This window comes from Brevibacillus nigriterrae (assembly GCF_049846925.1).
Classification (GTDB): Bacteria; Bacillota; Bacilli; order Brevibacillales; family Brevibacillaceae; genus Brevibacillus_H.
Genome location: NZ_JBNCMT010000018.1, coordinates 1 through 57,671 on the forward strand (window position 1 = coordinate 1; position 57,671 = coordinate 57,671).

At 42.7% G+C, this 57,671-nt stretch carries 58 protein-coding genes, 2 tRNA genes and 1 pseudogene; 24 read left to right on the forward strand and 37 right to left on the reverse strand.

Annotated features, from left to right (window positions below):
• Window positions 1-514 precede the first annotated feature (514 nt).
• From ACPW7N_RS14170 to ACPW7N_RS14190, 5 genes are read right to left on the reverse strand one after another with little or no spacing between them, the layout of a single operon-like run.
• Window positions 515-1,576, reverse strand: a complete 1,062-nt coding sequence (locus ACPW7N_RS14170; RefSeq protein ID WP_425651756.1) for a hypothetical protein — start codon at window positions 1,574-1,576, stop codon at window positions 515-517.
• A 2-nt stretch (window positions 1,577-1,578) separates the two neighbouring features.
• Window positions 1,579-2,703 carry a hypothetical protein gene (locus ACPW7N_RS14175; RefSeq protein WP_425651757.1) on the reverse strand — a complete coding sequence of 375 codons (1,125 nt, stop codon included), beginning with the start codon at window positions 2,701-2,703 and terminating at the stop codon, window positions 1,579-1,581.
• A 28-nt stretch (window positions 2,704-2,731) separates the two neighbouring features.
• On the reverse strand, window positions 2,732-3,949 hold the full coding sequence (locus ACPW7N_RS14180; RefSeq protein ID WP_425651758.1) for a PD-(D/E)XK nuclease family protein: 1,218 nt from the start codon (window positions 3,947-3,949) through the stop codon (window positions 2,732-2,734).
• A gap of 21 nt (window positions 3,950-3,970) precedes the next feature.
• Window positions 3,971-4,954, reverse strand: a complete 984-nt coding sequence (locus ACPW7N_RS14185) for a hypothetical protein (protein ID WP_425651759.1) — start codon at window positions 4,952-4,954, stop codon at window positions 3,971-3,973.
• Window positions 4,955-4,978: 24 nt separating this feature from the next.
• Window positions 4,979-6,160 carry an MvaI/BcnI family restriction endonuclease gene (locus ACPW7N_RS14190; RefSeq protein ID WP_425651760.1) on the reverse strand — a complete coding sequence of 394 codons (1,182 nt, stop codon included), beginning with the start codon at window positions 6,158-6,160 and terminating at the stop codon, window positions 4,979-4,981.
• Window positions 6,161-6,393: 233 nt separating this feature from the next.
• Here ACPW7N_RS14190 and ACPW7N_RS14195 point away from each other — a divergent pair, with 233 nt between their 5' ends.
• Complete coding sequence (locus ACPW7N_RS14195) at window positions 6,394-7,941, forward strand: DNA cytosine methyltransferase (RefSeq protein ID WP_425651761.1); 1,548 nt, start codon at window positions 6,394-6,396, stop codon at window positions 7,939-7,941.
• Between the two features lie 601 nt (window positions 7,942-8,542).
• The gene (locus tag ACPW7N_RS14200) at window positions 8,543-8,887 is read left to right on the forward strand and encodes a hypothetical protein (protein WP_425651762.1); all 345 of its coding nucleotides are present in this window, start codon (window positions 8,543-8,545) and stop codon (window positions 8,885-8,887) included.
• Between the two features lie 52 nt (window positions 8,888-8,939).
• Here the strand turns inward: ACPW7N_RS14200 and ACPW7N_RS14205 are convergent, their stop codons facing one another.
• From ACPW7N_RS14205 to ACPW7N_RS14230, 6 genes are all read right to left on the reverse strand, one after another.
• On the reverse strand, window positions 8,940-9,158 hold the full coding sequence (locus tag ACPW7N_RS14205) for a hypothetical protein (protein ID WP_425651763.1): 219 nt from the start codon (window positions 9,156-9,158) through the stop codon (window positions 8,940-8,942).
• A gap of 1,214 nt (window positions 9,159-10,372) precedes the next feature.
• Window positions 10,373-11,110, reverse strand: coding sequence for a hypothetical protein (locus ACPW7N_RS14210; protein ID WP_425651764.1), 738 nt, complete (start codon window positions 11,108-11,110; stop codon window positions 10,373-10,375).
• A gap of 476 nt (window positions 11,111-11,586) precedes the next feature.
• Window positions 11,587-11,793 carry a hypothetical protein gene (locus ACPW7N_RS14215; RefSeq protein ID WP_425651765.1) on the reverse strand — a complete coding sequence of 69 codons (207 nt, stop codon included), beginning with the start codon at window positions 11,791-11,793 and terminating at the stop codon, window positions 11,587-11,589.
• A 268-nt stretch (window positions 11,794-12,061) separates the two neighbouring features.
• Complete coding sequence (locus tag ACPW7N_RS14220) at window positions 12,062-12,376, reverse strand: N-acetylmuramoyl-L-alanine amidase (RefSeq protein ID WP_425651766.1); 315 nt, start codon at window positions 12,374-12,376, stop codon at window positions 12,062-12,064.
• Window positions 12,363-12,671, reverse strand: a complete 309-nt coding sequence (locus ACPW7N_RS14225; RefSeq protein WP_425651767.1) for a phage holin family protein — start codon at window positions 12,669-12,671, stop codon at window positions 12,363-12,365. The genes ACPW7N_RS14220 and ACPW7N_RS14225 overlap by 14 nt, the downstream gene beginning before the upstream one ends.
• Window positions 12,672-12,736: 65 nt before the next feature.
• Window positions 12,737-13,021 (reverse strand): hypothetical protein, encoded by a 285-nt coding sequence (locus ACPW7N_RS14230; RefSeq protein ID WP_425651768.1) that lies wholly within the window; start codon window positions 13,019-13,021, stop codon window positions 12,737-12,739.
• A 260-nt stretch (window positions 13,022-13,281) separates the two neighbouring features.
• On the opposite strand from ACPW7N_RS14230, the gene ACPW7N_RS14235 reads away from it, so the two are divergent.
• A complete protein-coding gene (locus ACPW7N_RS14235) occupies window positions 13,282-14,118 on the forward strand; it encodes a tyrosine-type recombinase/integrase (protein WP_425651769.1) in 837 nt (278 codons plus the stop codon).
• Window positions 14,119-14,484: 366 nt separating this feature from the next.
• Here the strand turns inward: ACPW7N_RS14235 and ACPW7N_RS14240 are convergent.
• The 3 genes from ACPW7N_RS14240 to ACPW7N_RS14250 form a co-directional block, all read right to left on the reverse strand.
• Window positions 14,485-14,560: transfer RNA gene (locus ACPW7N_RS14240), tRNA-Val, on the reverse strand.
• Window positions 14,561-14,629: 69 nt separating this feature from the next.
• Window positions 14,630-14,706 (reverse strand) — tRNA-Ile (locus ACPW7N_RS14245).
• 226 nt (window positions 14,707-14,932) lie between these two features.
• Window positions 14,933-15,499: a phosphatidylglycerophosphatase A family protein gene (locus ACPW7N_RS14250; protein ID WP_425651770.1), complete on the reverse strand. Its 567-nt coding sequence runs from the start codon at window positions 15,497-15,499 to the stop codon at window positions 14,933-14,935.
• Window positions 15,500-15,758: 259 nt separating this feature from the next.
• On the opposite strand from ACPW7N_RS14250, the gene ACPW7N_RS14255 reads away from it, so the two are divergent.
• A complete protein-coding gene (locus tag ACPW7N_RS14255) occupies window positions 15,759-16,493 on the forward strand; it encodes an alpha/beta hydrolase (protein WP_425651771.1) in 735 nt (244 codons plus the stop codon).
• Here the strand turns inward: ACPW7N_RS14255 and ACPW7N_RS14260 are convergent, their stop codons facing one another.
• On the reverse strand, window positions 16,494-16,643 hold the full coding sequence (locus tag ACPW7N_RS14260) for a hypothetical protein (protein WP_425651772.1): 150 nt from the start codon (window positions 16,641-16,643) through the stop codon (window positions 16,494-16,496).
• Between the two features lie 199 nt (window positions 16,644-16,842).
• Between ACPW7N_RS14260 and ACPW7N_RS14265 the strand changes: the two genes are divergently transcribed.
• Window positions 16,843-17,352 carry a 2'-5' RNA ligase family protein gene (locus tag ACPW7N_RS14265; protein WP_425651773.1) on the forward strand — a complete coding sequence of 170 codons (510 nt, stop codon included), beginning with the start codon at window positions 16,843-16,845 and terminating at the stop codon, window positions 17,350-17,352.
• Window positions 17,353-17,431: 79 nt separating this feature from the next.
• Complete coding sequence (locus ACPW7N_RS14270) at window positions 17,432-17,890, forward strand: GNAT family N-acetyltransferase (RefSeq protein WP_425651774.1); 459 nt, start codon at window positions 17,432-17,434, stop codon at window positions 17,888-17,890.
• Window positions 17,891-17,906: 16 nt separating this feature from the next.
• Here ACPW7N_RS14270 and ACPW7N_RS14275 read toward each other — a convergent pair whose 3' ends face one another.
• Window positions 17,907-18,800, reverse strand: coding sequence for a PHP domain-containing protein (locus ACPW7N_RS14275; RefSeq protein WP_425651775.1), 894 nt, complete (start codon window positions 18,798-18,800; stop codon window positions 17,907-17,909).
• Window positions 18,801-18,896: 96 nt separating this feature from the next.
• On the opposite strand from ACPW7N_RS14275, the gene ACPW7N_RS14280 reads away from it, so the two are divergent.
• Window positions 18,897-19,250, forward strand: coding sequence for a hypothetical protein (locus ACPW7N_RS14280; protein WP_425651776.1), 354 nt, complete (start codon window positions 18,897-18,899; stop codon window positions 19,248-19,250).
• 6 nt (window positions 19,251-19,256) lie between these two features.
• Here the strand turns inward: ACPW7N_RS14280 and ACPW7N_RS14285 are convergent, their stop codons facing one another.
• Entirely contained in the window at window positions 19,257-20,171 is a 915-nt protein-coding gene (locus tag ACPW7N_RS14285; RefSeq protein WP_425651777.1) for an MBL fold metallo-hydrolase, read from the reverse strand.
• Window positions 20,172-20,576: 405 nt separating this feature from the next.
• Between ACPW7N_RS14285 and ACPW7N_RS14290 the strand changes: the two are divergent.
• Window positions 20,577-21,942: pseudogene (locus ACPW7N_RS14290) on the forward strand (hemolysin family protein).
• A 65-nt stretch (window positions 21,943-22,007) separates the two neighbouring features.
• Entirely contained in the window at window positions 22,008-24,386 is a 2,379-nt protein-coding gene (locus ACPW7N_RS14295; protein WP_425651778.1) for an ATP-dependent helicase, read from the forward strand.
• Here the strand turns inward: ACPW7N_RS14295 and ACPW7N_RS14300 are convergent.
• From ACPW7N_RS14300 to ACPW7N_RS14315, 4 genes are all read right to left on the reverse strand, one after another.
• Entirely contained in the window at window positions 24,346-24,504 is a 159-nt protein-coding gene (locus ACPW7N_RS14300; protein ID WP_425651779.1) for a hypothetical protein, read from the reverse strand. The two genes, ACPW7N_RS14295 and ACPW7N_RS14300, sit on opposite strands and share 41 nt — an antisense overlap.
• Window positions 24,505-24,591: 87 nt before the next feature.
• Window positions 24,592-25,368 (reverse strand): enoyl-ACP reductase FabI, encoded by a 777-nt coding sequence (gene fabI / locus ACPW7N_RS14305; protein ID WP_425651780.1) that lies wholly within the window; start codon window positions 25,366-25,368, stop codon window positions 24,592-24,594.
• 116 nt (window positions 25,369-25,484) lie between these two features.
• Window positions 25,485-25,679: a hypothetical protein gene (locus ACPW7N_RS14310; protein ID WP_425651781.1), complete on the reverse strand. Its 195-nt coding sequence runs from the start codon at window positions 25,677-25,679 to the stop codon at window positions 25,485-25,487.
• Window positions 25,680-25,755: 76 nt separating this feature from the next.
• The gene (locus ACPW7N_RS14315) at window positions 25,756-26,484 is read right to left on the reverse strand and encodes a ZIP family metal transporter (RefSeq protein WP_425651782.1); all 729 of its coding nucleotides are present in this window, start codon (window positions 26,482-26,484) and stop codon (window positions 25,756-25,758) included.
• Between the two features lie 183 nt (window positions 26,485-26,667).
• On the opposite strand from ACPW7N_RS14315, the gene ACPW7N_RS14320 reads away from it, so the two are divergent.
• Together ACPW7N_RS14320 and ACPW7N_RS14325 are read left to right on the forward strand one after the other, a co-directional pair.
• The gene (locus tag ACPW7N_RS14320) at window positions 26,668-27,309 is read left to right on the forward strand and encodes a metallophosphoesterase family protein (protein ID WP_425651783.1); all 642 of its coding nucleotides are present in this window, start codon (window positions 26,668-26,670) and stop codon (window positions 27,307-27,309) included.
• 135 nt (window positions 27,310-27,444) lie between these two features.
• A complete protein-coding gene (locus tag ACPW7N_RS14325; protein ID WP_425651865.1) occupies window positions 27,445-28,074 on the forward strand; it encodes a hypothetical protein in 630 nt (209 codons plus the stop codon).
• A gap of 92 nt (window positions 28,075-28,166) precedes the next feature.
• Here ACPW7N_RS14325 and ACPW7N_RS14330 read toward each other — a convergent pair whose 3' ends face one another.
• Window positions 28,167-28,892: a TerC family protein gene (locus ACPW7N_RS14330; protein ID WP_425651866.1), complete on the reverse strand. Its 726-nt coding sequence runs from the start codon at window positions 28,890-28,892 to the stop codon at window positions 28,167-28,169.
• A gap of 293 nt (window positions 28,893-29,185) precedes the next feature.
• On the opposite strand from ACPW7N_RS14330, the gene ACPW7N_RS14335 reads away from it, so the two are divergent.
• Complete coding sequence (locus ACPW7N_RS14335) at window positions 29,186-29,701, forward strand: ADP-heptose synthase (RefSeq protein WP_425651784.1); 516 nt, start codon at window positions 29,186-29,188, stop codon at window positions 29,699-29,701.
• Window positions 29,702-29,781: 80 nt separating this feature from the next.
• Here the strand turns inward: ACPW7N_RS14335 and ACPW7N_RS14340 are convergent, their stop codons facing one another.
• Window positions 29,782-30,324, reverse strand: a complete 543-nt coding sequence (locus ACPW7N_RS14340) for a GyrI-like domain-containing protein (RefSeq protein ID WP_425651785.1) — start codon at window positions 30,322-30,324, stop codon at window positions 29,782-29,784.
• 135 nt (window positions 30,325-30,459) lie between these two features.
• On the opposite strand from ACPW7N_RS14340, the gene ACPW7N_RS14345 reads away from it, so the two are divergent.
• From ACPW7N_RS14345 to ACPW7N_RS14355, 3 genes are read left to right on the forward strand one after another with little or no spacing between them, the layout of a single operon-like run.
• A complete protein-coding gene (locus ACPW7N_RS14345) occupies window positions 30,460-31,884 on the forward strand; it encodes an aminotransferase-like domain-containing protein (protein ID WP_425651786.1) in 1,425 nt (474 codons plus the stop codon).
• Between the two features lies 1 nt (window position 31,885).
• On the forward strand, window positions 31,886-32,626 hold the full coding sequence (locus tag ACPW7N_RS14350; protein WP_425651787.1) for an AzlC family ABC transporter permease: 741 nt from the start codon (window positions 31,886-31,888) through the stop codon (window positions 32,624-32,626).
• Window positions 32,623-32,952, forward strand: a complete 330-nt coding sequence (locus ACPW7N_RS14355; RefSeq protein ID WP_425651788.1) for an AzlD domain-containing protein — start codon at window positions 32,623-32,625, stop codon at window positions 32,950-32,952. Before ACPW7N_RS14350 ends, ACPW7N_RS14355 begins: the two co-directional genes overlap by 4 nt.
• A gap of 163 nt (window positions 32,953-33,115) precedes the next feature.
• On the opposite strand, the gene ACPW7N_RS14360 is transcribed toward ACPW7N_RS14355, so the two are convergent.
• From ACPW7N_RS14360 to ACPW7N_RS14395, 8 genes are all read right to left on the reverse strand, one after another.
• The gene (locus tag ACPW7N_RS14360; RefSeq protein ID WP_425651789.1) at window positions 33,116-33,784 is read right to left on the reverse strand and encodes a hypothetical protein; all 669 of its coding nucleotides are present in this window, start codon (window positions 33,782-33,784) and stop codon (window positions 33,116-33,118) included.
• Window positions 33,785-33,931: 147 nt separating this feature from the next.
• A complete protein-coding gene (thpR, locus tag ACPW7N_RS14365; protein WP_425651790.1) occupies window positions 33,932-34,510 on the reverse strand; it encodes an RNA 2',3'-cyclic phosphodiesterase in 579 nt (192 codons plus the stop codon).
• Between the two features lie 65 nt (window positions 34,511-34,575).
• Complete coding sequence (locus ACPW7N_RS14370) at window positions 34,576-35,064, reverse strand: hypothetical protein (protein ID WP_425651791.1); 489 nt, start codon at window positions 35,062-35,064, stop codon at window positions 34,576-34,578.
• A gap of 141 nt (window positions 35,065-35,205) precedes the next feature.
• Window positions 35,206-36,219, reverse strand: coding sequence for a hypothetical protein (locus ACPW7N_RS14375; RefSeq protein WP_425651792.1), 1,014 nt, complete (start codon window positions 36,217-36,219; stop codon window positions 35,206-35,208).
• Between the two features lie 2 nt (window positions 36,220-36,221).
• Entirely contained in the window at window positions 36,222-37,022 is an 801-nt protein-coding gene (gene surE, locus ACPW7N_RS14380) for a 5'/3'-nucleotidase SurE (RefSeq protein ID WP_425651793.1), read from the reverse strand.
• A gap of 451 nt (window positions 37,023-37,473) precedes the next feature.
• The gene (locus tag ACPW7N_RS14385) at window positions 37,474-38,394 is read right to left on the reverse strand and encodes a S8 family peptidase (protein ID WP_425651795.1); all 921 of its coding nucleotides are present in this window, start codon (window positions 38,392-38,394) and stop codon (window positions 37,474-37,476) included.
• A 74-nt stretch (window positions 38,395-38,468) separates the two neighbouring features.
• The gene (locus ACPW7N_RS14390) at window positions 38,469-38,894 is read right to left on the reverse strand and encodes a tellurite resistance TerB family protein (protein ID WP_425651796.1); all 426 of its coding nucleotides are present in this window, start codon (window positions 38,892-38,894) and stop codon (window positions 38,469-38,471) included.
• Between the two features lie 138 nt (window positions 38,895-39,032).
• Window positions 39,033-40,349 carry a hemolysin family protein gene (locus tag ACPW7N_RS14395; protein ID WP_425651797.1) on the reverse strand — a complete coding sequence of 439 codons (1,317 nt, stop codon included), beginning with the start codon at window positions 40,347-40,349 and terminating at the stop codon, window positions 39,033-39,035.
• Between the two features lie 412 nt (window positions 40,350-40,761).
• On the opposite strand from ACPW7N_RS14395, the gene ACPW7N_RS14400 reads away from it, so the two are divergent.
• The 4 genes from ACPW7N_RS14400 (at window position 40,762) to ACPW7N_RS14415 (ending at window position 44,939) form a co-directional block, all read left to right on the forward strand.
• Window positions 40,762-42,432 (forward strand): DNA repair helicase XPB, encoded by a 1,671-nt coding sequence (locus tag ACPW7N_RS14400; RefSeq protein WP_425651798.1) that lies wholly within the window; start codon window positions 40,762-40,764, stop codon window positions 42,430-42,432.
• Between the two features lie 84 nt (window positions 42,433-42,516).
• A complete protein-coding gene (locus ACPW7N_RS14405) occupies window positions 42,517-43,086 on the forward strand; it encodes an RNA polymerase sigma factor (RefSeq protein WP_425651799.1) in 570 nt (189 codons plus the stop codon).
• The gene (locus ACPW7N_RS14410; protein WP_425651800.1) at window positions 43,067-44,440 is read left to right on the forward strand and encodes a hypothetical protein; all 1,374 of its coding nucleotides are present in this window, start codon (window positions 43,067-43,069) and stop codon (window positions 44,438-44,440) included. The genes ACPW7N_RS14405 and ACPW7N_RS14410 overlap by 20 nt, the downstream gene beginning before the upstream one ends.
• Window positions 44,441-44,528: 88 nt before the next feature.
• On the forward strand, window positions 44,529-44,939 hold the full coding sequence (locus tag ACPW7N_RS14415) for a hypothetical protein (RefSeq protein WP_425651801.1): 411 nt from the start codon (window positions 44,529-44,531) through the stop codon (window positions 44,937-44,939).
• Between the two features lie 73 nt (window positions 44,940-45,012).
• Here the strand turns inward: ACPW7N_RS14415 and ACPW7N_RS14420 are convergent, their stop codons facing one another.
• Complete coding sequence (locus tag ACPW7N_RS14420) at window positions 45,013-45,996, reverse strand: ABC transporter permease subunit (protein ID WP_425651867.1); 984 nt, start codon at window positions 45,994-45,996, stop codon at window positions 45,013-45,015.
• 1 nt (window position 45,997) lies between these two features.
• A complete protein-coding gene (locus tag ACPW7N_RS14425; RefSeq protein ID WP_425651802.1) occupies window positions 45,998-46,933 on the reverse strand; it encodes an ABC transporter ATP-binding protein in 936 nt (311 codons plus the stop codon).
• 156 nt (window positions 46,934-47,089) lie between these two features.
• Between ACPW7N_RS14425 and tnpA the strand changes: the two genes are divergently transcribed.
• The 4 genes from tnpA to ACPW7N_RS14445 all read left to right on the forward strand — a co-directional run bounded on the left by tnpA (window position 47,090) and on the right by ACPW7N_RS14445 (window position 49,387).
• A complete protein-coding gene (tnpA, locus tag ACPW7N_RS14430) occupies window positions 47,090-47,521 on the forward strand; it encodes an IS200/IS605 family transposase (protein ID WP_425651803.1) in 432 nt (143 codons plus the stop codon).
• The gene (locus ACPW7N_RS14435; RefSeq protein ID WP_425651804.1) at window positions 47,505-47,960 is read left to right on the forward strand and encodes an RNA-guided endonuclease InsQ/TnpB family protein; all 456 of its coding nucleotides are present in this window, start codon (window positions 47,505-47,507) and stop codon (window positions 47,958-47,960) included. Before tnpA ends, ACPW7N_RS14435 begins: the two co-directional genes overlap by 17 nt.
• Window positions 47,961-48,003: 43 nt before the next feature.
• Window positions 48,004-48,453, forward strand: coding sequence for an RNA-guided endonuclease InsQ/TnpB family protein (locus ACPW7N_RS14440; RefSeq protein ID WP_425651805.1), 450 nt, complete (start codon window positions 48,004-48,006; stop codon window positions 48,451-48,453).
• 139 nt (window positions 48,454-48,592) lie between these two features.
• Window positions 48,593-49,387 (forward strand): GDSL-type esterase/lipase family protein, encoded by a 795-nt coding sequence (locus tag ACPW7N_RS14445; RefSeq protein ID WP_425651806.1) that lies wholly within the window; start codon window positions 48,593-48,595, stop codon window positions 49,385-49,387.
• Between the two features lie 4 nt (window positions 49,388-49,391).
• Here ACPW7N_RS14445 and ACPW7N_RS14450 read toward each other — a convergent pair whose 3' ends face one another.
• The 3 genes from ACPW7N_RS14450 to ACPW7N_RS14460 all read right to left on the reverse strand — a co-directional run bounded on the left by ACPW7N_RS14450 (window position 49,392) and on the right by ACPW7N_RS14460 (window position 51,995).
• Window positions 49,392-50,633: an MDR family MFS transporter gene (locus tag ACPW7N_RS14450; protein WP_425651807.1), complete on the reverse strand. Its 1,242-nt coding sequence runs from the start codon at window positions 50,631-50,633 to the stop codon at window positions 49,392-49,394.
• A 135-nt stretch (window positions 50,634-50,768) separates the two neighbouring features.
• Window positions 50,769-51,608 carry a YtnP family quorum-quenching lactonase gene (locus tag ACPW7N_RS14455; protein ID WP_425651808.1) on the reverse strand — a complete coding sequence of 280 codons (840 nt, stop codon included), beginning with the start codon at window positions 51,606-51,608 and terminating at the stop codon, window positions 50,769-50,771.
• A gap of 90 nt (window positions 51,609-51,698) precedes the next feature.
• Window positions 51,699-51,995, reverse strand: a complete 297-nt coding sequence (locus ACPW7N_RS14460) for a hypothetical protein (RefSeq protein ID WP_425651809.1) — start codon at window positions 51,993-51,995, stop codon at window positions 51,699-51,701.
• 229 nt (window positions 51,996-52,224) lie between these two features.
• Between ACPW7N_RS14460 and ACPW7N_RS14465 the strand changes: the two genes are divergently transcribed.
• A complete protein-coding gene (locus ACPW7N_RS14465; RefSeq protein ID WP_425651810.1) occupies window positions 52,225-56,481 on the forward strand; it encodes a GGDEF domain-containing protein in 4,257 nt (1,418 codons plus the stop codon).
• 162 nt (window positions 56,482-56,643) lie between these two features.
• Here ACPW7N_RS14465 and ACPW7N_RS14470 read toward each other — a convergent pair whose 3' ends face one another.
• Window positions 56,644-57,114: a YajG family lipoprotein gene (locus ACPW7N_RS14470; protein WP_425651811.1), complete on the reverse strand. Its 471-nt coding sequence runs from the start codon at window positions 57,112-57,114 to the stop codon at window positions 56,644-56,646.
• Window positions 57,115-57,671 lie beyond the last annotated feature (557 nt).

A 57,671-nucleotide genomic window follows, 5' to 3' on the forward strand; every position in this document is an offset into this window, starting at 1 on the left:
GATCATGAAAAAGTTACCCACCCAGCGGGTGGTTATATTTTGCCATGGTGGTCAATTTTTTGATGAGCACGGTGGTCAACTTTTTGGTTGACATTCACAATTATAAGCTGTAATACTATATCATCAACTCCAGTTGAATCTAAAACAACTGTATAATCTTCTTCACTAATCTCATACATTTAATTCACCTCAACTTCTTAATTCAACATTTCTTTAAGTTACAGGTTCAATTGTCAAGAAAGATAGAGCTCAAACAATTTTGAATTCAATTATTAAATTTGACTAAGTAATTATTGTACTTTATATTTAAAATTTTCCACTCTAGCCCAACTTTTTCAAATATAAATCTTACGCAAATATCTTCATTAATCCAGTGTTCAATTACAAAAACCTCAAGTTTATTTTCAATTTGAAGTGGTTTTGAAATAGTAAAATTCAAAAAAATATATTATAAAGACACTTGCATGCAAACAAGCGTCTTTATAATATATTTTTTTTACAATAAGTTAAAGCTTTAGTTATATTCTTTTACTCGAAATCCTTCGATTAATATTTCATACAATAGTGGTTCTGCGAAGCTGTTTACAAATTCTTCATCTTTGGACTCCATGATATATTCTCCAATTTTATTATGTGCAATACAGCATCGAATTCGGTATATCCAATATGCCGCTACATTAATAATGAATTGCTTGTGCTGCTCTTCTCCATAATTTTTTGCATAGTGTTGTTTAAGTTGAGAGTATTCAAAACCTCCTAATTTAATAATTTCTTCGAAATCATCGTATTTTTTTATCGGATTGCTTTCTTTTCCGTAGTGATAAAAAATATCATAAGCTTTATCCATATAATTTTGTATATGGTTCAACTTAGATACAATTTGATCAAGATTTTTTAATCTTTTTTCAAAAATCCACTTTAACCGATTAATATCTTCTCTTTTATACTCCATAATAAGCTTACCGGCATCCTTGATATCTTCGTTAAGTGCCTTGATATCTTGAACCAAATCATAATCAAATATTAACTCCAACAGATGATAGAGTTTTAGAAATCTCTCAAACGCATATGGTTCATTGATGGCACGGATACAATTCTCAATATGATATTTTGTTGGAAGATTAATATTTTTAATTGCTAATATCTTTGCTTCCGTTCTATTTACTGGCATCGAAAGTATTTCATGACTAAATTTCCCCCAAAGAGATGAGGTATCTTTATAATGCTGAATATAATCATCATAGAACTCTTCGTTAATAACTACATATGAATCATTATACTCATAGTTTGTATTTAGAAAATTATTATAGTCAACATCTATAAGGTATGCTACAAACCTATAATCTGAAAGTTCACTAATATCAAAGCTTCTTTTTAAACATAAACATCCTATCTCGTTTCCATCCTCATCGAAAATCACTATATCATTTTCTTTGGTATAATAATTTGACACAACTTCAATTGGCAACGCAATTTTACCATTCACTACTATGTTATCTTCTTTTATTTCAACTGATTTTATTTCTACAGGTGAATTTCCATCTTCTGCTAGCCTATTTATTTCTTCTATTTTCACTACTATTCAGCCTCCGAAATCCAACACTGTTTAAAAGTTTTTTCTCCCTCTTCTCTAAAATATTCTTTGAATCCGTTCATCGTTAACTTCCTTAACGCGAATCCAACATTTGATTTCTTCGAATCAATACCCTGTTTAATTTGCTCTAGTTGTTGTATCGCAAATGGATCCTCTCCTAAACAATCACTTCTTAGATCTCTAAGTAGTTTTTCTAATGTTACATTTATCCGCCGAATTCTACTTTCGCTTGAACCAAAATCTGAAATCGCCGCAAAGAACGTATTAATAACATTTTCTTCTGCCAACCAATTCTCTCCGTGAATATCTGAATCAGAATAAATTCTAAAAACCTCTTCATCTAACTCAGAATATACTTTTAAGTAGTATTTAAATCTATCGAAGTTTTCATTTAGCTCTTCTTCATCAGTATCAAAAATGTTGCCTTCTATCAATCTCTGCGCAACAATGTTATCTCTATTGATTTCTGGACTTTTTGTAAGGAAACTTTCGTAAGCGGTAACCAATCTATCTAATGGAAATTTCTTAGGACGATTCCTTTTCCCATTATCTCTTTCCATGTAGATTACCAGATTCTCAATTTCATCTTCCAATTTTTCTTTGATAGTAGCAAAGAGTAATTCAACTTGATGTCTCATTGACATTGGTTTTTGACCTGCATTTAAAACAATTAATCTGTAGATTAAATGTTTTACTTCTTTCTCAAGCCAAAATTCCAATAATAATTTCTGATCTTGTTTAAATTCAACCTTGTCTTGTTTCAGGTCATTCAGAATAAAAGTTCTTTGTAATCCGTCAAGGATATTAACTTGACCAGGTCTTCCTAATAATTTTTCAAGCTCAGAAATATTTGCACTCTCAATATGAGGCATCAGCTCATCAACAAACTGTGTTTTTACGGAGAGAGTAATTGTTGGTAAAAGAGCACCTTCTATAATATCTTTTCTCATCCTTATATAGGCTTTATGTTTTTCTCTTTTTCTTTGAATATGGAACTCGTCAAAATTTTCCCCAACCAGTTTCAAATACTCATCAACGCCAATCTGGGCATAAATGATTGGAGTATTTGATCTTATATCCTTCGCATTACCTATAATTTTTAATGTCATATTTTATTTCACCCTTTTTTCTGTATTTTTATAGTTTAAGAATAGCGTCTCTAATAACTTGTCTGTGATCAAATAGAGATTTCAAATCAAGTAAAATTCTTTTTGCAATTTCTCTATTGGTTGTCTCTTTTGTTAAATGGTTGGAATAATCATACTGATATCGAAATGTGGAATCATATTTTAAAAATTGTTCTCGTTTTTTCTTACTCTTCCAGGTTTTGTCAAACCACACATCTTTCGTATTCTTAATAATTGCCTCAGCATATTTTGTGCAATTTTTTTGACAGTATATGAACTTCCTATATTGTCCACCTTCAATTTGAATTCCCATAAGTATTTCATCAGTTATTTTTAAAGAAAAATCTAATGTGCCATTTTTGTTATTATAACCCCAGTCAATTAGTATACAGTCATCTGGTAAATTTTTAATCCAGTTCTCTTTTTTATCCAAATAATACTTGTCACTTTTAGTATATTCATATTCAACAGTTACCTGCCAAAATGGATCATCAGGGTATCTTTTTATTAGCTTGTCTCTAATCTTGAGAAAGAGGTCATATAGATAATGTGTGATTTCATTGCTTCTGTACTTAATATAAATATCGTCTAGCCCAATTTCTCCAAGTATTTTGAGAGGCATATTTGAATCTCGAACAATATCTAGCTTTTTTCTATTTGGCGAGTTTATTAGTGCATTTGATAATTCAGACAAACACTTAATAACAATTCTATAATCTTTTAACAATTTTTGGTGATATCTATTTTTTAGATTTACTTTTTCTAAACTTTTCGCTAGTTCAAGATAGCTAATAATCTTCCATATTCCTTGACCATTAATTTCATGTCTAATATAAGGTAATGGTTCAAATAAAGTAATTAATCTATAGTCCTTTAGTTTTTTATTCTTCTTATTATTTAGATCTTTATTGTATCGATTTAATTGTTGGAGATTTGGAATTGATTTAACCTTATTTTCAATATATGCCACGTTATCTGGCTCACTATTTGTTTCGATAGTTAAATCAATTTTATATTTCTCTCTTTCCGGAGTAATTCTGCCTTTGTAATTTAAAGAATCTAGTTCAAAAATTGATAGTACTTGATGTTCTCCTACGGTAATTAACCATTTCCAAAAATTCGAATGAAATAGCTCTTTTGAAGAAAGAGAAAGCACAAATAAAGGTTGGTTTTGAAGTAGACTTGACAGCGTCTCAATTTTTTTAATCCATTGGTCATATCGTTCCATTGAGAGTCACCTAATCAATTCTTATAGATTAAGATAATTATAGACTGTTCTTAAGTTTGGAATAACGCAACTTGAAATATGATTTGCTATTGGCGTAGATCCAAAAGCCGTTGAAAAGTTTCTATTAAATATTTCTTTTACAGAAAGAGCTACATTATTTTTGCTTGGGTACCCCCAGTAATTACCTCCTGAGAGGTTTTGAACTCGCTTTACTGGTAACTTTCCAGCAGTATAATTAGTATGGCTGTTAGTCGGAACTGTTACGAAGGAATAAGTAAACAAACTTAAGTTGTGAATACTTTTACCTGATCTACCAACTGTTATGGACCGTGTTCTACTAAAACTTCTAGAAGAATAAATCATATCCCAAAGCATTGGAACTTGAACACTATCATTCCAATTTGTTTTACACTGAATAACTCCAACTTCATAACTTGCAAAGTCTCTATCTGCTAAGGCATTAAGTACCTTGGTAAATGAAGGGTTTCTTCCGCCACTTCCCACCCCAGCTATTGTTACCGTATTACCTACATATCTTAGTAAAGAATAATCAACTGTATATTCCTGCAAATCAGGAAATGTAATTACAATAATGTCAGTTTCAGATGTTGAATCATAAGCCCCATAATATACTGTCAAACTATTTCTTATAGCTTCAGGAACTAAATTCTTTTTATATTTAATTGCTACTGCCCTGGTACCAGCCAAACATAGATTAAGATACCAGCAAACTAAATGTTCCCACGAATTCCCTGCCTTTGCCAATGCACTATTTGCTTCAGAAGTTGAGGTATGGCCCCCTCTACCCGAGCCTCGTGTTGAAAGAAAAATGTCTGATAGATGATCACCTAGATTAAATATACCGGTTGGATTATAGTTTCCTGATGTAAGGATGTAGGAATCTATTATTGGTTTCCAATTTGAATTGAAAACTGAATTAAATGTTGAATTGTTAAAACTATCATTCATAACTTTTTCTCGGATAAGCTCAACGATATTAGCCATAATAATCCTCCATAGGATAATCTTTTATATCTCCAACATTTTTGTTTCCCCAAAAAGCAGATGACGATCTCTAGGATTCATTCGAAAACAATGTCCCTTATCTTTATAACCTGTCCTATCAATGCGAACACGGCCACGCCAATCATAAACAACTAGCCCCTGCTGAATAAGAGATGTAAATTGAGTAAAGATGGGTCGCTGAGTCAATTCAACACTTACATAATTAAAATGAATTTTTCCATCGAACACTTTTTCCTCTGCAATTATCCACATTGTCTTTGGATGCTTTTCAAGCAGCCTTCTTTTCACATCTGAGTATCCCCAGATACAAGCTTCTTCCTCAATCCCATTAACCAAACTATGTTGAAATACTTGTTCTTTAGCATCATCGACACCCATAAACAAACCTTGATTGTTTGGATTGTTATTTACGGTCACATATAAATCCTGAAATCCTTCATATTTTCTGCTTGGATATCCATATTTCAACATCATATCTGTTGAACTTTTTACAGTACTGTTTTCCCAGTCAGGAATCATACTAAAGAGAGTATCTCGGTTCCCAGAGTTTGCTCTCTTTGTTTTCAGCTCGATTTCTCCCATATAGTCTGCTGAGATTAGACTATTTGCTGATATACCTAAGCATTGTTCTAACGTTTCTCCGGCATCTTTAGGGTTACTTTTATATGGTGATGTGCTTTCAATCCATCCCCTGGCTTTCAGGAGAGAAATCTTCTGCCGTAGTTCCTCAATAATTTGATCATCTGTATTATCTGCTCCAAAAAACGAGCGAATATCATCTTCAAAATGTTCGTATCCAATTAACGGAATTGCTATCAATTCATCACGGTATACAGTAAAATATACAAGTTGCCCTACATTAACAAAGTGAGTAAATCTAGAGATCCAAAATCTTGGATCACCGGACTTGGTTTTAGGCCGATAAAAACTGGTATCCCTTGAGATAGCATCGCCTTTATTAAATACTGTTACAGCTTTGTATAGTTTTTCTTCTTGTTTTATTTCCCCGTAGTTAACAATTTCGTTATCCCGAAGGATAACTCTTAAACTATCAGATGCATCAATGATGCTTTTTTTTAACATAGTTTCAGTCATTCTTATGAGGGAAAAGTCGTTCCTACAATACTTTTGAATAATTTGAATTAATTTTTGTTCGATAATGTCAGGTAAAAAGTATGGGTTCATAAGCTGGGCTCCTTGAAGAGACAAGAGACTTAATAACTATTTATCAATATTCAAATTCTACCATAACTACTCCTTTTATGTCCTTTTGTGTCCAAATTTGTTGTTATATTTACTTAAATGCTGATTTATGCCAAAATAGAACGTACGTTTCATATATTTACACCTGGATTTTCAAGAATTTTTAATGCATAATCAACTTAGAGAAAGTGCTAGAATTGTTGAGGTGACAATGAATGAATAAACCTTTAGCTATAGACTTGTTTTGTGGTGCCGGAGGTATGAGCGAGGGTATTTTACAAGCCGGTTTCCATATTGTTTTTTCTAGTGACATTAACAAAGATGTTATGGAAACATATACAAAACGCCATGAGCAGCTCGGATTACTAGAAGGAGTACATACTCATTTTGAGCTTGCTGATGTAAGAGAACTTCGTGGCGAACATATTATTAATTCCATCAACAATCTTGAGTATTTTAAAGATAAGAATATTCCTGATATTGATGCCATTTTTGGTGGTCCACCCTGCCAAGGATTTAGTCGTGCAGGGAGGCGAGACAAAAACGATCCCCGTAATACCCTTTTCTTGCATTACGTTCGAGTGATTAGCGAAATTAAGCCTAAATATGTTGTGATGGAAAATGTAGAAGGGTTTATGGATACTAGATTTGATGGATTTAAAGGATTAGATGAAGAACCTTATGCTGATAATACTTTGGTTGCAGATATTCTTAAGAAAGAACTTAGTAAAATTAATTATAATTGTTTAGAGCCTAAACTCTTGGACGCTTCAAACTATGGAGTGCCTCAAAGAAGGAAACGAGCAATTTTTATTGCATATAGGAATATTTCAGGAAAAGAGGTACCTATGCCTGAATATCCCGAGCAATTAACAGAAAAAGTAACTGTTTATGATGCTCTTTCTGATCTATTTAAAAACAGAAAAAAACAAATTGAAAGTGACTATCAAACCAAAATAAAATTAGGGTTCACCAGTAGATTTGATGGAAATTACGTTCCACATGACGGCAAGTTATATAATCAAGAGAAGTCAAGCCATGCACCTTCAATAAAACAAAGATTTTCTTTATATTTACCAGGGGAAAGCACAAAGAATGTCGTGAAGAGGCTGCAAAATGGATTCGACATTACAGATTATCCTGACTTACTTAATGAATGCTTCGAAAACCTCAATAAAAAGTATAATTTGGATCTAATCCACTCTACCTTCTTAAATAAAGAAATTGAATTAATATCTAAATTACAACTATCACTATTAAAACTTCTACAAGGTAAATATAAAAACAAAAAAAATACTTTTGACCTTTTCCTTGAACATAAAATTGACCTAGGGTCACACGAAGAAATAATAGATGAAATTAAAAATGGATTAAATCAAAAGTATCCTATAGAGTATATTATTAATAGATGTAGAACCGGTGATTACAATGATGAATTAATCGAAGCTGTATTCACTAGAAAAAACGCCAGAAACCGGTTAAACGGCAATGATGTTTCTCCTACAATGGTTACACTTCCCGATGATTTCATCCATCCTGTAGAAGATAGAATACTAACAGTGAGAGAAATGGCTAGACTACAATCTTTTGATGATAGCTTTATATTTTACGGCAAAAGGACAACAGGTGGGTCCAGAAGAAAGCTCGAGGTCCCGCAATATACACAAGTGGGAAATGCCGTACCTCCCTTGCTGGCAAAGGCAATTGCAATCAAAATTAAAATTGCTATTGATTCTTTAAACCTCCCAAAAATTAATGTATAAAAAAGAAAAATCGCCTTACTTGGCGATTTTTCTTTTTCTTTTTCTTTTTCACCCTTCTTTTTTTATATACTAACTACGATGAGAACGAACGTTCCTATAACAAGTGCCTAACCTCTTGTATACAGTGAATGTCCTTCAATGTCATTTTGAATTAGGAGAATTTAAAAGCATAACAATTAATTCAATACTTTCTTATCTGGAGCAGAAAGAACATTTTTTTCATGAGCTATGTCACTTACTAAGCCATTGTGGCCATTAATTAAGTATGGATTTTTTCTTTCGTGCTTTACAAGAAGAACAAGCAGCACAATTCTAGCTATATTCAGCTCTCCTATTCTTCATGATTTAGCGAAATGGAACTTCCCAAGACTGATAATAAGATAATTGACCATTTATCCGTTCACTTTCAAGTAACCCATTCCTTATCACAGAAACGATGGCACCAGATAAAAAATCGTTGTTTGGAGAATAAAATGAGACAAGCATTTGTTCAGGAAACTCAAAATAAATATAAAAAGCCCGCCTCTTTAAACTGGTCGGACGAGACTAAAAGAATTCTTAATCAACTTAATAGACAACTTCAAAAAGAGGCAGTGGCACGATGAAAACTAAAGTGATTTATGGTTATCACAATGGAAATCAAGTTCCAATATGGCTAGTAGTAAACTTTGAGAGCGATGAACTAGATAGGACAAAAAAAACACTCTACATCCAGATCGAGGCGCCGTTTCAACAATTAAACTTAGAGGATATGCATCCAGATTCAATCGGTCTTACAGTTGCTCTTAGTGACTTAGTACTGAATCGTGAAAAACCTGGGGAAATTGGCATACTTACATCAGAATTACGACAGAGAACTGATGCAGTTGGAGTTGACTTTCAAGATATCAGGCAGTTAATGATCCAAATAGCAGACATAGAAGAAATGTTCTTTACTAGAATATAATAAGTTGCCTAAAAGACACCCACCGTATGGGTGCCTTTTAGGATTAGGTGTATTACAAAGTTTGACTTAGAGCCTCTACGATCATTTGTATGGTCTCTTTCTGAATTTGATAAATATTTGAGATAAACAAAAGAAGAATTTTTGCATCCCAATAAAGTCTAGTCAAATCATATACTAATTGACCACAAGCGATAGCATATGCAATTTGGATGACCCCTACAATTACTGCAACTACAATTTTTATTTTAACGACAATATTATTTTTATTCATAACAAATAACCTCCATCAAAATAAGAAGTGACAAAACGTAAAAGGAGTAGAGTTTACTCTACCCCTTCAAAGGCGGGAGTGGAAAAACCAAAGACACTCGCATCAAGAAGACGTGCAAGTTAAATCTACTCAAATTTCCGGTAGACAATTTCTTTGTTTTTCTGTCTCTTCTTTAAATAAAAGAAGAATTTCCCTTTTTTAAGTTCCTTCTCCATAAGGAGATTAATTTTTTCAGTCACTTCTCATTTTAGAGGTTATCTTTACCACAAAATGAGACAATTTAAATTTTAGTCAATTACATTTTCTGGTTAAGAAAATGTTTCCCACACTTTTGAAGTCTCGTCCCGCCGGGGATCATGTCTGTTGAAAGTACTGTTCTTAATTAGAACGACAAAAAATTGGTATTTCCACCCTACCTACATCTTACAACAAACAAATCTGGACCTCAAGTTCTTTATTTATAGTCTTTCACATGTTTTAAGAAAAGTCTTTTTGTGAATGCCTCACGATTTTCTCTCTTCTTAGTTCTCACCTTTTCAAATTCCTACTGATTCACATGCTATTCTCTTCATGCTGCAGGTACATCTGCCTTTGCTTAGGAAATACGAATCGCATTACGGCAAAGATGTTATCTATCTTTAATGCCAAGGTTTATTCTCATTCCTTTCCCATTTCTCCAAAACCTTCATCTTGTCTGGACTCATCCTGTCCCACTCAATGTATTTCTCTTTAGCAAGGACTTCGAGAACCTCCATGATATCGCCACGAGTCCTACCTGTTTTAATGCACAGTTCATCAATTGTAGGCGTCCTCCTACGTGTGGACGAGAAATTACCGATAATGCGTAGCACCTTACGTTGAATATCAGATAGCACCAGTGCTCACCACCGGATGAATCGCAAGCATGTTATCTATAGCGAATACACGTGGAGCACGCTTGGTTAGGCAGTAGGCTTTCACTTGATCATTCTTTATTTTCAATAGCCTTACTATTCGCTTACTGGTTATGCCGTTACGGTCAAGATATATGATTTCAATTGATTGATTGATTGAGGTATCTTTCCAGCTTCATCATGTTCGCTTCCTTTCGTATTTGTACGAACACCCGTTTGTGTTATGTGCGAACGGAATGCAAACGTGCAAATAAAAAATCTGCCATTTTAACAGCAGACTCCTTAGATTTCAAAGTTACATTTTAAGCTTATAAGTTGATATTACTTTCCTTCTTTTGCTAATTCATTAATAATGTACTCGATAGTTGATTCATCGAAAGTTATTTGATCGTCTAATGTGCTTACAAAGTCTATGATCGGTCCACCAATTTTACTCTTTTGGGCAAAAATGTTTGAAAAGATCTCAGGATCCACTTGTAAATTTAGTTCATCAATTTTTGATCCAAAAATGCAAAATAGTTCAATAACTAACTTTAATAAACTATTTCCTAATTCATTAAATACTTCTTCTGTTACTGGTTTTTTTACTTCTGGGTAAGCAACAATCAATATGTTAAGCAGGAACACCAATACAGATTTAATTATTAAAGATGAAAGTTCTTTTCGACCATCTTGGTTGTTATCAAGACTCATTATTAGGGATAGCGCATCAGGATGAGAAAATGCACTAACAAGTTCATAAACTTGTTCATATGTACCATTAAGTACAAGAAGAGTATCCTTTACCCGAGGGCCTTTGCCAAAAACCTTAGAGACTTCTGCAGTCATTTTTTCGGGATTTTTCTTAAAATAATTGATCCTAGCTGCATGCTCGATTGCTACTCTAAGTGAAACTGAAGTATCTAGATCAAAGCCTTTATCATTAAGTAACTTAGCTGCATCAATTGTTATTAATATTCTTTTTAGCGAAGCGAGAAAATAACTATTTTTCTCTTCCTCTTGTAATTGGTTTATATAAGTTTTGACTGTAGAAAAACACCAATTAATATCATATTCCATTAATCTTACCTACCTTCAAACCATTTTATTGAATATTATCATATAGTAAATACAAAAAAGCCCCCTACCAGAAATTTAGAGTGCACCCCTTATAGTAGACATTGGAAAAACACCCCTGGTGTAAATCTGATAGAGGGCTATCATTTTCTCTTATCTCTTGTGCTCCAATCAAGCGACTTATCAATTCTATTATCGGGAATGTTTTTTTCGTTTCTGATCATCTGCAAGAGGTCTGATATTGTCTTGTCCAGAAGTTTACCTTTATGATTTGAAAACAGCCTGTTTCTTTCGCTCAATAATATATCCAGCACCAGTTTCTTTTGGTCACTACTAAACATAAAATTCTTCCTTTAAATAGTTTATTTTCTTAACAAATTCTTCAAGCCAAAACAGGATTCCTTCAAAAACGACAAAAACCCTCCCTCGGATGTACGAGAGAGGGCTGACTGTATCCTCCGCCTGTAGGCCAATGTATTCTATTCTTTTTTCAAGGTTACAGTCTCAGTTTCCTTCACCCAGTCAACTTGTAGATTGAGTGCCGCCGCAAGCTGCCGAGAAGTAGCGTAGGCCACTCCGTCCTCTATCGTCTCGTCCAGGTCTTTGCCGTTAACTCTTACCTGCTTTGTAATCGGACACCATTCTGGAATATTCCCAACAGCTTCAGCAACGGCTCTAGTCGGCAACCTCGTTACTCCGTTCCGGTTTTTACCCTTCGCTATTAGCAACTCTCCGTTCACTTCGATTGAGCAAGGCTTGTCCACAGGCTGTTGTGGATTGACAGTAAGTAACTGAGCGACATCTCGCTTAAACTTTTCCCATGCTTTCTCTGCCGTCAGCCCGGTGTACTGCCTAGCTTTGTCATCTGAAACAAAGAATGCAGAGCAGTTCTTACCTGTGATGTCGTAGTGCCGCCAAAGTTTGTCTACGCTCCAACCGTGGAGTTTTAGGATGTCAGCAGCTAACTCCACCGCCTTCTGAACATTGCTTTATAATTACGGTCCTGGTTGACACACATTTCGATACCAATGATTTGGCTCCTACATTGTAGCCCATCTCTGTTTCATCAAGGCAGCGCACGATCTGCTTGTCGTCTACTATGTAGCGCGCACTGGCCTGTGTTGATGGTTTATTAAAGTAGTTCCGGTTGGCGGTTGCATTTGCCCCTTTGCCTTCATTGGCTGTCCAGTGAATGACCAGCCCTTTTGGAGTGATTTTAGTACCGGGACGAGAGTTTTTGTTAGCTAGAAGAATTTCAGTGATTTGCATCGTATTTCTCTTCCTTTTCATATCGCTTGACTAACGTTTGTTTCCATAGTTGGTGTGTGAGAGAGGTAGCTCCAGCTACCAGCACACCTTGTATTATGGCAACTACTGTTATACCTTTGAGTACACCACATGCCAGAACTATCCCAATTCCAACCAGTATCCAAGGAATCAACCAATCTTTGACCATTGGTGTCTTTTTAAGAAAATACCCAATTACAAGTAACGCTACATACACACCCGTCATTTGCGGGCCGATGTTTTGCATTACTAAAGTTAGCAATTCACTTTCACTCATTGTCCTCCACCGCCTCTAATAAAGTTCAAAATAAGAGCTGCAACGCCAATCACGGTACCAACGAGCTACTTCTTATCGGCGTTGCCCGACTTCTTATCTTCTTCGATCTTTTTCTCGATTTCCTTTTTCACTTCATCAACTTTCTTGTTGAGTTCATCCAGTTCTTTGGTGATCTCATCTAGCCGTTTATGTGCCGCCTTGGTGCTCTGCATAGCTTCGATGGTCATCTTCTCCGTCTGTTTAAGTTTGCCTGACATACTTGCAAACTGCTTTATTTCCGTCTCAATCTTGCCGATGGCTACCAGAATTTCGGTTATCCCTTTCTGCAGATCTTTGATTTCATCTGACATCACAAGACCTCCCCACTCGGGGCAAAAATAAAAAGAGCGCCGGAGCGCTCCTTTTATACTACAATTTTTTTGGTTTTTTCCATGTTGACCAAGATGTCTTTAGCTTCTTGGTATTTATCAAATACGACTTTCTCTTTCCCGTTCAAGTATAATGTTTGCTGCGTTAATTCAAAGATCGTTACCGGATCATAGGATTTTTAGATGCTCTGTCCATAATTAGCACTAAATCAAATTGATTTTGCAAAGGGTGAATAAATCATATGGCAGTAACCAAAGACAAAAACGTTCAAAAGAATCCCTGGTATTTTACAATTGAAATTAATGAGAACGGGAAAAAAAAGAGGATTACGCGAAGAGGTTTTAAAACAAAGAAAGAAGCTGAAACGGCACAACGTGATCTATTAAACGAACTTGGGCAAGGTTTAAACCTAGATGCATCAAAAACAATTTATAGAGACTTCATGACCGATTGGCTTCGGGACAAGAAAACAAAAGTCAAATCACGTACCCTTGAAACTTACGCTGGATTGGTGAACAATCACATACTTCCCGCACTTGGAAACTATGCCCTCGCAGATATCACACCTCGACACATCCAGAACCTCTATAACGATCTACAAGAGTCATGCAGACTTTCCGGAGAGAATATCCAAAAAGTCCACACTATCATAAACGAATCCCTGAATAAGGCCGCTGGCTGGGACATGATTATTAAAAATCCCGCTGCGGTTGTTGATCGCCCCAAGGCCGATACAAAGGAAATAATGAATTGGACCGATGAAGAGGCACACCAGCTACTTGAAGCTGCAAACAATGATCGGTATTACTGTGCTTTTTTACTAGCCATTACAACTGGTATGAGACAAGGAGAAATACTCGGTCTGAGATGGCAAGACGTTGATTTGAAAAACAGGACACTATCTGTTCGCCAAATTCTTAACCATGACGGAAAAACCTTAGAACCTGAAGCAAAAACAGCATCGAGTATCCGATCAATCGGGATTGACAAGATGTTTTCCGATGAACTTGAAAAACTGCGTCATCGTACCAAGGAAAAAAAGATAGCAAATCGAGATATATACGAGGAAAACGACTAGGTGATATGCACGCAGCTAGGTACTCCTGTTTCTCTCCGGAACATCAACCGCTCGTTCTATCAACTCACTGAGAAATCCGAATTGAAAAAGATTTGTTTCCACGACTATGTCATACTCACGTTGTTATGCCCTTGAAAATGAGGCAAAATAATAAGCGGATTGCAGAGCGCATGGGATGGTCGAGCGTGAAGATGTTAGATCGCTACTCGCATACTACACCTCACATGCAGAAGGAAACAGCGGATGCTTTCGGGGAGATGTTCTTTTCGGCACCAATTTTCTATTGTTCGTATCGAACGAGAACAGAAGGGGTCGCATTAAAAAACAAAAAACCCTTATATATCAAGGGTTTCAGCTTGTTATGTATGGTGATCCGGACTGGGTTCGAACCAGCGACCCCCACCCTGTCAAGATGGTGCTCTCCCAACTGAGCTACCGGATCATTGTTTATTGCCCTATAAACTATCTTACCATAAAGGTAGTCATTCAACAACATATGTATGGTATGTGATGGTGGGCCCTGTAGGACTCGAACCTACGACCAATCGGTTATGAGCCGACCGCTCTAACCAACTGAGCTAAGGGCCCTTATCGGGATTTGTAAAATGTGACGAAAATAAATATACCGCATTCCTGAAAAAATTTCAAGAGGAAAATACAGTTTTTTATTTTTTATCCACTCATTTTCTCCCAAAACCCGAGAGTGAGAAAAGCATTCCCCCAAGGAACACTCTTCTCTGCCCCTCTCCCTTACTTCCATCAGAATACTTTATCTGTTATCTACTTTTGGAATATCCCGGAAAATCCAACCCGATTATCCCGCTTGCTCTTCGCCGTCTTCCTCTTGGGAAATGTGAATCAGGCGATCGGTTTCTTCCTGCTCCTGCTCGTCTCTCAGACGATGCGCCATGCGGCTGGATGCGTTGGCGGCGATGCTGGCTACGAGGTCGTCGAGGAAAGTATTTACCTTTCCAGAACCTTTGGTATCGAGGTGGCGGATGATCCCGATCTTTTGTTTATCCAGGTGGCCAAATGTCGTAACAGCGATGCTGCCATATCCGAATACCGAACCGAGTGCGAGCGTTTCGTCACATCCAAAAAGCCCCTCATCGGTAGCTACAATGGATTGTAACGGTTCGGAAAGCATATGTTTTTCAGCTAACATATCCAGCTCGACACCGACCAGAATGGCGTGCTGAATTTCCCGTTTTTCGAGTACAGCCTTGACACTGGCTACGCAAGGCTCCATTGTCAGGTTGGGATGGTAAGGAGATTGCATGAGGAAGACGATTTCCGCAATGTCCTCTTCTCTAACTCCGCGCTCATGTAAGCGCTGAATCGCTGCATTCCTGACCTCTCTGCTGTGAACTTGTTTCGTCATGGTAAGACAACTCCTTCCGAGCTGAAAGTGAAGTCATGTTTCTATATAGTATCATACGTTAGGCAAATTGCGACAAACTTTTGATTTTTCACCCAAAGGCATGGCTCCCTCAGTTTGTAACGGTCTAAATCTTTCTGTTGTAAAGAGTTACGCCCTTTCTTGTCATGCAGTCGTTTCGGTATAATAAATAGGTAGACTCACTTCCATATTCTACAGATTCCTGGCAAATCATAATAGATAGTACGAGGAGGCATCACAGTTGGTTTCAGTTGATATTCCCAAAGGCTCGATTGAAGAAGTTACCATTTCCAGCCAATACCTTGGAACGCAAGAACGCTTGATGATTTATACGCCTCATCGCTATTCACCTTTGTATTCGTACCCAGTGCTGTACGTCCAGGATGGAGACGATTACTTGTCGCTCGGCCGGCTTCCTTCGCTGCTCGACAAGTTTTCCGACACCCGTGAGACAGAAGATGTGATTGTGGTTTTTATTCCTGTGGATAAGGCTGAACGTACAAAGAGGTACCATCCAAAAGGTGCCCAGCATGCCGCCTACAAACGCTTCCTCGCCGAAGAGGTCGTTTCTTTTGTTGATCGGAACTATTCGACGCATCCATTGGGGCATGCTCGTACGCTTTTGGGTGAATCATTGGGCGGAGTGGTGTCCTTGTTTACTGCTCTCACCTACCCCCATACATTTGGACAGGTGGCTTCGCAGTCCGGGGCATTCGACCCGAGCCTTTGCAGCCTGGTTGAGCAATGGCATGTAGACTCTCACCTTTCCGTCTATCTCGAAATTGGTGAACAGGAAACAGCCATCGAGACATCTAGAGGTACCCTTGATCTGGTGGCAGGAAACCAAATGCTGCATGACATTCTTGTGCATAAAAAAGTCACCCTGCGCTATGAATCCTTCGCGGGTGACCATACGTGGGGCTATTGGCAAGAGAATCTTCCTCGGATCTTACATCATTTGTATAAGGTGAAATGATTACTCGTTCTGCTGATTCTCTTCATTTGGATTAGGAAAAGCGAGTTCTTCCAAATCGCTGCTTCGAATCGCTGCGAATAATATAAATGATAATGAGATCAACGTAAAAATGCCAAGAAAGATATACGTCATCATCCAAGCTGTTTTCATTCATTCACCTCCCGTCAATCATTGTTGCCGAAGAAGGGAAGTTTATACGGGCAGGGCAGAAGATTACACAAAAGAATAAACATCTGTTAAAATAATGGGTGGGGACATTCGCTCGTCAATTGGGCCGGTTCAAAAAGGAACTTTTCCGGGACTTTTTGAACATCCGCTAACAGAATAAAGATACAAGGAGGGGTTCCATATGAAATACAGCGTCGTGGTTTTTCCGTCTAGTAAAGTACAAGAGGTAGCAAACTCTTATCGCAAACGGTATGACTCTCACTTTGCATTAATTCCGCCGTTTATTCGATTGATCGACAACTTTGAAATGGACGATTCGAAGCTCCCTCAACTGACACAAGTGGTACAGCAAATCGCAAGCTCAACAGATCCGTTTTCGGTAACGTTCCACCGGGCATCTACATTCCACCCGACGAGTAATGTGATCTTTTTGGCAGTGCAAAATAAAGCGCCTTTCGAAAAATTACACCAAGAGCTTGTTGAGATTATTGGCAAGCAAAGTCAGGCATTTGCTTTCGTTCCTCATTTGACGATTGGACGTGAATTGACTGATGACGAATGCAAGGATGTCTCCGGACAGCTCAGCATGGTGAAGTTTGACCTCACTTCCGACATCGACCGCATTCATCTTGTGAAAGAATTGGAAGATGGTTCTTGGAGCGTAGTCCAATCCTTCCCCTTCAACCAGTAAATAAAATCATATGAAATAATTCAGATCCTTCCCTCGTGGAAGGGTCTGTTGATTTTCCTTGGAAAGGAAGTTGATCTTGATGGTTCAATCTGTAGATATTCGCCTTGTCGAAACGAAACAAGAATTGCAGGATGCATTGGATGTCAGAAGATTCGTTTTTATCGAGGAACAGGAAGTACCGGAAGACCTGGAAATTGACGAATTCGACACCCTTGATTCCGGCACAAAACACTTTGTGGCCTATGTGAATCAGCTTCCAGTGGCAGCAGGACGACTTCGTACTTATGCAGAAGGCGTGGGGAAAGTTGAACGTGTTGCTGTGATGAAGGATCAACGGGGGACAGGCTTAGGGGCTCAGTTGATGATTACAATGGAGTCACAGGCTGTAGAGAGTGGTTACCAGAAATTAAAACTCAATTCCCAATGTCATGCCCAACGCTTTTATGAAAAACTGGGATACCTTCCCGTGGGTGAAGTGTTCGACGAAGCGGGCATTGATCATATTGCCATGGAAAAACAAATCAAGGTGCTCTCCTAATGGGAGCACCTTTTTCTTATGCTTTCTTGCCTGCCAGCAATTGAGCCTGGCGCTGAGTAGCAAGTTTTTCCAATTGCTCCACCGCTTTACCCGTGGTCGTCGATGAACCAATCATGGCATGGAACGGTTCTTCCCCTCTCCAGCCATGGAAGTCTGAACCGCCTGTCACCACCAGGCCGTAATCATCGGCAAGTCGGAGGTACGTCTGGCGATTTTCCTCTGAATTGTCTGGGTGATAAACCTCGATTCCATCCAAACCGCATACGATCAATTCTTCTACATAATCGTTGTTATCATACAAACCCGGATGTGCCAAAACGGATACTCCTCCGAATCGGCGGATCAGCTTGATTGCTTCCTGGGGAGAAATGCGTGGGGAGCGAACGTAGGCCTGACCGCTTTTTCCCAGATATTTATCGAATGCATCCTCCATGGAGGCTACCAAGCCCATTTCCATAAGCTCTTCGGCGATATGGGGACGCCCGATGTTTTTATCTGTACCTTCAGTGCCTTCTTTGGCTGCTTTTCGCTGATACACCTTTTCCAAAGTGATGTCGATCCCCAGTTCATTCAGTCTCTTGATCAAGAGAATATTCCGATCATGTCTGGAGCCTCTAAGTTTTTTTAGCTCCATCTCAAATTCTTCATTTTCATAAGGGACAAAATACCCCAGCACGTGAATATCCTGCCCGATTCCGACTGAGCTGATCTCAACCCCTGCAATCACCTGAATATCGTATTTTTCACCCGCAGCTACTGCTTCTTTGATTCCTGCCACTGTATCGTGATCAGTGATCGCCACGGTATGAAGGCCTGCTTCCTTGGCCAGTCTGACATTTTCATCCGGAGTGCAGGTTCCATCTGATGCGAGTGTATGCGTATGTAAGTCGGCTCGAAGTTCTTGCGACATCTATATTACCTCCCGAAAATGTATTCTGAAAGGGATTTCCATCTCATATAGTATGGGGAAAACGCCAACAACACAATAGCAAGGAGGATCTCCAATATGCAACTGAGAGTGAAATCCTTATCCGGAGTGATTCAACCCCTGTCGTATGTTGACAAAACTTTGCGTCAACAAGGCTTCAGGCGAATGGGTAGTGATGATACTCCCGTCTATGACGTTGTGATCTATGACTCCGCAACCAGTACCTCGTATTTTCTGCGCATCCCCACCAGTATTTCGCACCACAACTTTTCAGGTAAAGGAGAACTAACTGTCAAAATTGGTCGCCCTTATCTTGAATCCAAGTTTGTTTTGGAAGGGAATTCTGAAGAGTTCATCATCCCTCAGGCAATCCGCCATGCTGCAGAACACAAGCTCGCCGAAATCGCTGATTACCTTGTTTCACCTTCGTAAACTGCCCTACTCTGAGGTTTCTGCTTTTGCCCAGATCATCTGGTTTCCTTTGAACCGATACGAAAGGCGCTTCTCCCGATACAATCCCACGAGATACCCCATGAAAGCCGTACGGTACAGAACAAACTTCGTCAAATTGTCAATCTCCACGGCAAGCTGTTCACAGAGCATGGCGAGCCCATCTTCCAACGTCATTTCCTGCTTGATAAAAATTTGCTCAATCCACTCCATGATTTCTTCGTGACAGCGAATATTTGCCTGAATGGTCTCCTGAACAGAGGTTTCGAATTCTCCATGACCCGGCAAATACCCTTGATATCTAGTCTCTTGTAATTTCTTTAAACTGGCGATCGTCTCGCTTGCATCAACAAGGAAAGGAAGTTTGTGTTTGGTGAGTGTAGTCTGTCCAAAATAGCTGTCGGCTGCAAAGCAAATGTCATCCACAACAATCCCGACCTGTTGCCAACTGTGACCGGGAAGGGAAAGGATGGTGAATGTGACTCCGTCTATCTCGATTTCACCCTCGACAGGAAGGATGTTGTCAACACGAGAAGGTTCTGCACACAAAAATTTGTTCTTTAATTCTGGGAGTACACTGGCTCCAATTCCCAAATAAATCGGTTCCAGAATGGGATTGCGAATAATTGCTTCTTCTAACGGAGGTGCATAACAAATAGCCTCTTCAAATACAGATAATAAATAGGAATTACCGCCGAAATGATCGGCATGAGAATGTGTCTGGACAATGGCTCGTACTGGCTGAGCAATTGCATCCAGTCCTTTTTTTATCTTTTTCGCTGTTTGGGTATCAAGCCCTGAATCGATCAATATAACCCCGCTTTGTCCGATGACAACCCCTACGTTCACACTTCCTGGGAAATATCCGACCTTCTCACTAATCATAGTTGGCCCGTTGCTCATGGTATCTTTCCTCCCCTGCATCCTACTCGTTTTACTACTCATTTTCGCCAAAAAGGTGTTGATTCCTTGCCGTCATGCCACAAACTGCATGTCCTTGCAAGAAAATGCTAAAGATTGACTAGAGAAACTTCGAAAACAAGAGATATCACCAAAAAACGAGCAAAAAAGCCGCTCGGTGCCCCCCAGTGAATTGATTTGAACTGTATGAGCAATTCATACACTTTTGACTCGGTTGAATTGTTACTGATATACTATATGTACGAAAAAAAGGTTTTGCAGGATCAAAGCCTTTCATCTTAGAGCGAAATATGAATGTTTATGAGTTTTATTCGTATGATTGTAGTAATAGAGAAAACTTAAAATGTGGAGGTGAATTCTCCTCCTTTTGTTACCAAGAGGACGGAGATCTACTTGGATATACCGATAGGGGAAACATTTCTTAGTCTGCTGCTCGTGCTGTTTCTAGTATTACTGAATGGTTTTTTCGTTGCAGCAGAATTCTCATTGGTAAAAGTTCGCCAAACTCGATTAGCACAGCTCGTAAGCGAGGGAAAACCGAATGCGAGATTTGCGCAAAAGGTTACCCAACAGCTAGACGCCTATTTGTCTGCCTGCCAGTTGGGAATTACACTTGCTTCGCTTGGACTTGGGTGGGTTGGTGAACCAGCCATCGCCCACTTGATTGTCGAACCGCTCCTGGGCAACTTTGAAATGCATCCTACCCTGATAACAACTTTATCTTTTGCCATCGCATTCGGGATCATTACCTTCTTGCATATCGTGCTTGGTGAACTGGCCCCTAAATCATTGGCAATCCAAAAAGCAGAAAACACTTCACTGTGGGTAGCAGCACCTCTCATGTTATTTTACAAAATCAGTTATCCTGCCATCTGGTTGCTTAACGGAACAGCCAATTTCCTTTTGAAGCGAATTGGTCTTGACCCGGTAACAGAACAGGATTCAGCTCACACCGAAGAAGAAATTCGCATCCTGGTCAATGAGAGTGCGAGAAGCGGACATATCGATCAAACGGAAATGGCATTGGTTGACAATGTCTTCGAATTCTCCGAGCGTTTGGCCCGGGAAATCATGATTCCACGAATTGATATGATCTGCCTGTACGATGATAACTCCTTCCAGGAAAACCTGGATATTATTCGTGAATCTCGTCATTCCCGTTTTCCAGTTGCTCATGAAGATAAAGACCGCATTATCGGCTTTGTCCATGCATCTGATTTTTATCTGACAGCCTTGACGAATGGCAATGCCGATATCAAACGACTGATCCGTCCGATGTTGACCGTTCCGGAGTCAACCGAGATTAGCCACGTACTTCGTCTCATGCAAAAACGCCGGACGCAAATGGCCATTGTTATCGATGAGTACGGTGGGTACAGCGGGTCTTCTCACCATGGAAGACATTCTGGAGGAAATCGTTGGTGACATCCAGGATGAATTCGATGAACATGAACGCCCTGAAATCGAAAGCAACAATAACGTATTGTCGGTTGCCGGTAAAACCCTTCTTTCCGAATTGAACGACTACATACCGATTGAAATTACTTCGGATGACGTAGATACAATTGGTGGTTGGCTTTACAGTCAATTAAATGAGAAAGTGGCAATCGGGCAGTCTGTACAATTTGAGAACTATCTGTTTACCATTACCGAATTCGATAATCACCGGATCACACGTGTGGGTATCACGCTAGTTGAAGACAACAGAGACAATTCACACGAAGACGACGGTATGCTCATGCAAGCACAATAATTGTAAAGATCAAGGTGTCCCTGGCGAGGGGCACCTTCCTTATTCGTAGCAGGGGTGAAAAAAACGTGAAAATAGCAAGGTATACGAACAAAATGATACAGATCACGCAAGATACATACTCCAGCATCCCTCATTGGCGTATCCTTGCCTTCACCAATCAACTCAGTTGTCCCCTTTGCGCGGCCCCGCTGAGACTTGTGGCAGGAGTCAGTTTTGAACCCTTTTTTACTCATACAGAAAATCACTCATGCCCTGCAGAAACGTGGACAGAACTGCCGGATCAAGCACTTCATTGTGAGCCAGAGCAGGATTCCTTTGCACAAGTAGCAGCCACAACATCCCTGCAAGAGACCGATTCACCAGAACCAGAAGTATCTGATTTCACTGGAGGATTTCGACTGCCAAAGAGCCGTCCCATTCCCCAGTCTTCGTCAGCAGCAACAGCTACGACACCACCGCCTGCCAAGAGCTTTCGGGTGCGTTTGGCTCCCAAACAATCCATTCAATCAGTTCATGGTCATCAGCGTGACAGCCTGCATCCCTCGCAGCGAGAAGCTGTGCATCATGTAGAGGGCCCACTCTTGATCCTTGCTGGTGCTGGCAGTGGCAAGACAAAAGTCATGACCGCAAGAACTGCACACCTGATTCATGATAAACAGATTGACCCTCGCTCCATCATGGTCGTTACGTTCACCACGAAAGCAGCAGAGGAAATCAAACAGCGACTCACCTCATCCATTGAGCCACGAGTTGCCAATCAATTGATTACCGGTACATTTCACAGCTTGTTCTACCGCATGCTGATGCATCACAATCCCCAGCGCTGGAACAATGACCGTCTGTTAAAGCAAGATTGGCAAAAATGCCGCCTGCTTCGGGAATCTGGCGTTCTTGTTCATACTGATTTAGGTTCCTTGCCAGAAGCAGATTTGCTGGAAGCACTTTCGGTTGTGAGCCGTTGGAAAAATGAGAGTATCTCCGCCAACGAAGCTGCACTCATTCAAGTGACAACCGATGAAGAGCGACGAGCACAGGACCTCTATCCGCTCTATGAAAAAGCAAAGCAAAAGCAACAGTGGTTTGACTTTGACGATATGCTGATTGGTTGCTACGAGCTCTTATGTGACCATGAAGATGTGCGAAAGCTGTACCAAAGCCGTATCAAGTATTTGATGATCGACGAGTTCCAGGACATTAACAAAATTCAGTATGAAACCGTAAAACTTCTGGCGTTCCCGCAAAACAACCTGTGTGTAATCGGCGATGATGACCAGTCGATCTATGGCTTTCGAGGCAGCGACCCACGTTACATTCTCGATTTTGCCAAGGATTATCCCACAGCAAGCACCATTACACTGGAAGTGAATTACCGCTCCCGCTCAGCCATTGTGGGGCTTGGATATTCGCTGATCAACAACAATCGTGAACGTTGGAAAAAAGAGTTGAAATCTTACCATCCCGACGATGGCGAGACGATTCTGTTTCACCCTGAGGATGAGGAAGAACAGGCTTCCCGCATCGTCGATGAAATCCTGCATCAGTTAGCGCAGGGGGCAACATTCGCCGACTTTGCAATTCTGTTTCGCACCTATGAATCCACCCGCCCGATCTGGGAACGTCTGTCGGAAGCACGCATTCCTGTTTCATTTACGCTGGAAGAAGACTCGTTTTATCAAAAACAGGCGGTTCGCTGGGCACTCGCTTATTTGAAGCTTAGTCTTGATTGGGATCATACAGAGGCAGTAAAAGATATGCTTCCTTCCCTGTATATCTCCGGGTCCCAGTTGAATGAACTGCGAAGTCAGGCGATCCTCGATGATGTTTCCTTGCTTGAAGCTTTGCCACGGTTGGTCTCTCTCAAACCATACCAGCGCAAAAACCTGCAAAAAGTAAAAGAGGTACTCTCCCAAATTGGAAGCTGTACCCCTGGACAAGCATTGGAAGCGATCTATGAGGATTTGAAGCTGCGTGATTACGTCAAAAAACGGAATAAGGAACGCAATCCCCACGACGAGGACCATGCGATAGACGATCTGCGCCAATTGCTGATCGCAGCCAAACGGCATTTAAGTATCCCTGCATTTCTCGAGCACGTCCAAAAAATGATCACGCAGGAACAGGAATGGCGCAAAAAATCAAACTCTCTGGCTACCTCTGCAAACGCTGTGCAGATGATGAGTATCCACAGAGCCAAAGGCTTGGAGTTCGAGACCGTGTTTGTTGTCGATGCCCTGGAGGGTGTACTTCCTCATGAGTATGCGCTTGAACAGGTTCGCCAAGGCAATAACACCAGCCTTGAAGAAGAACGCCGTCTCATGTATGTTGCGATCACACGGGCACGTCATAACTTGTATATTGGTGTCCCCAGTGAACGATTTGGTCGCAAAACCAGGATCTCCCGCTTCATTCAGGAGATGGGTTCTCATTCTTCTTTGCCAATGTAGCATTGTCATCCATTTCTGGTGAACCATCCACTGTCAGATGGCCAGATCGGGTCAAATAATATCCTCTGCCAGTAAACATCATTAACTCTTCCATTGAAGTTGCAAAGGGCCAGAACATAAATAAGGCTTCCTCCTTGAAATGGCGTTTTTTTTAGCCTGTCAAGAGAGGAAGCCTTTTATGCATGTTCGTGATTTTTTAAGCGTTCTAGTAGCCTAAAATACTGTAGCCAGCATCCACGTGCAGCACCTCACCAGTAATACCACGGGAGAGATGACTGAACAGGAAGAGTGCTGTATCGCCAACATCGGACGTATCTACTGTACGACGAAGTGGTGCTTTCTCTTCGATGTTGCGAATCAGGACGTTGAAATTGCGCACGCCTTTGGCAGCGAGTGTACGAATTGGTCCTGCGGAGATCGCATTGACACGAATTCCATCTTTGCCCAAGTCAGCAGCCAGGTAGCGAACAGACATATCCAATGCTGCCTTGGCAACGCCCATCACGTTGTAGTTGGTGATTACTTTTTCGCCGCCAAGATACGTCAACGTAACAATACTGCCACCCTCTGTCATGAGTGGTTTTGCTTCTCGTGCGACTGCTACGAGTGAATAAGCGCTGATATCTTGAGCTAGTGCATATCCTTCACGAGAGGTGTAGACATAATCACCTTCAAGTTCATCTGTTTTAGCGAATGCGATGCAGTGCGCCAAGCCATGAATGACGCCCACTTTTTCTTTGATCTCAGCAAAAGCTTGTGCTACTTCTTCATCTTTGGAGACGTCACAGGAGATCAGAATGGACTCTGGTTGATCAAGAGTCGCTGCCAGTTCAGCAACGTTCTCACGCAGACGTTCTCCCTGATACGTGAAGATCAGATTAGCACCTGCTTTGGACAAGGATTGAGCAATTCCCCAAGCGATGCTGCGGTGGTTGGCAACACCCATAACAACTATGTTCTTACCTTGTAATAATGTATTCATTATGTAAAAGCTCCTTCCCTTCCGAAACGTATTCTTTGCCATTATATACGATTCTCTTGTTGGTTTCGAGAGCAAAACTAGTCGATTTTTGGAAGGGAAGATATTTTGCCTCTCTTTTATTCTCCTTGATCCATCGCAATGGCTGTCTGGTCAGCAGGCATAGCAGCTGCTTGCGGATTCATTGCCCATTCCGATTCAACCGGATTCAGCGCCGTTCCTAGTGTTGGAAGTTCTGCTTGCATATGTACGGCCTGCTGATTGTTTGCTTGTAACAGATTTTCTTCCCGATTAGAAAAATGCTGATTGGTCATTTATCTTTCCTCCCTGCATTCCTGAATTCCTGACTGAACAGATTCTGTATGTTAGCGTGGAGGAAAATGGTTGTTTCTATACATGGGAATGAATTGCTCCTCGAAAGAAAAACATCACGAACAGATAGGCAAGGGCTGCAGAGAAAAAATACAGACTCGCTTTTTTGTTTCCTCTTCGCTGAATGTAAGGAACCATATGGCTCGCTGATACATACAAGAATACCCCTGTCGCAACGGCAAATATGACATTGGTCCCAGCACCTGCGAAAAACCTTTCGACAATCGTCATCGCCCACGCACCAAGCAGCGTCATCACGCCAAGCATGACCGCCCCGAAAAAGGCCATCATCCGCTTTTCTGTAGCCAGATAGAGAATAGACGCAAGGGTCACCCCATCAGGAATTTTATGCAGGATCAAGGCGATAACCACCGAGAGACCAACCTGAGTATCTACCTGAAAACTGGCCATCATCGATATTCCTTCCATAAATGCGTGCAAAAAGAAAGCAAGAGTAATACCAATCATACTGGAGACACCGATTTGCTCGTCTTGTTTGGACAAAGTCTCCAGTACAAACAGAAAGCAAAAACCAATTAAGACAAATGGCATGTATGACTGATGTGTACTCCCCATGCTATGCGGCAACATATCGAGGATGGTTAAAGCTAACAACAGCCCGCCCCCGACACTAACCATGGAGATCAATGACTGTTCGGTCCATGTTTTTCGAAAAAACAACATCGATCCGCCAAGCACACTTGCAAGTGAAGCGGCAGCGAGAAGAACTGGCATTGAAAGCGACAACTTTTTCGCCTACTTTCTCTTTTAAGATCCTGTTCAACAATGAGGACGTTCGGGACATCCCTTCCTATATCCCAATTCTATTTGCCAACCACCCTGTTTATGTAAAAGGTTTCCTAAAGGCAACCACTGGTGATAAAATACATGCCATAAAGACCCACATCTATCCAGAGGGGGAATGGACCGATGAAAATCGCATTAATTAGTGACGTGCACGGTAAGCGCAAACAGTTGAAACAAGTCCTTGAGCAAATTGCAGCTCATCAACCCGACCATATTTACTGCCTCGGCGATATGGTAGAGTGTAAAATCAGCAAGGCTAATCTGCATTCTTTTCAATTTGCCTTCGTCGATCAGGTGCTTGACAGTGACCCGAAGCTGGTTAAACGACTTCGTCACATCTCATGCATCAGCGGAAACCAGGAGGAACGAATCAGAAGCCTCATCCCGCTCCATCAGGTTGATCAGGACATGCGCTATTTGCTCACCCTCCCCTCTGTAATTGAATTACCTTTTGCCCGGTTAGAGCACGGTCATCAATTCCTTAACGAGAAAAACTGGTATCCCTATCCCCGTCAAATGAACAAACGCATTCTTTTTTACGGCCATACGCATGAAAGTGGCCTTTTTCAGTTGCGTTGGGCAGGTAAAAAGTGGTTCCCGGAGAAAAATCCATTCGAATACGGCTCTCCCATTTTATTGGATGCGGCAAAGTACTGGGCAGTAAACGTAGGGGCAATTGATTCAAAAGAACCAGAGTGGTTGCTGTACGAGGAAGAACTGCGGCAGATTACGTTTTTCCGTACGCAAGAACCCGCCACAAAATGACAAGCTCGCATATATCTGACGAAAATACACTAGTTTTTAGAACCTTTGTCGATTATCTATTACCCGGAAAAATTGGTGCTATAATGGGGCTAATTATAAGGTGGACTAGGCGATAAGGAGTGATAAGCAATGAGTCTGGAAGTACAGGTTTGGATGGCTTCAAAGGAAGTAGCTGATCGATTGAATGTACATGTTCGCACGTTACGCAATTGGTTGGATCTGTTTGTTCCCATAACGGACAAGCAGAAGAATCCACAGGGTCATTACCTGATTAGCGAGCTCGGCTTTCACTTGTTAAAGGAAGTCAAAGTCCGAAAAGATGCGGGAAATTCGTCCTTGCGAGATATTCAACAACAACTGTTTGCAGAAGGGTTGTTGACAGAAAGCATGATTTTTTCTGACGAGGCAGCGGGAACAGCAACAAGTGAAACAGCACTTGTCACCCCTGAAACTCTCCATCTGCAATCGTCTTTCCGGGATATTGAAGTAACGGTAAACGAAACCTTGTTTCATTTCCAACAAGAGCTTGCCAATCTCGCTTCGGTGCAGCAAATGCAAACAGCGATTTTGCAAAAGCTTGCCGATGTGGAAGAAAAGCAAGAGTCCCTCCGCTTGGAAATGCGCCGTGTAACATTCGAAATGGATCTCATGCATCAGCGTCTGACACGTCGCAAAAATCGCTCTGACCGCAACAATTCCCGCTGGTCTTTGAATCCTTTCCGCTGGTTCAGCCGTTCCAACACCAACAATATCGCGGCTGATTAGCAACCGAACATTTGACCCCTCCAACTAAATGACATAAAAAAGAAAAGACTCGGACGATCCCGAGTCTTTTCTATGTTTGAAATATTGATTTGTTATCCAACAGCAATCTCATCCGATTCCACGTTCTTATCTTCAAGCTCCTGCTCTCTTTCTCGGTTACGCTCTTGGATTTTTACTCTCACTTTATAGCCAATTCCAACTACCAACGCTACAATAGCGAATTTAAATCCGTATTGAACCCATGGCGAAGTAAAGAGGTGATCAATTGCTTTTTCGTGGGTAATCATCTTGGCTGCTGTCCAGGCGAGAATACCAGAACCAGCATAGATGATCCACTTGTACCGTTCCATAAACTTCAATATCAGGTTACTTCCCCAGATCATTATCGGCACACTGATTAACAAGCCGATGACAATCAATAGAAGATCCCCGTGTGCTGCACCAGCGATGGCTAATACGTTATCAAGTCCCATCATGACGTCAGCCAATACGATTGTCTTGATTGCCTGCAACAGGTTATTGCCAGCAGAAATCTCGTGGCCACCTTCTTCATCGACGAGCAACTTGTAGGAGATCCATATTAACACAAGTCCACCTATTAGGAATAAATACTGGATTTGCAAAAGAATGGCCGCCGCTACCGTTGCCGCAATGCGAACCAGGATGGCCATCGCTGTTCCCCAGATTATGGCCTTTTTCTTCTGTTCCTGTGGTAGTCTGCGACTTGCCATCGCAATGACCAAAGCATTGTCTCCACCGAGAACAATATCAATGGCAACAATTAGTAATAGTGCTGAAATAAATTCCATTTCAAACATCATAAATCCCTCCCCCTGCTATTCGGGTATCAAAATTCTTTGTGTCAGCAGGTAAAGGTCAATAAAAAAAGACCTCACCTACGTCAACCCATAGGCAAAGGTCTTGCTAACAACAGTACTGTTGCCAACAAAGCCGAGGATGGTTAGTCCTGTATTGACGACTTTGCTGTAAAAGCTACTCCCCTTTGTTAAAAAAAGAAAAAATATATTCCTTATTACTTATATCGTAATCCTCGGTCGGGGTTGTTGTCAATGATTGATTTAAGTATGATATAGCGAGGGGGGGTTATACAGTGAGAAAGAAATTTGTGCTGGAAGCTGTCATGCTGGCCATTTATGGTGAGTTATTATCCCCAGCGAAACCAATCGAGTATATTATTCCTGCTTCCACCATTTACGAACTTGAGGAAATTGAACAAACTACCGAGCCGATCATGCCCGACCTGGAAGATGATCAGCATGTACGCAGCGTCATACGGGATATGATTCAATTTTTTGACGACCCGTTCAAGCGCAAAAAAATGGAAAAGTCACTGATCGCACCTTGGTCAACTGTCACCTTTCCTTTCTCCGAAGAAGTACATCTTACGATCATAAAGTCCACAGACTCTGCCTCATGGGGTGAGCTATTTGATCCAATCGAGACCCAGCTTATCCTCACTGCCATGCGGCTTCATGCCCCGATCCTGACTGATCAGGTGGAGTGGCAGGAACGACTCTTAGAACATGAAGTCTCTGTCCAGTTCTACGATATTGAGGATTTTGAATTTGCAGTCGAGATGGGGCTTTCATTGGATGATTATCTATAATCTTATCACTATACCACGCACACCAAAGTAATGCGGAGAAATGCCGCTTTACTTTTTTTGTTTATTTTTACTTTGTTCCATTACTCGACCGCAATATAGATCTCGACAACCGCATCACCAGGATTGCTTGCTCTTGTATCGTACAACTCATAATCTCCAGTAAACGTTCGCTTTTTATCATTGTGGGAAAACCAGTCCCAAATAAATGCCCATCCCTCAGGTACTACTTCGGAAACCGGCCCTCGCCTCGTCGTAAACACCGCATATTGACCAGCAGGAATGGTTTTCCCCACAAGCCCATCTGGTATCTCTTCCATCGTATGTACTTTCAAACCAACCAGCATGAGATAGGTTCCAGCTACTCCGTTTTCATAATCGGTATATAATCCGATGGTAGGACTGTCTGTTACTTGATTGGGAATTTTTCTACTTGTCTGCTTCTGATAAAATTCCATCCACAGCCCGGGAATTTTTCCATTCCCACCCGCTTCTGCTGCGTTGGATGTATAGGTTGCTATGCCAATCACCTTACACTCTTCTTGTACAATGTATCTTGGCTCCATCATTTGCTCCATTCCTGCGTGATCCCCTTCCATTTTGCTCTTTTTTACTATTTTTCCCATTATAGAACACAAGTTCTCTTTTTGCAAATTTGTATGTGCTCCTTGGATTTTTTCATTAACGGAATTGGCTCTTTTATTTTCACCTAAAACGCCTTATAGTGAATTTCATAGTTCAGCTAAAAAAGGAGTGAGATTATGGGGCGTAAAGCCATCTATCAGGATGTATATCACCAATTACGCTACCAAATCTTGAGCGGAGAACGCCCAATTGGCTCATCTTTACCACCAGAACGCAGGATGGCTGAGGAACTTCAGGTAAGCCGTAATACTGTTGTAAAAGCGTATAGCGAGTTGGAAGCAGAAGGTCTTATTGCTGGAAAGATGGGCAGCGGCCGATACGTGGAACCAGTTACTCCACTCCATTCTTTTGGACGGATCAATTGGCACCAGCAGTTAAACTATGAACAACTAAATCCTTACCCTTCCTATATGGCTGATTTGCTCTCGCTTGCGGTGCCCCAACAAGGTCTGATCAATTTTGCTCATGGCGATGGCGGGAAACATACACTGCTTGAATCTGGTTTTCAGGACTATCTCAAACGATCAGCCGAGCGAATTGAATCTTATTACTTCCTGCCGATTAACGGATATCCGGCTTTGCGTGAATGGATCGTCTCCTGGATGGGGATCAGCCATGTTTCTTCGATTGAGCAAATTGTAATCACAAGCGGTTCTCAGGAAGCCTTGCAATTAGTTACCACCCTGCTCGCCAAACCAGGTGATACGATTGCGGTGGAAATGCCGACCTATTTCGGAGCACTTCAGCTCTTTCAATCGTTAGGTATGAAAATTATCCCGATTCCCGTAGACAAGGACGGGTTGCGTATCGATGTGCTGGAAGGTGTGTTGGCCCGTTATCGCCCACGCTTTCTTTATACTATCCCTACCTTTCACAATCCGACGGGTTATACCCTGTCTATCGAACGGAGACATCGACTACTGGCACTTAGTGAGCGGTATGGAATTCCCATTATTGAAGATGAAGCGTACCGCCACCTGCATTTGACGAAACCCGCTCCCCCTTCTCTTGCTTCTCTTGATACGAGCGGAAATGTCATTTACATCAATACTTTCTCCAAAGTGCTTTTTCCGGGCCTGCGCCTTGGCTGGATTGCTGCTAGCCGTCCTTTGACCACATTACTGACGCGGTTGAAGGAATTGACAATTACCAACAACACACTTGGACAGCTCGCCCTTCATGCCTACCTGGCTGACGGCGCTTTAACTTCTCATTTGGAACGTGTCCGTAAAATGTATCGGAACCAGGCTACAGCCATGGGGAAATACTTGCACGCTTTGCGACCTCTGGGACTTTATTATGAACAGCCGTCTGGCGGATTCTACTATTGGGTGTCGCTTCCGACTGAGATCGATGCAAGAGAGGTTCTACACGATTGTCTAATCAGAGGGGTATCATTTGCCTGTGGCGATATGTTCCTGCCACGAGAGGCCATACAACCCTATATCCGATTATGTTATACACACGAAGCAAAAGAACAAATTCATTCGGGTATGGAAATACTCCAAGAAGTGTTGACCAGTCGAAGGGAGAGATTCTAGTATGAAAAAAAACAATCAGGGAGTCCCTGCATGGCGTCAAGGCGTAGTTGACTCCTTGCCGATTACGGTTAGCATCATTCTTTTCGGAGCGATTTACGGGATGCTCTCACTACAGGCTGGGTTAACAGGATGGCAAAGTGTAGCGATGTCGACGATAGTATATGCAGGCGCAGCACAGTTCACTGCACTCTCCATGCTGAGTGAAAACGCAAGCATGTGGGCAATCATCCTTGCGACATTCCTGCTAAATTCCCGCCATCTGCTCATGGGGCTATCTGTGTCACCACATTATCAGAAATTCTCTATGACTCAGGTCAATATTTTTGCGTTCTTGTTAACTGATGAGCAATATGCCATTATCCTTAATCGTTTTCGCCATCATACCAGTGAAGCTTCTTATATTTTGTCTGTCGGCTTGTCACTTTTTCTCGCCTGGAATGTCGGCACCTTGCTTGGTATCTTTGCAGGTCAATGGATACCTGATCCGGAGGCACTTGGATTGGGCTTTAGTTTCACAGCGATGTTCCTTGCCCTCGCCTATTACCAGTTAACCTCGGTTGCCCGTATCTTTACCTTTATCCTGTGTGCAGGCGTTTCTGTCAGTCTGGCGCTGGTTCTCCCGAGTGGACTTCACTTGCTCGCCGCAGGATTGGTTGCATTTGGCATCGGGTACTACCTGCCTGTCAGAGAAGAAAAGACAGATTCAGAAAAACCAATGGCTAGTGAGGTGGAGACGGCATGAGTGTCTGGCAAACGCTTTTATTATTCGGGGGTATGGGGCTTGTCACTTATGTCAGCAGACGTGCTTTCTTGCAGCTACCCAGTGGATTTTTCTCAACACGTTTGCGCAATGGATTATCTTTTATCCCCATCGGTATCTTTGCGGGCCTGATTTTCCCCTCGCTTTTTATAGAGAATCATCAGATGGTCGTTCGTCCGCTGTTTCTTGTTGCCAGTCTCATCTGTTTGATTGCGATGCATCTAAGCCGCAATGTATTTGTGAGCTTTGGCGTGAGTCTCACTCTTGTCGTTTTTGTTTCTCTGGGAATTCTTCCTTTTCCAATCTAAAAAACCCACCCAACACAAGCTATCGCTGGCGGTCGACTAAACGCTACATCCGTGTAGCATCGTCGACACTCGCACATCTTCGGCATCGTCTTGCGGGGCGTAAAACTCTAAAAAAAGGGATAGCGCCACAATCGTGTGGTCTATCCCTTTAATTCATATTTGACTACTCTCTGCCTCCACTAGCCAGATATGAAAAATTCACCCATATCATTTCTTCAATTCCCAGTATTTCTTTAAACAAGTCAACAGAATCATACATGAGAGAGCTTCCCAGGTCATCGTCAAATTCGGTTAGCGTGTTGACATCGAATAGAGAACATAATTGTTGAACTTGCTTGTGCGTCAAAAAGCGAGAAAAGTATTGTGGGCGAAAACGGGCAATTCCTTTTTTCACTTCTTGCTTGAAGCTTTCCGAATGAACAACCTGATAGAGCACTTCATCGTACTCCATTCTCAGTTGATCATCCATGATGACTTCTTCTGAGAGGTCGATGGATGGGTAGCGTTTGGTCATGACAGACTCAGCCATTTCAATATCCAGTTCGTAGCTTATGGTAGCAGACGATACCTCCACCCCGCCATCAAAAAGCCGAAAACCCCAACCGGTATCTTCTGAATCATGAAACCAAAGAAGGGGAATATGACAATTGGACAATCGCAGAAGAAACTGCAATGTCTCTGCTGTCTCAAGCCATTCGTCCTGTGGAAAGATCGCATTCCACTCTTCATTGATATTCTTGTGAAAATAAGGTTGGTTGAATCTACTTAATTGAAGGAGTAATTTGGGCTCGTATTTTCGCGGGTATAATACTCCGGTAGTAAACTCACTCATGGGTTCCCACCGCTTTCTTACAAAGTGATGTATATCACTATTACCCATTGTCTTACTTTGTTAAACCTGCTTACTTTCCAGTTTATTCAAGACGTTTGAATTTTTGACGTTGTACTACACCATTTTTCATAAATTCTTCTCTCGATATTACGACAAGATTTTTTGGGCAAGTTCAGCCGTGTGGATAATGGTATGTACGGCCCCTTCTGGACGCAATTCAGACCGATACAAATTAATTTGACTCACTTGCCAGCGAACAGGCGTCTCTGGCAGGAACTTCTCGTTCCACTCTTGAACCGGCATGACACCCTGTGAAAACCGGGGACTTCTTGCCAGTGTAATATGTGGTTTATATTCCCTTGAGTCATATGACAATCCCGGATGCAAGTCAAATCTTTTACCAAGAAGCTGGTGTGTTTGAACCAACGCTTTCCGATTCCCTTCCAGACCGACCCACAGCACACGTGGGCGCTCAATCGATGGAAAGGCACCAAAGCTCCCTAGCACCAATGTAAAGGGTTGGATAATGGAGCTGACAATATTCATGTCTTCACAGATGCTGGGAAGCAGGCTTTCATTTACCTCTCCCAGAAAGTGAAGTGTCAAATGCAGGTTATGCATGGGTTGCCAACGGTCTGCCTGAATTTCTTGCCGCAACTGTTTTTGAGCCTGACTCAGGACGGTTACAACGTTATCTGGAATATCAAATGCAACGAAAAGACGCATCGTTACCCTCTCCCACTCAAAAAAATAGCTCCCCCGCAGGAGAGCATTCATACCATCATCTACACTTATGCTGCCAATACCCGCCCTGTTAGAATTCCCATGATGTAGCGGGCATATTCCAGTAATGTCCCTGACGAAGGAGTGTACAGAAATTGAAGAGATAACTCTACATGACCGTCTTGCAGCGAAGGATCCAGATACCATTGCAGGTCAACGTCACGACCAAAGTACTCTTCGATCCGGCTTTTCACATATGCTCCATCCATATCAGGATAGGATCCCATGGAGAAACGTACGAAAACCGGGAATGGCTCCAGCATCGATGTGCTGGGATCTTCGAATTGCAGTTTTCCTCTAATGGCAATTACCCCGTTTTCACTCATGAGCGTATACTCCAGAATGGCTTGAAAGAAGGGGGTCATTTGCAATTCTAATGCGGGAAATCCACCATCTACCTTAAGTGAATGTAGTGCAGCCAGTTGTTCAACTTCTTGCTGAAAATCACGGGAATGGCTGGATATGGTTTGGAACAAATAGGGTTGAACAGCGTACATACCTTTTCACCTCGTCTGCTAATTTCCTGTTCTTTCCTATTCGCTACCTCTGTCTGTCGTTTCCTTTGTTGAAATTTGACTACTTTTACCATATTTTCGCCTAATTGAATTTATGCTACATACTTCCCGTTTTTATCACTGTTATTGATATGGGTTCACTTGATTGTCAATTTGCTGATCAAACAATTGCAGTAATGTTTGCTGGAACGATTCGTCCAGTTCCAGGTGATGCCATTTTCCCTTTTCATACCGCATGATAGGGTAAGCCCCAGCTTGCAATGGCTGTCCATCGGTTGTCTCCACAAATTCTGGAATGGCCGACAGGAATCGAGTAAACGGATTTTCCTCTTCCTCACTGTCTTGTGGCTTTGCAAACAACTCCTCCAATGATGGAGTAACAAACAAATACAAATAGGGCAACTTTTCCGCCACCCAAATGGTAAAGGTACTTTCCCGAACCTCACTGGTAAAATGCCGGTGCATAACCGTTATCGCCTGATGAACGGCCTGCATGACCATCAGCTGAGCCTCTTCTTCTCCCTGTGCAGTCACCATTTTTTGATAGTCAAACACATAGGCTTTTCCTTCTTCTAGGAGTGCTGATGGAGAAAGCGTCGATGCGGGGAGGGACGCAACTTCTTCACTAGGGCTCGTCCCCTCATAAAGGTGGCGAATTTGTTCTTCTATGACAGTCTTTTCATCTTCCGGGAATTGAATCGCTTCGGAGTATATATGTACGATCTGGTCCGTTTCATAGGCCAAATAATGAATCCAGGTTTGCTGTTGTTCCAGCAATCGCAATGCCAAATAGCGGTCCCGCTCTGTTGGTATATGGAACGGAATCGGAAAGCCTAGGGGATTGCGTGGATCGTTCAGGGTCCAAATAATCGCAAGCAGCTTCTCCTCGTAGGTTTTGAATTCTACATACACTTCTGCGTGTGTCGATTGACTGAATGAATCAATACTGTCGAACACGAGAAAAAGCTCCACATTGCCTTGTGCATCCATTCGCGGGAAGTATGACAGTCCCTGATCGTGGACCAAATCATACAAATCAGGAAATGAGATTTTGCCTAGAACCTTCGTAATCGTTCCTTCTGAAGGTGACAGGATAGTCTGATCTGGTGTTACTTCTGGACGAAAGGGTCCGTTCATGTTTACCGCTCCTTCTTCCCCCAACTCTTGCTTACAGACCATGTTGAAATTTCTTCTAATAGTGAACGGTCCGTTGAATCAATGTGGATTGGTGTAATCGTGATATAGCCGCTTTTGAGCAGACGGTAATCCTCGTTCTCGGGATGCTCTTCTGCTTCACGGTACTCTCTGCGCAGCCAATAGCCTTCCTGTTCCTGATGATATTTGTCCTCATAGTGATACAAAGACAAGACGGCTGGGGCAATTCCTTTCACGTTTTCTTTCTGGATGTGCGGGATATTCACGTTCCAGAATACTTCCGGAGGCATCTCGCCTTTTTGGGCCTTGTTCAGGAATTCTTGCAAAACAGGTTGGATTAATTCAACGACATCGCCGTAATCATCCTGATGAAAAAAGTTGTCATACGATAGCGCTACAGAAGGAATCCCCAGAATGACCGCTTCTCTAGCAGCACTGCAAGTTCCTGAGTAGTACACGTCTCGACCGAGGTTGTTGCCCACGTTTACCCCGGAGAAAACGATATCGTACTTCTTTCCCTCCTGCTGCAACAGATGATAGGCTGCTTTCACACAGTCAGCCGGTGTTCCATTCACCTTCCAAGCGTTCACAGGGAGTCCATGGAACTCGTTCGTAATGGGTGAGAGTGCTTCACGATAAGTGATGCCGTGCCCTACTCCGCTTTGCTCCTGAGACGGAGCAACCACAGTAATGTCTATATGAGGAAACGACAGAAGAGCCTCAACCAGGCGGTGTATGCCCAGCGCATGAATTCCGTCGTCATTCGTAACCAATATTCGCAACATCTTTCGTACCTCCCTTTATTCTTAAATCGTAAAGTTTAAATGCCTTAACAAATTAAAGCAATTAAACTTACCTTATGCGTGAGCCCACTTAGAAAAGATTTCGTCCATTGCAGTCTCCTTGGAAGTGATACCGAGCGACGTTTCAGCCACCCGATGAGAGGTGGAAGAACGGAGAAAGGAACAAGAATCGACATCCAACCCCTTTAGGGGCGCAAAGCGTTTGGCGATTCCCTTTCGCAGAGAAAGAGCGGACTGTACGATCTTCTTTGCGAACTTCCACAGAGCGACGTTTCAGCCCCCCGATGAGAGGGGGAAAGGGACGAAGTCTTTTCTTCATTCTCCTTATTGTAACAAATATCGAAAGGGATGCGAAATCGGACAGTTGATCAATCAGCAGAAATGCAAAAAGCGTTATCCTCTCCATATGAGAATAACGCTTCCCGTCTGCTTGTTACTTCTTTTTTTGCCTCGAACGCTTCTCTGCCAATTGCAAAGCTTGCAGTCCAGACACATGAGCGGCAGCCATCGATGTTCCATCCAGCTCTTTATAGCCATTTTTCAGCCAGGTTGACTTGATTTTGACACCGGGTGCGACTGTATCCAGCCCCCTGCCTCGAGAACTAAATTCTGCCAGCTTTCCATCCTTATCAGATGCCCCTACCGAGATCACCCCTCTGTACGCAGCAGGAAATTCTAGTGATCCACCATTATTTCCCGCGGATGCGACGAGAATGATCCCCGCATCGGATGCCTGGCGAATGGCATTGCGTAGCGCAAAGTTATCTTCTGTCGTGCCAAAACTCATATTAATAACGTCCATTTTATTTTCGATTGCCCAGTTGATCCCCTGAACGATGTCGCTGATATTAGCCGTTCCATCCGAACCGAAAGCACGTATATCGTATAGCTCTACTTTCGGTGCTACTCCCACGATTCCGCTGTTGTTGGCGACAGCAGCAATAGTTCCCGCTACATGTGTTCCATGTCCTCCCAATTCCTTACCAGAAACGAAGCTTACTCTTTTTTTGACCTGTCCAGATAAATCAGGATGCTTTCGGGAAATGCCCGTATCAATCACCGCAACCTTGATTCCTTGTCCCTTGGTCGTTTTCCAGTAGCGCTCAGCACCAATCTGCTTTACACCCCATGGAACTTCATCCGCCATGTGCAAGCGCACCTTCACTTCATTGGAAACCCGGAACCTGGTTTTGCCCAGAAGCTTTTGCAACGCCTTCAACTCGGATTCAGCAACTACAAATGAGCGGACAGAGGATAAATTCTTCGTCGCCGCCTTTATGGCTTCATGCTTTTGCAAACATTCCAAACAATGGTCATACCCTTTGGATTTAGTGAAAGTAACAATCTTATGCACGCACATACCTCCAGAGCGATTATTCTCTGTTCACATGGTATGTTCTGAGCGGGCAAAGGCGATAGGGTATCAGCCTATTCTGCCACAATTTGTTTCCAGCGTTCCCTCCAGGAAACCCCTTCCATGATCCATTCTTCTACTTGCTGAAGTTTCTCTGGTTCAATTTTCAACAAATTAGCAATATGTTGAATCTGATCTCGCTCTGATTCCGTCAGGTTTCTGTCCGCAATCGCCATATGATAAAGTTGCCGTAAGAGCGTTAATTTTTCCAATTTGGAAAGAAAGCCCAGATCCTCCACAATACTCTCGGGCTGTTTTGGTTCATCTATATCACTTGTGAGAATTTGTCGTTCTCGTAAAGTAAAATGCTCTTTTTCAACCATTTGATATATTCTGCTAATCTCTTTTTGACTAATGTACCCGTCTGCATGTCCGACACAAATCATCAGTCGTATAGAGGTGAAAAAAATGTGCTTGTCCTTCTCGTTACTGAGTGGCACGACTACTCTCCTTTCAAACTCCCATGATTCTGAATTTATACTATTATACGATGATTAACGAAAGCGGTTGCATTTTTTTGTGTCAATCAGGTGAAAGAGAAAAACTCCCCTTTCTGCATCAAAAAGAAAGGGGCGTTGCTAGCTTGACTGGACCTGTTGCTTTTTTACTGAAATTCGATTGATCCGATAATGGTCCACTTCGCTCACACGGAATTCATAGCCCTCGGCCCGGACAGTATCGCCTACTTTTGGCGGGTGATTAATTTGCATGTAAATCCACCCTGCCAATGTATCCACTTCACTGTCATCCAATGAAAGACCAAGATAATCATTCACCTCTTCCAACAGCATTCTGCCATCAAAGGAGTATACATCATCCTTTTGCTCAATCTCAGGCCTTTCATCATCAAATTCATCCTGGATATCTCCTACGATTTCCTCCAGAATGTCCTCTACCGTTACCAGCCCAGCAGTACCACCGTATTCGTCAATGAGGATGGCTAACTGATGTCGTTGCTTTTGCATCATGCCAAGCAACCGGCTGATCGAAATGGTTTCAGGTACTGTGAGAATCGGACGAATCAACTCTTCAATTTTGGGCTGAACCTTCATCAGATCATAATTCAGCAAATCTTTGATATGTAAACTGCCCACCACATGATCCTTGTCTCCATCAACGACAGGATAGCGGGTATATCGTCCATGGCGCACAAGGTCAATACTATCCTCGAAAGAATCACGAACATTAATTACGATCATGTCTGTGCGGGGTACCATGATCTCCCTTGCCATCGTCTCGGAGAAGTCGAAGATGTTGTCAACGAGCATCAACTCCGTCTGGTCGATGAGTCCACTTTTATGACTCTCATTTACCAAAATTCGAATTTCTTCTTCTGTATGTGCCGCCTGATGTTCGGATATGGCTGACAGCCCAAAGAGCTGGAGAATTTTGCTCGCTGCCCAGTTCAAAAAGGTGATGAAGGGGTACATGACTCTATAAAAAAAGTCGATAGGCTTGGCTACCTGAATTGAAACCTCTTCGGACCGCTGGATTGCCAAAGATTTCGGGGCCAATTCACCCAGGACAATATGCAAAAAGGTAATAATCGAAAACCCGATCACAAATGAAATGGTTTGACTCCAGGAATCGCCCATTCCGAAATACGCAAAAATGGGCTGCAGCAGGTGCGCTACTGCTGGTTCCCCCAACCACCCTAAACCGAGAGAAGCAAGGGTGATCCCCAACTGACATGCAGACAAATACGCATCAAGATTGCGGATTAACTGCTCCACATGTCTTGCTTTGCGGTTCCCTTCTGATACAAGCTGTGTAATGCGAGACTCTCGTACTTTAACGACCGCAAACTCGGTCGCTACAAAGAAACCGTTAAGCAGGACTAATAAAAGAACCAAAAAAAGCTTGAAAAGGATGCTCGGTAGAGACTCAATTGTCATCTGCTACCTCCTTTCGCCTTTTCTTTTTCTTCTATTCTTTCCCGTAATCCCGAGAAATATTGTAGCCCTGTCCGCTCTTTATCAAGACCGTACAGGGCTAATGTGATTCACTATTCACTTTACGAGAAACTTCCTTTCATCCGAGACCCAAATGTATCTGTAGGTTTGACTTGATAGCATCACTCCCTGTTGCGTTAATCCGATAAGTTGATTTCCCTACAAAGAATAATACATTCGCTCCCTTTCTTGAGTAATTAGCGTTTAGGTTACCGCCGTGTTTTTATTATAACTAGTATTCTGAATTTTGTAAATAGTATATTAATTTTTAGACTAGCATTTTTCGCCAAAATTTTATTTTCCACTACATTCTATGATACCATGGGGCAAAGCAGGTTGTACGAGGTGTTTTCCTATGTCTTACCATCCACATCTACCTTTGATTGTTCAAAGTGACAGGACCATCCTACTCGAGGTGCAGAATCCTTTGTTTGCTGATGCAAGAAAAGCATTGATCGGATTCGCTGAGTTGATTAAAAGCCCGGAGTATATTCATACATATCGGATAACACCCCTGTCGCTATGGAATGCAGCAGCAAGTGGTTTCTCAAAAGATCAGGTAATTGATTCTCTCATGGAATACAGCAAATTCGGGATTCCACCTGTCCTTGTGAAAGAAATCAATGATACCTTTACTCGTTATGGACTGATCCGCTTGGAACGCAAAGGAGAGTCCTATGTTCTCACTAGCGAAGATGCAGAGGTACTTGCCGAAATCATGAGCTACCGTTCGCTACAACCATACATTTCGGAACAAATTTCCGCACATGAAATGAGCATTGTACCTTACTCAAGAGGTATAATCAAACATGAATGCATGAGATTAGGATACCCCGTTCAGGATATTGCTGGATATTCCGAGGGGGAATCGTTGCCGCTTGCCCTTCGTTCGACAACGACACAGGGCAAGCCACTCCAGATTCGGGACTATCAGAAAGACGCCGTACATGCCTTCTACGCTGAAGGTTCCGCATATGGAGGAAATGGCGTACTTGTCTTGCCCTGTGGGGCAGGTAAAACCATCATTGGCATCAGTACCATATGTGAAGTGCAGTCTGCTACATTGATTCTGACTACCAATACAGCATCTGTCCGCCAGTGGATTGATGAGTTGCTGGATAAAACCGATCTGGGGCCTGAATCTATCGGTGAGTATACGGGTGAACAAAAAGACGTAAAGCCGATAACGGTTACTACTTATCAGATGTTGACCTATCGTCGCAAATCAGATGATGATTTTCCCCATATGCAGCTATTCCATCAACGAGACTGGGGACTACTGATTTATGATGAAGTCCATCTGCTACCGGCTCCTGTTTTCCGCATGACAGCCAATATCCAGGCCAAACGTCGGCTCGGGCTGACTGCCACACTCGTTCGGGAAGACGGAAAAGAAGATGAGGTCTTCTCATTGGTTGGTCCGAAGCGTTATGATATGTCTTGGAAAGAATTAGCGGAGCAAGAGTGGATCGCTGACGCCGTGTGCAAGGAAATCCGTCTGCCATTTGATCCAAAATGGCGGGAAGCTTACGCCTGCTCTCCACTGAAACAAAAATATCGGATTGCCGCAGAAAATCCACGTAAGCTGGACGTTCTAAAAAAGCTTTGTGAAAAACACGACAAGGATCAAGTGCTCATCATCGGCCAATATATTGATCAATTGGAAACCGTTGCCCGGGAGCTGAAGGTTCCTTTGATTACTGGCAAGGTAAAGGAGCAGGAACGGATCCAACTTTATCAACAGTTTAAAAAGAAAGAAATCACCTGTCTTGCTGTTTCCAAGGTAGCCAATTTTGCCATCGACTTGCCGGATGCCAATGTTGCCATCCAAATTTCCGGCACATTCGGATCAAGACAAGAGGAGGCCCAGCGATTAGGCAGAATCCTTCGTCCGAAGCAGGACAACAACAGAGCAACATTTTATACACTGGTCACCAGAGATACTTGTGAACAGGACTTTGCCGCCAAACGCCAATTGTTCCTGATAGAGCAAGGCTATCAATACGAAAGCTTGGAAGAACATTAATTTCCACCAGATTTTTTTAAAAAACGTGAAACACAGACAGAAAAAGAATCGTCTCAATTATAGGGAAGGGAGGCCGGAAGATCGATGCAATCGGATAACGAAATTATCCAGCAGATCTTACAAGGGGATCTCGAAGCATACCGTGACTTAATCCAGAGATATCAACGAATGATCTTCGTCTTTATTTATAAAATGGTTAACAACCATTCGGATGCGGAGGACTTGACGCAGGAGGTATTCGTCAAAGCCTACGAAAAACTCTCTTCCTATCGAGGGGACAGCCAGTTCTCCACCTGGCTCCACACCATGGCAAGAAACCGTACTATTGATTTTATCCGCAGACGCAAATTTCACGATTCTGATGAGCAATTAGCTTACATTCCATCCCAAGCGAGAGATGAATCGCCACAGGAATCACTTCTTGGAAAAGAACAGCGACGTGAAATCGAGAGAGCCTTTTCTCAGCTCTCCGACTCTTATCAGGAAGTGATCGTGCTTCGTTGTACCCATGAATATCCATTTGATAAAATTGCTTCTCTACTAGGTGTGGCGGAATCAACCGCACGTGTCCGTTATCTTCGAGCTCGTCAAGAATTGGCAAAAATACTTCAAAGAACGGAAGGAGGGCTCGTCCATGAACTGCCAGGAATTTAGAGACAATTGGATACAGGGTAATGACGAGGCTACTCACTCCCACATCGAAAGCCATATTGAAACGTGTGATGATTGCCTTCTCTGGATTGAGGCATACAGTTTACGCGATGAGGAGGTTACGTACTTGAAAGAGTTTCCACAGCCTTCTCCCCAGCTAGAGGAACGAATTATGCAGGCGATCTACGAAACGGCCAGAACTGCAGTAATGCCACCTCATTTGGCTGCACAACAAGATGTGACGATCGAGAAGCGTTCATTTACCCGTCCTCGCAAGTTTTTCTCAGCTTCAACCGTTTGGATTGGTGCAGCGGCTGCCATCTTTGCTATCGGCCTGATTACGTGGCCTCAAGTGAATCAACAACTGGAGCAACAAGCAGCACCATTGGCTTCTGTTCGAAATTTACCGGCACAACAGTCTGCATCGAATGATGCGAGTCCAGCACCAAACGAAAGCACCACGGCACCAGCAGCCTCACCAGAAATGGGTACTGCCATGGCGCCGCCAGAAACAAATGCAGCAGTACCAAACACGACAGCACCAAGCGAAACACCTGTGGAGGCACCAGCAAACAGCCAACCATTGCTTAAACAACCGCAAGCCCTGTCATCCAACAGTGTAGCAAAAACAGATATGAGTTCACGCAGCAAACAGATTCAACAGAATACACCAGCGTCAGATTCTGCTCAAGCGAAAAAAGCTCCACCGGCAACGACCACTGAACCTGAATCCAAAGTTCCGATGTTCGCACTGGCTCCCCTCAACCCTGAAGGTGCGAAGATCGATCCGAATCAGTCACCTCAGACGATTGCACCGGATGAGCCGCAAACACCTGACAGCACTCCTGCTGATTTGCTTGATGGTGAGTTTAATACACTATCGAGCACGTCCTTGTCGGATACAGCAGCAAATGTTACCGTTTCAACGTTCACGGAGATTGAAACCGCTGTACAAGCATCTGATCTGCCAATTCCAGCTCTCGGCCAATCGTCGAATGGGTATCGACTCGACTCTCTTTCCTTGCGATACGAGTCGCAGACGAGCAAACATGTCATCGGTCTGTCTGGCGTATATACCAACGGCAGCAATCAGGTAGCGATTGAAGTAAATCCGGTAGTTGGAGAAAGATCCCTCTCCATTCCTGGTACATTCGCTGACCGGAAGCTCTTTACTATAGACGGAAACCAGGCCATTGCGGTAACCTACAAACTCGACCCGACAAGTTCAGCGAATGAGCATGCTGTCCACTTCATGACATCAGAGAATAACACACAGTTGTACGTGATTCTCTCGGGTCACGGAGGCAGTCTGGATCAATTGATTGATTTGGCGAAGGGAATTACGTGGAAAAAGTAACTGCCTAGATACTACAAAATAGCTGACAACGCAATCAGACGCTTTCATCCAAAACGGAAAGCGTCTTTCTTTTTAAGGAGAGATACGCTTGTCAAAAAAACGACTGGTATTCATTTTTATATCGATAGGTTTAGTGCTTTTACTCTGTTTGGGATATTACTCCTATCGCCTCGTTCCCTATACATATATCCCCTACGACGAAAGCTTGTTCAAAATCATATCAGTTAAATCAAAAGATGGAGTTAATGTTTTTACGATTGATACTCACGCCCGTGGCAGAGTTTATCAAATTGCTTTCCACAACTGGAGGCTTCCTCAAAACATTAGCGTGGTCTCCAAATCTGGTGTGATTCACGTATTTTTTGAAGAACAACAAAATTCCCAACAAACTCGAGATACAATCATATCTTTTGAGGCAGAAAGTGATCCGAGAGCGATAAAGTTTTATCAAAATGGCAAACTGGTTGGCTCCCAAAACTTCTTCTATGCTGTTGAATAAGTCACGAAATTGCAGGCAAGTATGCAAAAAAGTAAGCAGCATAGCGAACTATGTGCTTACCTTTTTATTAATTTTAGGTTGTCACATCTCTTTTGATAAAAACTGCATACGACACAACAAGAGCGACAATGGCCCAAACAGACAGGACTGTTAACGAAAAGGGCAATGTCATTCCTTTAATTGGCGGCAACGAGCCTGCCAGATAGTCCGTCAGTTGCAGGTTGACGATAAACAGATATTTGGCACTGTCCCAAGAGGAAGCCATCTGGGTCAAAATCGAGCCGCTGATCAACGCTGCCATCATGATACCCATCCCTGCGGCAGCACTGCGGATCAGTACCGACACCATAAATGAAATCGTCCCGACCACTATGCAGACGAACCAACCCAAACCGTATTGCATCAGCAGATACTGCCACTGTGGCAGCATGAACACCGATGAGGTATCCAATTCGCCTGCAACTACTTTAAACCCGGTCAGCACGGGCATATCCCATCCCCGGTATCCAAACACAACACCTGAGATCAAATATGACATGACCAATGCCAAAAGTACAGTTAACGAGGTAAATAAAAGTAGCGTAATATATTTGCTCGTCAGTATCTTCCACCTTCGAACGGGCCGGGTTAAAAGCAGTTTGATCGTACCCTCACTGTGTTCAGCTGAAATAAGATCGACGGCCAGTACGACAATCATCATCGGCAAAAACAGCGAGACTGCCTGGTCCATAAACGCACGGGAGAATGTTGGTCCTCCAGGAGCATCCGGATTGATGTCGTGATCGAGATAATACTGTTGTTGCTGTATGTTAATTTTGATTAGCTCTCTCCACTCTTCTGGAAGGCGGCTGGAGGACAGTCGGTTCGTCATATCGACGATTCGTTGCTGGAGCATTGCCCGCCAATCCGTAGTGCCCATTCTTTCCTGGACAGTAAGAACCGACTTATACTGCGCATATGTGAAAATCGGGATTAATATGGCCAGAATCAAGACGACTACCAGGAAACGGCGTCTACGTAATATTTTCAATGTCTCATTCTGCACAAGTGCTTGCATATTACCTGCCATCCTGGTCACCACCGCCTGTCAATGACAAAAATAGATCTTCCAATGTCACGGTCTTGTTGCCAATCCCCCGGACCGAGACACCTGCATGAACCAACGTTTCATTCGCCTGCGAAATTTGTTCAAGATCCATTCGGCATTTCACTAATTTGTTGTCTGTCACCCAGACTTCCGAAACATAGGGAAGTGACCGCAGTGTCTTCATTCCTGATTCTACTTGTTCAGTATCGAATTCCCATTCTACCTGATCAGCGAATTGTTCCATCAGATCCTGAACCAATCCGACCGAAATGACCTTGCCTTTGTTAATAATCGCTACTCGATCACACATCATCTCAATTTCACTTAGTAAGTGGCTGGAGATAAATACCGCAAGCCCTTCCTCCTCGGCAAGTTTGCGGATAAATAGACGGAGTTCCCGGATCCCCGCAGGATCAAGCCCATTGGTTGGTTCATCCAGGATGAGCACTTTGGGTTTATGTAATAGCGCCTGAGCAATTCCCAGACGTTGTCGCATCCCGAGAGAGTAGGTTTTCACCTTATCGTCAATCGCCTGCTCGAGATCAACAAACCGAATCACCTCCTGGATCCGCTCTGGTGTCACATCACCGCTCATGCGGGCAAACATCTCCAGATTTTCTCTGCCAGTCAGAAATTTGTACAGCTCGGGATTTTCTACGATACAGCCTACCTGACGAATCGCCTCGGGAAATTGCTTGTGCAGATTGTACTCGCCGATCATGATCTTGCCAGATGTAACGGATGCGAGCCCGACCAGCATGCGGATGGTCGTTGTCTTCCCTGCTCCGTTGGGGCCAAGGAAACCAAATACCTCTCCCGCAAAAACATCAAAAGTAATATCCTGAATAATCTTTCGTTTTCCAATCACCTTTTGTAAGTGAGAAACGGATAATACCACTTCAGTCATGCATTCTCACCTTTCTTGCTCCCATTTGCGAGCTTGTTCAATGCCCCTTTATGGGATTAGCAGGTCAATGAATTTTAACTCACTCTAAAGACTACATGTAGTTGAAATATGTCTTGAATAATAGGCTTTCAATCGTATATATGTTATACTATATGTATGCCAAAAGCAAACATTAAACATGCTAGAACATGTGTCTACAACGTCAATTACCACATTATTTGGTCGGTCAAGTATCGTCATGCTGTATTATCAACAGAAATCGAAGCCTATCTGAAAAAAGTGTTTCACGAAATTGCACAGGATAAAGGGTTTGAACTGGTCATGGTGGAGGTGGAAGAAAAAGACCATGTTCATGTATTTGCTTCTGCACACCCAAAAGTAGCCCCATCGTATATCGTCAAAATGTTAAAGGGCATATCGGCTCGGAAATTGTTGTTGAAGTTCCCACAACTCAAGAAAAGACTGCGGGAAGGAAATCTTTGGAATAACAGCTTCTTTATCGAAACCATTGGTTCTATTTCTGAACAAGCTATCAAGAAATATATTGAAAATCAAAAGAAGGGAACGAGTGATGATACGAACCCTTAAGTTTCGATTGTACCCAAATAAGCAGCAACAAGAACATATTCGCTTCACATTGGAGCGTTGTCGTCTTCTGTACAATCGACTACTGGAAGAACGAATACATGCCTACAAAGAAAATAATGAATCGCTAACGTACCATCAACAAAAAGCAACCTTGCCTGAAAGAAGGAAGCATATTCCTGGATTAAAGCAAGTACATTCGCAAGTGCTCCAAAACGTTGTAGAGCGATTGGACAAGTCGTATCAAGCGTTCTTTCGGCGTGTCAAAAATGGTGAAAAAGTCGGATTTCCACGATTCAAGCCACAAAGCCAATATAACTCTTTTATCTATCCACAAAGTGGTTTTGCAGTAAAAGGAAGATATCTCAAGCTTAGCAAAATTGGTTCTGTACGAATACGATTACATCGCAATATCGAAGGGAAAATAAAGACATTTTTTTGACTCCCCCCAATATTTGCGAAAGAGTGAGCGAAAGCTGAAAGACTTGCAACGTGCTGTAGCAAAAAAACAACGAGGTTCCAAGCGGAGACAAAAAGCTGTTCAACATCTGGCGAGATTGCATCAACGTATTGCTCTCCAACGGAAAGATTATGCACACAAAGTTTCACGTCAACTGGTCAATCACTATCAGTTGATTGCAGTTGAAGATTTGAATGTGCAAGGGATGGCGAAAAACCACAACCTTGCCAAAAGTATTGTTGATGCTGGATGGAGTCAACTTGTGCAATTCGTGATGTACAAGGCTGAAAGTGCTGGTCGTCAAGTTGTACAAGTCAACCCATACAACACATCTCAACAATGCTCCAACTGTGGAGAAATCGTGAAGAAATCATTGTCGGAACGGCTTCATCGTTGTTCCTGTGGCTATGTGAATGATCGTGATGTAAACGCTACACGCAATATCTTGCAAATGGCCTTACAGAAAGTGTCGTAGGAAATGAACGAGGCTAGGAACTAGCCTTCAAGGAGGGACAAGGTTACGAGTCCCGTTGATTTGAGAAACTCATTAATTTTATTGATGAGAGGTTCACTATACCATGCACTCATATAAATAGAAAAAAGGAGGCACTCATATGCGCCCCCCTGCAAGCAATCTGTTATGGCGAAGCATTGGCATTGTCGCCTTCGCTTCCTTCTTATTACTGGTTACCGGATTTGCTCTCGCTCTCAAACCTGAAGTTCTTGCTCCCGCAAAACCAACTGCTCCTTCAACGAATCAACCTGTCGAGACAGCGCCACTGCCCGAAACCAATACACTGCGTGTGGTCTCTCTCGGTGATTCATTGACTAGAGGTACAGGTGATGCGGAGGGTCTCGGATATGTAGGAAGAGTTCGACAAGCACTGGAAAAGACGAACAAGCAATCGATCACCCTTACCAATCTGGGCATTAACGGACTGAAATCGGATGGATTGGTAGAACAACTTCAACAGGCACAAGTGAAAAAACTGCTGAAAGAAGCCAATCTCATCCTGTTTACCATCGGCGGAAACGATTTGTTCCAGTCGAGTGGCGGACTTCGCGAACTGGATCGCAAAAAAGTAGAGCAAGCAACTGTTAAACTGGCGGATAATTACACCGCTATCCTGCGGGAAATCCGGGAGCTCAACCCGAAGGCAACCGTTGTCTACAGCTCGTTATACAATCCATTTGGGGATACGGAGGCTGCAATCGAAACCACGACTCCAGTCCTTGCCTGGAACAATCAGGCCAATCAAATTGCCGCACGCTACCAAAAAGTAATCGTGGTTCCTACCTATGATCTCTTCTTTGCGAAGGAAAAAAAGTATCTGTATTCCGACCATTTCCATCCAAACAGCGACGGCTATATCAAAATGGCGGATCGAATCATTCAAGCATTGCAATAGTTGATTAAACAGCAGGTTGATCGGAACGAACCGCTTTCAGCTCTTGCCCTGTCACACGCTGATATTGCCGCTTGCCACCCCAAAAGAACAGGGTACTGCTCATCGAGATCGCTGCAACCAGAAGAAACAGCGGTGTGCCACCGTAGGATGACAACACCAGACCACCCATCCAAGGACCGATGAAGTGCCCAAGGTTGCTGAAGCTTTTGGCTCCGTAGTACGTGCCTCTCATGTGAGCTGGTGCCAGACGATCAATAAACACATCCGACGCAGTAAACGTCAGGATTTCACCAAACGTAAAGAATACCATGGCAATGATGAAATAAGTCCAGTTGTCGGCAAAGGCGAACCCAACATCGCCAATGACATACATAATGTTCCCCGCCAGGATGCTCTGCAGCGGGGATCTTTTTTCGCCCCATCTGGTCAAAGGCAGCTGCATCAACACGACGACCACCGCATTGACACTCATTAAAATCGAAAACAGGGCAACCCCGTTGGGAACGGTCATCTCTACGAACTTGGAGAGACTGCCTGACATTTGCGAATAGCCGATTGCACCAAGCGCACCACCTACCACAAAGAAACGGAATGCGACATCGCTTACCACGACATTCCATGCGCCTCCAAACGTGATCTGCTCCTTTTTCTGTCCTTCAATTTGACGAATTCCGAATCGGTTAAGCAAATACTGCAGGCTAATGACGTAAATCGTATAAATAATTGCTGTCATGAGGAACGGCAATGCCCCGTCTCTCGTAGCCAAAATCGCTCCAATAATCGGCCCAACAGCCACACCAACGTTAATCGCTGTATAACGGAGGGCGAAAACCCGATATCGCTTCTCAGGCGTGGTCAAATCAGCCATTAACGCTTGTGAAACCGGCTCGTAAAAGGATCGACAGAGGCCGCCGAGCATACTCAGAAAGATAAAAAAGAGCGTTCCGCTTCCGAATGCGAAACCAAGAAACACAAATGTCCAAACATACAACGCTCCCAAAAGCACCTTCCTTCGACCGAACATATCTGACAGTGTCCCGCCAACAAATCCCCCTACGGTACCCGCAAGCGAACCAGCACCGACTGTCAAACCAATCGTACCTAAATCCATGTCTGTCGTTCTGGAAAGGTAAATAAACAAGAAAGGCATACTCATCGAACTGGCTGCTCGAACGAAAATAGTACCAACCAACAGCGAATGAATAATGGGATGAAACTCTTGTAAAAAATCACGAACCCTACCCAAGCTCTCCACCCCTTCCAACTGTTCTGCCAAAACATATCAACATAACAGTCATTCGGATTTTTTCTTATTGTAGAGACCCGAGTATGGTTCGTCAATTGTTAATCAACACTTTTTTCATGAAAAAATAATATTTCTTTATTTTATCTCCATCTTTTCAACAATTTCATTTTGCTCATTCCACTTCACTGCCCGATACACAGCATCATGGTAAAAGCTAAACCATGCCCCTGCCTGAATCCCATCCTTAATCCATTTTTCCTTGGCAAAAATGGACGCCATCGGATAGTCATCATATGCCATGACCCAAAGTGAATTCTGATGAGCATGAGTTGGCAGGATATCAGCCAGATGCAGCAGAATCTCCCCCTCACTCTCCAGTTTCACAATCGAGTGTCCCTGACTGTGTCCGCCTGTATGGTGCAGCTCGATGCCCGGCAAGACAGTCAATTTTTCTCCAAAGGTTACCACCTGTTGTTCAATCGGTCGCCAGTTTTCTTCCCAGTATGTATTGCGGGAACGAATATTTGGATTTCTCATTTCTTCCCACTCTTGTTCCTGAACATAGATTGTGGCTTTCGAAAAGGTGGAAAACAGTTGCTCTCCTTCTTTGGATACCAATCCGTTAGCATGATCGTAATGCATATGTGTCATCAATACGTAATCGATGTCATCAGGAGATAAGCCTAATTTGGCCAAAGACTCTTCCACTCGAGATTCTTCTGCCAGTCCGAAGTTGCGCTTTTGTTTATCCGTAAGACGATTTCTACCCATCCCTGACTCGATCAGGAGGTGCTTGTCTCCTACTTGGACCAAGATTGGATCTGCTTTTAATGGAATCTGGTTCAGTTCATTCGAGGGATAGCGTTTGCTCCAAAGAGGTTTGGGCACGACGCCGAACATCGCTCCGCCGTCAAGCTGCGTAAGGCCCCCATCTAACCAGTGCAAGCGAAAATTTCCTACTGTCAATTGATTCATTCTGTCGCCTCCTAAACAAGATACTCGTCTCTATTATGACTGATTACAAAAAAACCACCAATACCGACGTGCGGATTGATGGCCTTCTTTCTACATTTTTTCTGTAAGAGTTACCGTGCGAAGTGTTGCCGATACCTCAAGCAAGATGTCACTTGAAACAGCTTGGATGGTCAGATTTGACTCAATCTTTTTATGAGTCAACGATAATTGGGCTATTTTTTCATTATCTTTATAAAGACTTATGAGGGTTTCACCGGGTCCAGAATTGCCGCCTGCGATAACTTTAAAGCTAGTCGTGAGGTAGAATATCCAACCTTCCACATTGACCGTCTTGTCTTTACAGTATAAAAAATGACGCTTCCCTAATAGGATTCCGTTATCATTCATGGCGACGCCACCCTTCTACTCCCATGGTATAAAAATTATATGTATGTGATTCTATTTAACAATTATTTTTGGGGAAAAGGAATAGATTCGACAAAACATCTAAAATCTTGACATGTCAAAATCATTTATAATACAATCATACCTTCTTTTCGGATTTGATAATTTATTATAAAATTATGTGAACTACTTTTAACAATATTAACGAATTATTGCGTACTGGAGTGACGTCATGGAAACAGAAGTAACGCTCCTAACAAATTCTCCTCATTGCATGACCTTGACGCACCGCAACATCGGTTCGACGATGGATTTTTCCAAAAGGACCTGGAAGTATTTTCATCAGAGGCAAATCATTCATAGGCTGCAGACGTGGCAACTGGTTGCCCAAGGAGAAGAGTTCAGACAACCTGCAAACTGGCGTATGGTTGAAGGCAACTTGAATGTGTCTTTGCCGTCCTTACCGGTAGGATTCCTGCCACTCTCCGCCATCAATACACTTGATCTGGATCTGTTCTCGAAGATCAGGATTATCATTGCTTTAACCGAAGCCCTTGCCAAGCTGCACAAACATCAATTTTGCATGGGGTTCTTGGTTCCCGAGATGATTTATTTCCATCCCAAAAGTCATAAAATTATTTTAGACATTCAACCATATACCTCTTCGTATCCTTTTGTGAATAATCTATTGGAAGATTACCCCTATATTCTTCTTTCCAGCTATTCACGCAAGCATGAGTTTAGTCGTATCTGCGACTTTTACTCCATCGGCCTGATGATACACTGGATTGTATTGGGACATTTCCCCAAAGAACCTCGTAGCGTGGAAGCATCTCTTCCTCAGGTGCTGCATTCGCTTTGCAGCAGCTTGATGCTCACACCGGAACGATTTATTTTTGCGGAAGAAATCACCACTGAATTACGCCAAATGATCGGTGAGGACATCGTTCCCATTACCCATTACAGCTCAAGCCCCGTTTGGCTACACCCGATGGCGCCGCCGATCAATTGCAGGAATCAGTCAACTTTGCGTTCTTTTTTGCGTACTCAGGGTATGCAAATGATCGGAATCCTTTGTGAAGACGAGGTTACACGTATTAATGCACTGCGGCACCACGTCATTGAAGTGTTAGAGGATCACTTTTTCTTCAATATCCGATGCAAAACCTTGCCATTTGCAGCCCTGCGTGAAGCTATTGACCGGACGTTGCTGATGGCGTATGAGAATATTCCAGAGTCATCGAGTAAACTGCGTGGACTGTCCCGTAAATTTGAGCGTCTGATCAGCAGACATTCAGAAGGAAATGACCTGGATTTGGCTTTGGTTGATTGGCTTTTCTCTTTTTATACGGAAATGCTGCCCATGTTCCAATTGCAGAGCCTGTACTACATATACGAAAACTGTGAACGCATCGATGCTGACTCCCAACGTGTCTTCCTTCTGTTTTGGCAAAAGTATAATGAAAAGATTTCCGGCTTGCATGTGATCTTCAGCGGAGCGAGTGCACCGAGTTTATTTCCGGATATTGGTTTCTATAAGATTGCCCTTGGACAAAAAGAAGCGGGACTTTATCGAGATTTATTGGAATCTCTCTTTGGACGTGCAGATGCGTCATTACTAGAGATGCTAACTACATGGTTTGTAGATAAACAGATCGAGTTTCACCAATGTCCGCCTCTCATCACGGAATTGATTCGCAGAAATTGTGTCCAGTTGACGAGCCATGGATGGGTAGCCACAAGCAATTGTCTCGTAGAATTGGATCAGGTTGACCCCGACTTGGTAATCTCTCAGCAAATTACAAGTCTTCCGGAATCCGATATGGAATTGTTGCGAATCTTTGCCTGCATGCCTGTGCCGATCAATGCCCGTTCGATTTTCATAAGCAACGGACTGGATGATAACCAGCTCACCTATTTTCTGAAACGAATGGCAAAAGCAAGCTTACTCCTGGTGTACACCGATGAGAGTGTATTCATGCCGTTCGATGTAGCCAAACGAGTCTTGCACGATTTGCCTACATCTGAGCAGGTTGTTTACTACAAGAAAGCACTTCCGCTTACACAGAAAAGCAGATATATCACCTATCCTGTCCTGATTGAAATCGCTGGTTTGGCTGATGAGCCGAGAATTGAATACTATTACTCGATCAAGTACTATCGTCAGATCAGGAATTTGCTGACACTGGATCAGCGCAAAGCATTAATTGAAAATATCCGTCAGTTGCAACATAGGCTGCATCGGACGAAAATATTGTGCTGGGATCGACTGCTCTGTTTGCTGTACATGCGACTCAATTCTTACGATCAAGCAGAGAAACTGGCTGACGCCCTCTATAAAAAAACGAATAAAGCTTTTGATCGGTTCATCTTGATGCGGATCAAGCTGTTTACGAACCAACTCGATGCAGTTTCAGTCAAACATGAACTCCTGTCGTATTTGGAAACCGAAGAAAACATCGTGGATAAAGTGCATGCAGCCCATCTGTTCATCTATCTTGACTTCATTCTCCCTTTGCACCGGGATGTAGCCGAGATTCTGCATCAGATGTACGTAAACGAGATTCATCCCAATCGGCACCAAATTTCTACAAGATCATTTGCTGAAATCAGCATCATGTATACCATCATGTTGTTCCAATACTTCCCTGAACTAGAAGAGTGGGCATCCTCTTTGCTGTGCAAAGTGGAATCTGTACTGGAAGGTACGCCGCATCAGGATTTGATGATCGAATTGACCAATTCCTACATTTTTCACAGCAATGTGCGTTTGGGTCGAAGGAATCTGTATCGATGCCTGGATATCTCCCGCCGCTATGGATTTACAGGGAAAGAACAGATCAGCCATCTTAACGGTATGGAAGTTACCCTCTTTCAGGGTGATTTGACCAGTTACCGTTACCATTTGCATCAGGCTTCGCGTGTTGGCAAGTTACAGCGCAGAGATTTGAACGAACAATACCATACCCATCAGCTTTTCTATGCTTGCGAATGGGAGCAATGGGATGTGTTCGATGAAATTTTCAACAAATTAACGAGTGAGCAAATGACATCATCTGGCAAGTTCGTATTGGAAGTTTACAGGCGCTATGCTGCTTTTCGACGCGGGGAAGAGCTTCCGCTTGCCTATGAGTGGGAACAGGAGAATGAATTCACTCTCTTCATCGATGGACTCTACGCTGCTCGCCTTGGTGACGTTGATAAAGCATGTGATCTCTTCAGGAAAAGCATTGCCAAAAACGGCTATCGTCTGCAAGCAGGATGGTCTTATCGAGAAATGATTGGACTCTTGCTCGCTCACAATTCAAATGAGACAGGCTACTGGCTGGAACGTTTTGAAGAGTATCTCAAGAAATACAGCTATGATGTTTTTTGGCCTGATCTGCACCGAGCCTATGCCAACTGGATTATGAGACAGGGTGACTTGCAAAAAGGGATGTTGTACTTGCGACGCTCCGTTAACGGATACAAATTGATTGAGAAAAATCAATGGTATGAAGAGCTTTCGACCAAGTTACGTAACGTCGTACAACCTCAATACATTCATCCGACGTCTTCCTTGACGAATGAACCCATCGTCCTGAAGTTGATGGAAGAGAGAGAACAGCTTTTGCATCAATCCCTTGATTTGCAAATTATTATCCAGCTAAGTGAACAGGTTACGGAATCGCTGGAGCTGGCTAACACCTTCCAGCAGCTATCCAATTCGTTGTTCCGATACTTTCCGGTTACACATACATCAATTTCATGCAATTTGTTCTATTCCAAAGAAACTTTCTTTTATTCAGCATCTGGCTTGATTGACAAAAACGACAAGATGCTGTTCCAGCGATCCCGCCAGTCGAAAACGAAGCTGGACTATCTCCTGTATCAACAAGGTGATGAATTTATCAAATTGACGGTATATGCCAATGATTTGGCAGAAACGAATCGACAACATATGGAGAACTTCTTGTCCTTTATCAAGCCGCATATTTCCAACGGGCTACACTACATGGAAATGATGATAGACAACCTCACCGGGTTCTACCAACGCCGATATTTTATTGGACAGTTGCAAACCGAATTGGACATTTCACTTCGGCACGGTCTTGATATGTCACTGATCATGATCGATATTGACAACTTCCGCAAAGTAAACGAGTTCGGGCACCAGGAAGGGGATAAAGTGCTTCGTGAAATATCGGATATGATCCGTTCGATTCTGCGCAAGAAGGATATTCCCGGACGATTCGGCGGAGAAGAACTTCTGCTCATCCTGCCCAAGACAGATGGGCTGATCGCAGAGCGAATCGCAGAAGATCTGCGCCAGCAGATTGAAGAAGAGTTTTCCAATGGACGACCGTATCGGGTAACCATCAGTGCCGGCGTCGCATCAGTGGAGCTTTGTCAAACCACAACAATTGACCAACTGATTCGTAAAGCTGACGATGCTGAGATTCTGGCAAAAACCACTGGGAAGAACAAAGTCGTTGTCGCATGGGAATAAGAAAACCCACCCGACACAAGCTATCGCTAGCGGTCGACTAAACGCAACATCCGTGTTGCATCGTCGACACTCGCACGTCCTGAGCGTCGTCGGGCGGGGCCCTAAACTAAAAAAGAGCAGATGCCTTGTGATGGCAATCTGCTCTTTTTCTTTTGGCTGAATCTATCTGTTGCTTGCGTATTTAAACACGTTGTCTACCTTTTGCAAGACAAACAAATGCTCTTCTGCCCGGGTAAAGCTCTGTCCTGCAGGTGATGTAAAGGTTGTTTCATACATCACTTTGAATTCAAAGGAATCAGCACCGAGGGCAGTTGGTTTCAAGCGAAGAATTTTCACGTCTACCTTGTTACCGAGGCTTTTCTTTGCCAGCTTGAACACATTTTGCGCAGCGGTGGCTTCCGGAATATACAGCTCATTTATCTTTTCCTTTAATTCCGCTTCATCCTTCGCCTCGTTCAACTTCTGCTGCTTGGTAATCCATTCTGTTGCAATCCTAGTCATCTCTTCCTCAGAGATCGCACCTTGCCCCTCTGCTGGGGCCTGTGGTGCTGTTTGAGGGTTTTGGGGAGAGGTTGCACATCCCGAGAGAATCATCAGAATTGTTGTTATCACAATCAAGAACTTCCAATTCATGAATTCCATCCATCCTCTAAATCATTATTTTCCTCTGATCCTTAAACAAGTTGGACACTATGAGTATATAGAAAAGAATGGGTGGAAGCAATGGAAACTGCTGAGTTCGTACTCACAGAAAAAAGTATCCGATCAAGTACACGGCACGTACCTGCTTATCGGATACTTCTGTTTTTGAATGGATGATCGTTGATGAACAGTTGATTTATGCTTTCTGATTATCCGTTCTAGCCATTAACGAAGGCAAGAACAATGTCAAAAGTGAGATAGTTGTAGTAAATACCAATTCAACATAAAAGAGTCCTTCCATACTTTCGCCCCCTGAACGGTTATTCAGCAGGCAATGTTCCTTCTGGGATACGATTTACGTAGTAAGAACAGAATCCAACACCGATCAAGAGATTAACAACGAAGAGTACGAGAGCATACATTCCCATTCGGATCACCTCTGCTGTGTTTCGAATCACAATGTTTGTTACGAAATTGTGAACTTTGTAATTTCATTATATCGTCACATTCATATCTTGACAATATGCAATTTTCTGAACATTTTTACC

Coding starts and splice junctions, on each gene's coding strand:
- ACPW7N_RS14175 (WP_425651757.1), bottom strand. CDS start 2,703: ATGACATTAAAAATTATAGGTAATGCGAAGGATATAAGATCAAATACT.
- ACPW7N_RS14180 (WP_425651758.1), bottom strand. CDS start 3,949: ATGGAACGATATGACCAATGGATTAAAAAAATTGAGACGCTGTCAAGT.
- ACPW7N_RS14185 (WP_425651759.1), bottom strand. CDS start 4,954: ATGGCTAATATCGTTGAGCTTATCCGAGAAAAAGTTATGAATGATAGT.
- ACPW7N_RS14190 (WP_425651760.1), bottom strand. CDS start 6,160: ATGAACCCATACTTTTTACCTGACATTATCGAACAAAAATTAATTCAA.
- ACPW7N_RS14195 (WP_425651761.1), top strand. CDS start 6,394: ATGAATAAACCTTTAGCTATAGACTTGTTTTGTGGTGCCGGAGGTATG.
- ACPW7N_RS14200 (WP_425651762.1), top strand. CDS start 8,543: ATGAAAACTAAAGTGATTTATGGTTATCACAATGGAAATCAAGTTCCA.
- ACPW7N_RS14205 (WP_425651763.1), bottom strand. CDS start 9,158: ATGAATAAAAATAATATTGTCGTTAAAATAAAAATTGTAGTTGCAGTA.
- ACPW7N_RS14210 (WP_425651764.1), bottom strand. CDS start 11,110: ATGGAATATGATATTAATTGGTGTTTTTCTACAGTCAAAACTTATATA.
- ACPW7N_RS14220 (WP_425651766.1), bottom strand. CDS start 12,376: ATGCAAATCACTGAAATTCTTCTAGCTAACAAAAACTCTCGTCCCGGT.
- ACPW7N_RS14225 (WP_425651767.1), bottom strand. CDS start 12,671: ATGAGTGAAAGTGAATTGCTAACTTTAGTAATGCAAAACATCGGCCCG.
- ACPW7N_RS14230 (WP_425651768.1), bottom strand. CDS start 13,021: ATGTCAGATGAAATCAAAGATCTGCAGAAAGGGATAACCGAAATTCTG.
- ACPW7N_RS14235 (WP_425651769.1), top strand. CDS start 13,282: ATGGCAGTAACCAAAGACAAAAACGTTCAAAAGAATCCCTGGTATTTT.
- ACPW7N_RS14250 (WP_425651770.1), bottom strand. CDS start 15,499: ATGACGAAACAAGTTCACAGCAGAGAGGTCAGGAATGCAGCGATTCAG.
- ACPW7N_RS14260 (WP_425651772.1), bottom strand. CDS start 16,643: ATGAAAACAGCTTGGATGATGACGTATATCTTTCTTGGCATTTTTACG.
- ACPW7N_RS14265 (WP_425651773.1), top strand. CDS start 16,843: ATGAAATACAGCGTCGTGGTTTTTCCGTCTAGTAAAGTACAAGAGGTA.
- ACPW7N_RS14270 (WP_425651774.1), top strand. CDS start 17,432: ATGGTTCAATCTGTAGATATTCGCCTTGTCGAAACGAAACAAGAATTG.
- ACPW7N_RS14275 (WP_425651775.1), bottom strand. CDS start 18,800: ATGTCGCAAGAACTTCGAGCCGACTTACATACGCATACACTCGCATCA.
- ACPW7N_RS14280 (WP_425651776.1), top strand. CDS start 18,897: ATGCAACTGAGAGTGAAATCCTTATCCGGAGTGATTCAACCCCTGTCG.
- ACPW7N_RS14285 (WP_425651777.1), bottom strand. CDS start 20,171: ATGAGCAACGGGCCAACTATGATTAGTGAGAAGGTCGGATATTTCCCA.
- ACPW7N_RS14300 (WP_425651779.1), bottom strand. CDS start 24,504: ATGTTCTGGCCCTTTGCAACTTCAATGGAAGAGTTAATGATGTTTACT.
- fabI (WP_425651780.1), bottom strand. CDS start 25,368: ATGAATACATTATTACAAGGTAAGAACATAGTTGTTATGGGTGTTGCC.
- ACPW7N_RS14310 (WP_425651781.1), bottom strand. CDS start 25,679: ATGACCAATCAGCATTTTTCTAATCGGGAAGAAAATCTGTTACAAGCA.
- ACPW7N_RS14320 (WP_425651783.1), top strand. CDS start 26,668: ATGAAAATCGCATTAATTAGTGACGTGCACGGTAAGCGCAAACAGTTG.
- ACPW7N_RS14330 (WP_425651866.1), bottom strand. CDS start 28,892: ATGTTTGAAATGGAATTTATTTCAGCACTATTACTAATTGTTGCCATT.
- ACPW7N_RS14340 (WP_425651785.1), bottom strand. CDS start 30,324: ATGGGAAAAATAGTAAAAAAGAGCAAAATGGAAGGGGATCACGCAGGA.
- ACPW7N_RS14345 (WP_425651786.1), top strand. CDS start 30,460: ATGGGGCGTAAAGCCATCTATCAGGATGTATATCACCAATTACGCTAC.
- ACPW7N_RS14350 (WP_425651787.1), top strand. CDS start 31,886: ATGAAAAAAAACAATCAGGGAGTCCCTGCATGGCGTCAAGGCGTAGTT.
- ACPW7N_RS14355 (WP_425651788.1), top strand. CDS start 32,623: ATGAGTGTCTGGCAAACGCTTTTATTATTCGGGGGTATGGGGCTTGTC.
- ACPW7N_RS14360 (WP_425651789.1), bottom strand. CDS start 33,784: ATGAGTGAGTTTACTACCGGAGTATTATACCCGCGAAAATACGAGCCC.
- thpR (WP_425651790.1), bottom strand. CDS start 34,510: ATGCGTCTTTTCGTTGCATTTGATATTCCAGATAACGTTGTAACCGTC.
- ACPW7N_RS14370 (WP_425651791.1), bottom strand. CDS start 35,064: ATGTACGCTGTTCAACCCTATTTGTTCCAAACCATATCCAGCCATTCC.
- ACPW7N_RS14375 (WP_425651792.1), bottom strand. CDS start 36,219: ATGAACGGACCCTTTCGTCCAGAAGTAACACCAGATCAGACTATCCTG.
- surE (WP_425651793.1), bottom strand. CDS start 37,022: ATGTTGCGAATATTGGTTACGAATGACGACGGAATTCATGCGCTGGGC.
- ACPW7N_RS14395 (WP_425651797.1), bottom strand. CDS start 40,349: ATGACAATTGAGTCTCTACCGAGCATCCTTTTCAAGCTTTTTTTGGTT.
- ACPW7N_RS14400 (WP_425651798.1), top strand. CDS start 40,762: ATGTCTTACCATCCACATCTACCTTTGATTGTTCAAAGTGACAGGACC.
- ACPW7N_RS14405 (WP_425651799.1), top strand. CDS start 42,517: ATGCAATCGGATAACGAAATTATCCAGCAGATCTTACAAGGGGATCTC.
- ACPW7N_RS14410 (WP_425651800.1), top strand. CDS start 43,067: ATGAACTGCCAGGAATTTAGAGACAATTGGATACAGGGTAATGACGAG.
- ACPW7N_RS14420 (WP_425651867.1), bottom strand. CDS start 45,996: ATGCAAGCACTTGTGCAGAATGAGACATTGAAAATATTACGTAGACGC.
- ACPW7N_RS14425 (WP_425651802.1), bottom strand. CDS start 46,933: ATGACTGAAGTGGTATTATCCGTTTCTCACTTACAAAAGGTGATTGGA.
- tnpA (WP_425651803.1), top strand. CDS start 47,090: ATGCCAAAAGCAAACATTAAACATGCTAGAACATGTGTCTACAACGTC.
- ACPW7N_RS14435 (WP_425651804.1), top strand. CDS start 47,505: ATGATACGAACCCTTAAGTTTCGATTGTACCCAAATAAGCAGCAACAA.
- ACPW7N_RS14445 (WP_425651806.1), top strand. CDS start 48,593: ATGCGCCCCCCTGCAAGCAATCTGTTATGGCGAAGCATTGGCATTGTC.
- ACPW7N_RS14455 (WP_425651808.1), bottom strand. CDS start 51,608: ATGAATCAATTGACAGTAGGAAATTTTCGCTTGCACTGGTTAGATGGG.
- ACPW7N_RS14460 (WP_425651809.1), bottom strand. CDS start 51,995: ATGAATGATAACGGAATCCTATTAGGGAAGCGTCATTTTTTATACTGT.
- ACPW7N_RS14465 (WP_425651810.1), top strand. CDS start 52,225: ATGGAAACAGAAGTAACGCTCCTAACAAATTCTCCTCATTGCATGACC.
- ACPW7N_RS14470 (WP_425651811.1), bottom strand. CDS start 57,114: ATGAATTGGAAGTTCTTGATTGTGATAACAACAATTCTGATGATTCTC.